Source organism: Mesorhizobium sp. B2-8-9 (assembly GCF_006439475.1).
In the GTDB taxonomy this organism is placed as follows: domain Bacteria; phylum Pseudomonadota; class Alphaproteobacteria; order Rhizobiales; family Rhizobiaceae; genus Mesorhizobium.
Genome location: NZ_VFTQ01000036.1, coordinates 1 through 53,809, shown reverse-complemented (window position 1 = coordinate 53,809; position 53,809 = coordinate 1). Strand labels below are relative to the sequence as shown.

At 64.6% G+C, this 53,809-nt stretch carries 63 protein-coding genes (1 of these 63 cut by a window edge); 16 read left to right on the top strand and 47 right to left on the bottom strand.

All coding sequences use genetic code 11. From position 1 onward, the window contains the following. The 5 genes from FJ423_RS29425 to tesB all read right to left on the bottom strand — a co-directional run. Positions 1-25: the start of a DNA translocase FtsK gene (locus FJ423_RS29425; RefSeq protein ID WP_140846381.1), read on the bottom strand. 2,654 nt of this gene lie to the left of the window's left edge; the window shows 25 of its 2,679 coding nt (coding positions 1-25); it begins with the start codon at positions 23-25; its stop codon lies off the left edge, out of view. 224 nt (positions 26-249) lie between these two features. Then, positions 250-528, bottom strand: coding sequence for a hypothetical protein (locus FJ423_RS29420; protein WP_140698272.1), 279 nt, complete (start codon positions 526-528; stop codon positions 250-252). Between the two features lie 265 nt (positions 529-793). Then, positions 794-2,077 carry an ammonium transporter gene (locus FJ423_RS29415; RefSeq protein ID WP_281409021.1) on the bottom strand — a complete coding sequence of 428 codons (1,284 nt, stop codon included), beginning with the start codon at positions 2,075-2,077 and terminating at the stop codon, positions 794-796. Between the two features lie 94 nt (positions 2,078-2,171). Next, positions 2,172-2,510 (bottom strand): P-II family nitrogen regulator, encoded by a 339-nt coding sequence (locus tag FJ423_RS29410; protein ID WP_006327120.1) that lies wholly within the window; start codon positions 2,508-2,510, stop codon positions 2,172-2,174. 247 nt (positions 2,511-2,757) lie between these two features. Continuing rightward, positions 2,758-3,621 carry an acyl-CoA thioesterase II gene (tesB, locus tag FJ423_RS29405; RefSeq protein ID WP_095769566.1) on the bottom strand — a complete coding sequence of 288 codons (864 nt, stop codon included), beginning with the start codon at positions 3,619-3,621 and terminating at the stop codon, positions 2,758-2,760. Between the two features lie 101 nt (positions 3,622-3,722). On the opposite strand from tesB, the gene FJ423_RS29400 reads away from it, so the two are divergent. Then, positions 3,723-5,000, top strand: a complete 1,278-nt coding sequence (locus FJ423_RS29400; protein WP_140846379.1) for a ubiquinone biosynthesis hydroxylase — start codon at positions 3,723-3,725, stop codon at positions 4,998-5,000. Positions 5,001-5,269: 269 nt separating this feature from the next. Here the strand turns inward: FJ423_RS29400 and FJ423_RS29395 are convergent, their stop codons facing one another. The 3 genes from FJ423_RS29395 to FJ423_RS34420 form a co-directional block, all read right to left on the bottom strand. Then, a complete protein-coding gene (locus FJ423_RS29395) occupies positions 5,270-5,800 on the bottom strand; it encodes a hypothetical protein (protein ID WP_140846378.1) in 531 nt (176 codons plus the stop codon). 144 nt (positions 5,801-5,944) lie between these two features. Beyond that, complete coding sequence (locus FJ423_RS29390; protein ID WP_095769565.1) at positions 5,945-6,301, bottom strand: YciI family protein; 357 nt, start codon at positions 6,299-6,301, stop codon at positions 5,945-5,947. After that, complete coding sequence (locus FJ423_RS34420; RefSeq protein ID WP_246680349.1) at positions 6,298-6,714, bottom strand: hypothetical protein; 417 nt, start codon at positions 6,712-6,714, stop codon at positions 6,298-6,300. Before FJ423_RS34420 ends, FJ423_RS29390 begins: the two co-directional genes overlap by 4 nt. Positions 6,715-6,728: 14 nt before the next feature. On the opposite strand from FJ423_RS34420, the gene FJ423_RS29380 reads away from it, so the two are divergent. Then, positions 6,729-7,154, top strand: coding sequence for an OsmC family protein (locus FJ423_RS29380; RefSeq protein WP_140846377.1), 426 nt, complete (start codon positions 6,729-6,731; stop codon positions 7,152-7,154). 213 nt (positions 7,155-7,367) lie between these two features. Here the strand turns inward: FJ423_RS29380 and FJ423_RS29370 are convergent, their stop codons facing one another. The 8 genes from FJ423_RS29370 to FJ423_RS29335 form a co-directional block, all read right to left on the bottom strand. Further along, complete coding sequence (locus FJ423_RS29370; protein ID WP_140846376.1) at positions 7,368-8,000, bottom strand: DUF480 domain-containing protein; 633 nt, start codon at positions 7,998-8,000, stop codon at positions 7,368-7,370. Then, complete coding sequence (locus FJ423_RS29365) at positions 7,997-8,806, bottom strand: nucleotidyltransferase domain-containing protein (protein WP_140846375.1); 810 nt, start codon at positions 8,804-8,806, stop codon at positions 7,997-7,999. The genes FJ423_RS29370 and FJ423_RS29365 overlap by 4 nt, the downstream gene beginning before the upstream one ends. Positions 8,807-8,813: 7 nt before the next feature. Continuing rightward, entirely contained in the window at positions 8,814-9,593 is a 780-nt protein-coding gene (locus FJ423_RS29360; protein WP_140634833.1) for a succinate dehydrogenase iron-sulfur subunit, read from the bottom strand. Further along, complete coding sequence (locus FJ423_RS29355) at positions 9,593-10,027, bottom strand: DUF3052 family protein (protein ID WP_140846374.1); 435 nt, start codon at positions 10,025-10,027, stop codon at positions 9,593-9,595. Before FJ423_RS29355 ends, FJ423_RS29360 begins: the two co-directional genes overlap by 1 nt. A gap of 2 nt (positions 10,028-10,029) precedes the next feature. After that, entirely contained in the window at positions 10,030-11,865 is a 1,836-nt protein-coding gene (gene sdhA, locus FJ423_RS29350) for a succinate dehydrogenase flavoprotein subunit (protein WP_140846373.1), read from the bottom strand. 4 nt (positions 11,866-11,869) lie between these two features. Beyond that, positions 11,870-12,265, bottom strand: a complete 396-nt coding sequence (gene sdhD / locus FJ423_RS29345) for a succinate dehydrogenase, hydrophobic membrane anchor protein (RefSeq protein ID WP_140846372.1) — start codon at positions 12,263-12,265, stop codon at positions 11,870-11,872. Further along, a complete protein-coding gene (gene sdhC / locus FJ423_RS29340; RefSeq protein ID WP_140846371.1) occupies positions 12,265-12,687 on the bottom strand; it encodes a succinate dehydrogenase, cytochrome b556 subunit in 423 nt (140 codons plus the stop codon). Before sdhC ends, sdhD begins: the two co-directional genes overlap by 1 nt. Positions 12,688-12,979: 292 nt before the next feature. Further along, positions 12,980-13,531, bottom strand: a complete 552-nt coding sequence (locus FJ423_RS29335) for a hypothetical protein (protein WP_246680348.1) — start codon at positions 13,529-13,531, stop codon at positions 12,980-12,982. A 340-nt stretch (positions 13,532-13,871) separates the two neighbouring features. Between FJ423_RS29335 and FJ423_RS29330 the strand changes: the two genes are divergently transcribed. Further along, positions 13,872-14,225 carry a hypothetical protein gene (locus tag FJ423_RS29330; protein WP_140846370.1) on the top strand — a complete coding sequence of 118 codons (354 nt, stop codon included), beginning with the start codon at positions 13,872-13,874 and terminating at the stop codon, positions 14,223-14,225. Here the strand turns inward: FJ423_RS29330 and FJ423_RS33920 are convergent. Together FJ423_RS33920 and FJ423_RS29320 are read right to left on the bottom strand one after the other, a co-directional pair. Further along, on the bottom strand, positions 14,209-14,358 hold the full coding sequence (locus FJ423_RS33920; protein ID WP_210239582.1) for a hypothetical protein: 150 nt from the start codon (positions 14,356-14,358) through the stop codon (positions 14,209-14,211). The genes FJ423_RS29330 and FJ423_RS33920 overlap by 17 nt on opposite strands. Before the next feature lie 343 nt (positions 14,359-14,701). After that, complete coding sequence (locus FJ423_RS29320) at positions 14,702-15,898, bottom strand: GGDEF domain-containing protein (protein WP_140846368.1); 1,197 nt, start codon at positions 15,896-15,898, stop codon at positions 14,702-14,704. Between the two features lie 160 nt (positions 15,899-16,058). On the opposite strand from FJ423_RS29320, the gene FJ423_RS29315 reads away from it, so the two are divergent. Continuing rightward, a complete protein-coding gene (locus FJ423_RS29315) occupies positions 16,059-16,364 on the top strand; it encodes a hypothetical protein (RefSeq protein WP_095769553.1) in 306 nt (101 codons plus the stop codon). Positions 16,365-16,427: 63 nt separating this feature from the next. Here the strand turns inward: FJ423_RS29315 and leuC are convergent, their stop codons facing one another. The 6 genes from leuC to rplS all read right to left on the bottom strand — a co-directional run bounded on the left by leuC (position 16,428) and on the right by rplS (position 21,644). Further along, complete coding sequence (gene leuC, locus FJ423_RS29310; RefSeq protein ID WP_140846367.1) at positions 16,428-17,837, bottom strand: 3-isopropylmalate dehydratase large subunit; 1,410 nt, start codon at positions 17,835-17,837, stop codon at positions 16,428-16,430. A 73-nt stretch (positions 17,838-17,910) separates the two neighbouring features. Then, positions 17,911-18,063, bottom strand: coding sequence for a hypothetical protein (locus FJ423_RS29305; protein ID WP_181174941.1), 153 nt, complete (start codon positions 18,061-18,063; stop codon positions 17,911-17,913). Between the two features lie 170 nt (positions 18,064-18,233). Beyond that, a complete protein-coding gene (locus FJ423_RS29300) occupies positions 18,234-18,884 on the bottom strand; it encodes a methyltransferase domain-containing protein (RefSeq protein ID WP_140846366.1) in 651 nt (216 codons plus the stop codon). A 120-nt stretch (positions 18,885-19,004) separates the two neighbouring features. Continuing rightward, a complete protein-coding gene (locus tag FJ423_RS29295) occupies positions 19,005-19,811 on the bottom strand; it encodes an amino acid ABC transporter permease (protein ID WP_181174940.1) in 807 nt (268 codons plus the stop codon). A gap of 261 nt (positions 19,812-20,072) precedes the next feature. Then, a complete protein-coding gene (locus tag FJ423_RS29285; RefSeq protein ID WP_140846364.1) occupies positions 20,073-20,870 on the bottom strand; it encodes a basic amino acid ABC transporter substrate-binding protein in 798 nt (265 codons plus the stop codon). A gap of 252 nt (positions 20,871-21,122) precedes the next feature. Continuing rightward, complete coding sequence (gene rplS, locus FJ423_RS29280) at positions 21,123-21,644, bottom strand: 50S ribosomal protein L19 (protein WP_095769549.1); 522 nt, start codon at positions 21,642-21,644, stop codon at positions 21,123-21,125. A 344-nt stretch (positions 21,645-21,988) separates the two neighbouring features. On the opposite strand from rplS, the gene FJ423_RS29275 reads away from it, so the two are divergent. After that, on the top strand, positions 21,989-22,741 hold the full coding sequence (locus tag FJ423_RS29275) for a sulfite exporter TauE/SafE family protein (RefSeq protein WP_140846363.1): 753 nt from the start codon (positions 21,989-21,991) through the stop codon (positions 22,739-22,741). On the opposite strand, the gene trmD is transcribed toward FJ423_RS29275, so the two are convergent. Continuing rightward, the gene (gene trmD / locus FJ423_RS29270; RefSeq protein WP_140846362.1) at positions 22,723-23,424 is read right to left on the bottom strand and encodes a tRNA (guanosine(37)-N1)-methyltransferase TrmD; all 702 of its coding nucleotides are present in this window, start codon (positions 23,422-23,424) and stop codon (positions 22,723-22,725) included. The two genes, FJ423_RS29275 and trmD, sit on opposite strands and share 19 nt — an antisense overlap. Continuing rightward, a complete protein-coding gene (gene rimM, locus FJ423_RS29265; RefSeq protein WP_140846361.1) occupies positions 23,421-24,020 on the bottom strand; it encodes a ribosome maturation factor RimM in 600 nt (199 codons plus the stop codon). The genes trmD and rimM overlap by 4 nt, the downstream gene beginning before the upstream one ends. 113 nt (positions 24,021-24,133) lie before the next feature. On the opposite strand from rimM, the gene FJ423_RS29260 reads away from it, so the two are divergent. Beyond that, positions 24,134-25,072 (top strand): tyrosine recombinase XerC, encoded by a 939-nt coding sequence (locus FJ423_RS29260; protein ID WP_140846360.1) that lies wholly within the window; start codon positions 24,134-24,136, stop codon positions 25,070-25,072. A 369-nt stretch (positions 25,073-25,441) separates the two neighbouring features. Next, entirely contained in the window at positions 25,442-26,506 is a 1,065-nt protein-coding gene (locus tag FJ423_RS29255) for a TraB/GumN family protein (RefSeq protein WP_140846359.1), read from the top strand. A 718-nt stretch (positions 26,507-27,224) separates the two neighbouring features. On the opposite strand, the gene lpdA is transcribed toward FJ423_RS29255, so the two are convergent. From lpdA to FJ423_RS29170, 16 genes are all read right to left on the bottom strand, one after another. After that, on the bottom strand, positions 27,225-28,631 hold the full coding sequence (gene lpdA / locus FJ423_RS29245) for a dihydrolipoyl dehydrogenase (RefSeq protein ID WP_140846357.1): 1,407 nt from the start codon (positions 28,629-28,631) through the stop codon (positions 27,225-27,227). 110 nt (positions 28,632-28,741) lie between these two features. Further along, positions 28,742-29,497 carry an SDR family oxidoreductase gene (locus FJ423_RS29240; RefSeq protein ID WP_140846356.1) on the bottom strand — a complete coding sequence of 252 codons (756 nt, stop codon included), beginning with the start codon at positions 29,495-29,497 and terminating at the stop codon, positions 28,742-28,744. Next, positions 29,494-30,006: a hypothetical protein gene (locus FJ423_RS29235; RefSeq protein ID WP_140846355.1), complete on the bottom strand. Its 513-nt coding sequence runs from the start codon at positions 30,004-30,006 to the stop codon at positions 29,494-29,496. The genes FJ423_RS29240 and FJ423_RS29235 overlap by 4 nt, the downstream gene beginning before the upstream one ends. Beyond that, on the bottom strand, positions 30,006-30,671 hold the full coding sequence (locus tag FJ423_RS29230) for a DUF4241 domain-containing protein (protein ID WP_246680350.1): 666 nt from the start codon (positions 30,669-30,671) through the stop codon (positions 30,006-30,008). Before FJ423_RS29230 ends, FJ423_RS29235 begins: the two co-directional genes overlap by 1 nt. Before the next feature lie 124 nt (positions 30,672-30,795). Next, positions 30,796-32,076, bottom strand: coding sequence for a 2-oxoglutarate dehydrogenase complex dihydrolipoyllysine-residue succinyltransferase (gene odhB / locus FJ423_RS29225; protein ID WP_140846353.1), 1,281 nt, complete (start codon positions 32,074-32,076; stop codon positions 30,796-30,798). Positions 32,077-32,137: 61 nt separating this feature from the next. Further along, positions 32,138-35,125 (bottom strand): 2-oxoglutarate dehydrogenase E1 component, encoded by a 2,988-nt coding sequence (locus tag FJ423_RS29220; RefSeq protein ID WP_140846352.1) that lies wholly within the window; start codon positions 35,123-35,125, stop codon positions 32,138-32,140. Between the two features lie 136 nt (positions 35,126-35,261). After that, on the bottom strand, positions 35,262-36,164 hold the full coding sequence (gene sucD, locus FJ423_RS29215; RefSeq protein ID WP_095820284.1) for a succinate--CoA ligase subunit alpha: 903 nt from the start codon (positions 36,162-36,164) through the stop codon (positions 35,262-35,264). Positions 36,165-36,191: 27 nt separating this feature from the next. Beyond that, a complete protein-coding gene (locus FJ423_RS29210) occupies positions 36,192-36,608 on the bottom strand; it encodes a PIN domain-containing protein (protein WP_095769536.1) in 417 nt (138 codons plus the stop codon). Next, positions 36,535-36,831, bottom strand: a complete 297-nt coding sequence (locus tag FJ423_RS29205; protein ID WP_140846351.1) for a hypothetical protein — start codon at positions 36,829-36,831, stop codon at positions 36,535-36,537. The genes FJ423_RS29210 and FJ423_RS29205 overlap by 74 nt, the downstream gene beginning before the upstream one ends. 77 nt (positions 36,832-36,908) lie before the next feature. After that, a complete protein-coding gene (locus FJ423_RS29200; RefSeq protein ID WP_140846350.1) occupies positions 36,909-37,406 on the bottom strand; it encodes a DUF1579 family protein in 498 nt (165 codons plus the stop codon). Positions 37,407-37,409: 3 nt separating this feature from the next. Continuing rightward, the gene (locus FJ423_RS29195) at positions 37,410-37,781 is read right to left on the bottom strand and encodes a cupin domain-containing protein (RefSeq protein WP_140846349.1); all 372 of its coding nucleotides are present in this window, start codon (positions 37,779-37,781) and stop codon (positions 37,410-37,412) included. 4 nt (positions 37,782-37,785) lie between these two features. Beyond that, the gene (gene sucC, locus FJ423_RS29190; protein WP_140846348.1) at positions 37,786-38,979 is read right to left on the bottom strand and encodes an ADP-forming succinate--CoA ligase subunit beta; all 1,194 of its coding nucleotides are present in this window, start codon (positions 38,977-38,979) and stop codon (positions 37,786-37,788) included. Positions 38,980-39,006: 27 nt separating this feature from the next. Next, positions 39,007-39,975 carry a malate dehydrogenase gene (mdh, locus tag FJ423_RS29185; RefSeq protein WP_140846347.1) on the bottom strand — a complete coding sequence of 323 codons (969 nt, stop codon included), beginning with the start codon at positions 39,973-39,975 and terminating at the stop codon, positions 39,007-39,009. A 287-nt stretch (positions 39,976-40,262) separates the two neighbouring features. Further along, entirely contained in the window at positions 40,263-41,465 is a 1,203-nt protein-coding gene (zapE, locus tag FJ423_RS29180) for a cell division protein ZapE (RefSeq protein WP_140846346.1), read from the bottom strand. 73 nt (positions 41,466-41,538) lie between these two features. Beyond that, positions 41,539-42,078: a protease inhibitor Inh/omp19 family protein gene (locus FJ423_RS29175; RefSeq protein ID WP_140846345.1), complete on the bottom strand. Its 540-nt coding sequence runs from the start codon at positions 42,076-42,078 to the stop codon at positions 41,539-41,541. Between the two features lie 191 nt (positions 42,079-42,269). Then, entirely contained in the window at positions 42,270-42,707 is a 438-nt protein-coding gene (locus FJ423_RS29170; protein WP_140846344.1) for a VOC family protein, read from the bottom strand. Between the two features lie 127 nt (positions 42,708-42,834). Between FJ423_RS29170 and FJ423_RS29165 the strand changes: the two genes are divergently transcribed. The 8 genes from FJ423_RS29165 (at position 42,835) to FJ423_RS29130 (ending at position 50,062) form a co-directional block, all read left to right on the top strand. After that, a complete protein-coding gene (locus FJ423_RS29165) occupies positions 42,835-43,872 on the top strand; it encodes an MBL fold metallo-hydrolase (RefSeq protein ID WP_140846343.1) in 1,038 nt (345 codons plus the stop codon). 30 nt (positions 43,873-43,902) lie between these two features. Beyond that, the gene (locus tag FJ423_RS29160) at positions 43,903-44,064 is read left to right on the top strand and encodes a DUF1328 family protein (RefSeq protein ID WP_031195454.1); all 162 of its coding nucleotides are present in this window, start codon (positions 43,903-43,905) and stop codon (positions 44,062-44,064) included. 172 nt (positions 44,065-44,236) lie between these two features. Further along, positions 44,237-45,121 (top strand): diaminopimelate epimerase, encoded by an 885-nt coding sequence (dapF, locus tag FJ423_RS29155; protein WP_140846342.1) that lies wholly within the window; start codon positions 44,237-44,239, stop codon positions 45,119-45,121. Next, complete coding sequence (gene mtaB / locus FJ423_RS29150; protein ID WP_140846341.1) at positions 45,121-46,449, top strand: tRNA (N(6)-L-threonylcarbamoyladenosine(37)-C(2))-methylthiotransferase MtaB; 1,329 nt, start codon at positions 45,121-45,123, stop codon at positions 46,447-46,449. The genes dapF and mtaB overlap by 1 nt, the downstream gene beginning before the upstream one ends. 14 nt (positions 46,450-46,463) lie before the next feature. Beyond that, entirely contained in the window at positions 46,464-48,089 is a 1,626-nt protein-coding gene (gene ftsY / locus FJ423_RS29145; protein ID WP_140846340.1) for a signal recognition particle-docking protein FtsY, read from the top strand. Between the two features lie 62 nt (positions 48,090-48,151). Continuing rightward, positions 48,152-48,808 carry a septation protein A gene (locus FJ423_RS29140; protein ID WP_140846339.1) on the top strand — a complete coding sequence of 219 codons (657 nt, stop codon included), beginning with the start codon at positions 48,152-48,154 and terminating at the stop codon, positions 48,806-48,808. Positions 48,809-48,870: 62 nt separating this feature from the next. Next, positions 48,871-49,491: a pyridoxamine 5'-phosphate oxidase family protein gene (locus FJ423_RS29135; protein WP_140846338.1), complete on the top strand. Its 621-nt coding sequence runs from the start codon at positions 48,871-48,873 to the stop codon at positions 49,489-49,491. Positions 49,492-49,528: 37 nt separating this feature from the next. Beyond that, entirely contained in the window at positions 49,529-50,062 is a 534-nt protein-coding gene (locus FJ423_RS29130) for an NADPH-dependent FMN reductase (RefSeq protein ID WP_140846337.1), read from the top strand. Positions 50,063-50,258: 196 nt separating this feature from the next. On the opposite strand, the gene FJ423_RS29125 is transcribed toward FJ423_RS29130, so the two are convergent. Next, the gene (locus FJ423_RS29125) at positions 50,259-50,465 is read right to left on the bottom strand and encodes a 4-oxalocrotonate tautomerase family protein (protein WP_140846336.1); all 207 of its coding nucleotides are present in this window, start codon (positions 50,463-50,465) and stop codon (positions 50,259-50,261) included. 28 nt (positions 50,466-50,493) lie between these two features. After that, positions 50,494-51,414 carry an SMP-30/gluconolactonase/LRE family protein gene (locus FJ423_RS29120; protein WP_140846335.1) on the bottom strand — a complete coding sequence of 307 codons (921 nt, stop codon included), beginning with the start codon at positions 51,412-51,414 and terminating at the stop codon, positions 50,494-50,496. A gap of 276 nt (positions 51,415-51,690) precedes the next feature. Between FJ423_RS29120 and FJ423_RS33770 the strand changes: the two genes are divergently transcribed. Further along, entirely contained in the window at positions 51,691-51,855 is a 165-nt protein-coding gene (locus tag FJ423_RS33770; protein ID WP_181165005.1) for a hypothetical protein, read from the top strand. Positions 51,856-52,092: 237 nt separating this feature from the next. On the opposite strand, the gene FJ423_RS29115 is transcribed toward FJ423_RS33770, so the two are convergent. From FJ423_RS29115 to ccmB, 3 genes are all read right to left on the bottom strand, one after another. Next, on the bottom strand, positions 52,093-52,671 hold the full coding sequence (locus FJ423_RS29115) for a DsbE family thiol:disulfide interchange protein (protein ID WP_140846334.1): 579 nt from the start codon (positions 52,669-52,671) through the stop codon (positions 52,093-52,095). Further along, positions 52,668-52,835, bottom strand: coding sequence for a heme exporter protein CcmD (gene ccmD / locus FJ423_RS29110; protein WP_140658615.1), 168 nt, complete (start codon positions 52,833-52,835; stop codon positions 52,668-52,670). Before ccmD ends, FJ423_RS29115 begins: the two co-directional genes overlap by 4 nt. A gap of 117 nt (positions 52,836-52,952) precedes the next feature. Further along, complete coding sequence (ccmB, locus tag FJ423_RS29105; protein ID WP_140846333.1) at positions 52,953-53,618, bottom strand: heme exporter protein CcmB; 666 nt, start codon at positions 53,616-53,618, stop codon at positions 52,953-52,955. Between the last annotated feature and the right edge of the window lie 191 nt (positions 53,619-53,809).

The window sequence follows — 53,809 nt, the reverse complement described above, 5'->3', positions numbered from 1 at the left end:
GCGGTGCTGAAGCGCCTGAACGCATGCTCTTCCCCGTGATCGTTGCCTGGCCGGGCGCATGGCGCATTCCGGCAGATTCGAACGCCAGACTATCGGGGGGAAGGTTAAGGCCGCATTAACCATGGGCCTTTACCCGCATGGCGCGGAGACCATGGCGCGGAAACAAAAATGGCAGGCCTCGCGGCCCGCCACCTCCCTGTCTTCAAACGCCGATAGGATCAGGCCCTTCCGAGACCTGACCTTCCACGATCACTTGTTGGCGCCGCCATAGGCCATGAGATTGGCGCAGAATTCGGCGTGAGGCTTGCTCATCGCCGCGTCCTGGCATTCCTTCATCATCATGTCCTGCTTGTCCTTCGGCATCGAAGCCCAGGCCGCCTTGAAGTCGGCTTCCGGCTTCATGGTCTTCATGCTGGAGTCGGTGAAGAACGGGGCCATGTTGGACGGCTCATCGAGAGCACCGGCGAGTGCAACGCCGCTGATCATCGAAAGAGCCATTGCTCCCAGGACGATGTTCTTGATGTTCATCAGGTGGTTTCCTTCCCTCTTGTTCTGGGGGACGCCTTGATGACGCCCGCTATCCCAGTACGGAATCTGACGGGCTGATGTTTCATGCCGGCGGATCAAGTGAATGTGATCGAAACGGCTTGGATCATCGCCCGACAAAAAGGAGGCCCGGAAGGGTGTTCCGGGCCTCAAGGCGTGAGCCCCTTTCGAGAGCGTCACGACGGGATCTTGGGAGGAATTCCGGGCCGGCGGGAGGAGGATCCGCCGGCCCTTGGCGAAGTCTGCCTTACGGCACAACTTCGCCGTGCTGGGTGACGTCGAGGCCTTCGACCTCTTCCTGGGTCGACGGACGCAGGCCTACCAGAGCCTTGACGATGTAGAGGATCACGAAGGTGGCGATCGCCGTCCACAGGATGGTGAAGGCGATGCCGTAGAGCTGCTTGCCGACCGAGGCGTCCTTGCCGAGGGCGTTGATCGCCGGATCTGCCAGCGCGCCGGTGAGCAGCGCGCCGACGATGCCGCCGACGCCGTGGACGCCGAAAGCATCGAGCGAGTCGTCATAGCCGAACGCGTGCTTGAGCTTGACCGCCGAGAGGTAGCAAACCACGCCGGCGATGATGCCGATGATGAAGGCGCCGGTCGGGTTGACGAAGCCGGAAGCCGGCGTCACCGCGACGAGGCCGGCGACGGCGCCCGAGATGATGCCGAGCACCGAAGGCTTCCTGGCGACGACCCATTCGGCAAACATCCAGGCCAGCGCCGCGGCGGCGGTGGCGACCTGCGTGTTCATCATCGCCGCGCCCGCAAGGCCGTCGGCAGCCAGTTCCGAACCGGCGTTGAAGCCGAACCAACCGACCCACAGCAGCGACGCGCCGATCACCGAATAAACGAGGTTGTGCGGCGCCATGTTGGTGGTGCCATAGCCCTCGCGCTTGCCGAGCACCAGCGCGCAGACCAGGCCCGCGACACCAGCGTTGATATGGACGACCGTGCCGCCGGCGAAGTCGAGCACGCCGGCCGAACCGAGGAAGCCGCCGCCCCACACCCAATGCGCGATCGGCGCGTAGACGAAGACCAGCCACAGGCCCATGAATATCAGCAGCGCCGAGAACTTCATGCGCTCGGCGAAGGCGCCGGCGATCAGCGCCGGCGTGATGATGGCGAAGGTCATCTGGAACATCGAGAAGACGAATTCAGGAATGTTCGCCACGCCCGGCGCCCAAAGCGTCGAGACGGTGATGCCGTGATGGAAGAATTTCGAGAAGCCGCCGAGATAGGCGTTCGTGGCGCCGCCGTCGGAGAAGGCGAGGGAGTAGCCGAACATGAACCACAGCACCGTCACCAGGCAGGTGATGGCGAAGCTCTGCATGATGGTGGCGAGCACGTTCTTCTTGCGCACCATGCCGCCGTAGAACAGCGCCAGGCCGGGAATCGTCATCATCAGCACCAGCGCCGTCGAGGTCAGCATCCAGGCGGTGTTGCCGGTGTCGAGCGCCGGCGCCGGCGCGGCGGGCGCCGCGGCAGTAGCTGCCGGGGCGGCCTCCTGCGCGATGGCGGCGACGGTGCTCATGGCCACGAGCGCGAGCGAAGCGGCCGCGCGTCCCGTCGTCTTCAAGGTGGAAGGAATATTCATTGAACTCTCCGTTGGAATGGATGGTCGCCGCTTAGAGCGCGTCGGTGTCTGTTTCGCCGGTGCGGATGCGTACCGCCTGATCGATGCCGAAGACGAAGATCTTGCCGTCGCCGATCTGGCCGGTCTTGGCGGCCGCGGTGATGGCTTCGACGGCCTTGTCGACCATGTCGGCGCCGACCGCGACCTCGATCTTGATCTTGGGCAGGAAGCTGACCGCGTATTCCGCGCCGCGATAGATTTCGGTATGGCCCTTCTGACGCCCGTAGCCTTTGACCTCGGTGACGGTCAGGCCCTGGATGCCGACGGCGGTTAGCGCTTCGCGCACCTCGTCGAGCTTGAACGGCTTGATGATTGCCATCACGATTTTCATAAGGTTTCACCCTTTGCTGTTGCGGTCCCCCGCGTTTGCACACCTTCACCGATCCCGAGGAGCCGGAGAGTGCCCGACAGGATTCAAGCTCCGTGCCAATTGCCGAAGCAGGGTGTTAACCTGTTGTAAACAAAGAGAATGGGCGATCGGTGCACATCATTCGCGCACGGGCATGGCAGCATGCCTGCTTATAAAATAGGCAAAAAATCGAAAATGCACGTATTCCAGGCAGTAGCCTGAAGCCGGCTCAGCGTTTCAGCCGGATCAGGCCTTCCTGGGCGACCGAGGCGATCAGCGTCCCATCCCGCGCGAACAGCGAGCCGCGGGTGAAGCCGCGCGACCCTTGCGTCGACGGGCTGTCCTGATTGTAGAGGATCCAGTCGTCCAGCGAATGGCTGCGGTGGAACCACATGGCATGGTCGAGGCTGGCGGCCTGGATGTCGCGGTCGAAGATGGCGCGGCCATGCGCGAAGGTCGAGGTGTCGAGCAGCGTCATGTCCGAAAGATAGGCAAGCACGGCCGCCTGAATGGCGCGGTCTTCCGGCACCGGGCCGGTGGTGCGGATCCAGATGTTCTGCTGCGGCTCCAGTTTCTCGCGGCTCGTGTAGTGCTTCAGCATCACCGGCTTCATCTCGATCGGCCGGTCGCGCTCCCAGTAGCGCCTGATGCCTTCCGGCACCGCCTCGCCGAACTTGCCGAGCAGCTCGCGTTGTGTGAGCAGCGTGTCGGGCGCCGGCACGTCGCGCGGCATCGGCAGCTGATGCTCGAGCCCGACCTCGTCCTGCTGGAAGGACGCCTCCAGCGAGAAGATCGCCTGGCCATGCTGGATCGCCACCACCCGGCGCGTGGTGAAGGAGCCGCCGTCGCGGATGCGGTCGACCTCGTAGACGATCGGCAGCTTGGTATCGCCCGGCCGCATGAAATAGCCGTGCAGCGAATGCACGTGGCGTTCGGGCTCCACCGTGCGCTGGGCGGCCACCAGCGCCTGGGCGATGGTCTGGCCGCCGAAGACGCGCTGCCAGTCGACCTTGGGGCTGCGACCACGATACAGATTGTGTTCGAGCTGCTCGAGGTCGAGAATGTCGAGAAGCTCGTCCATCGCCGCTGTCATGTTTGAAATCCTTCACGGATGTGCCATGGCGGGTTTCGGACAGGACGCGCGGGCAGTCAAGGCCGCAACGGCAGCCGCCGCAGCCGCGAAAGGATGATGCCATGGTCGACCGCAAGCCGGATGCAGAAGGCACCAATGAGAAGCGCGAAGCGCCGCTCGACGTGCTCATCGTCGGCGCCGGCTATGTCGGCCTCACCGCCGCCGTGTCGCTGAAGCAGGCGCGCCCTAGCCTCGCCATAGCCATCGTCGATGCCGCCCCCGCCGGCGTCTGGCAGAAAGACGGCCGCGCCTCGGCCATCGCGGCGGCCGCCAGCCGCATGCTGGAACAGCTCGGCGTCTGGGAAGAGATCGCCCCGGAAGCGCAAGCGATCACCGAGATGATCATCACCGATTCGCGCGCCGCCGACCCGGTGCGTCCAGTGTTTTTGACCTTCGACGGCGAGGTGGCCCCTGGCGAGCCATTCGCCCACATGGTGGCCAACCGCGACCTGAACGGCGCGCTGCGCCGCCGCGCCGAAAAGCTCGGCATCGACATTATCGAAGGCATGGCGGTCAGCGCCTTCGACACCAATGGCGCCGGCATCACCGTGCATCTGGCCGACGGCGCGACGCTCAAGGCGCGGCTGCTGGTCGCCGCCGACGGCGTCAATTCGAAGCTGCGCGACATGGCCGGCATCAAGACGGTCAAATGGGAATACGGCCAGTCCGGCATCGTCTGCACGGTTGCGCATGAGCGCCCGCACAACGGCCGCGCCGAGGAGCACTTCCTCCCCGCCGGTCCCTTCGCGACGCTGCCGCTGAAGCCGGACAAGGACGGCACCAACCGCTCGTCGATCGTCTGGGTGGAGCGCACGCAAGATGCCAAGGCGCTGGTCGAGGGCGACGAGTTCGTCTTCGAGCACGATCTGGAGCAGCGCTTCGGCCTGAAGCTTGGCGAAATAAGAGTTGCCGACAAGCCGCGCGCCTGGCCGCTCGGCCTGACGCTCGCCCGCGCCTTCGTCGCACCGCGCTTCGCGCTGGCCGGCGACGCCGCGCACGGCATCCACCCGATCGCCGGCCAGGGCCTCAATCTGGGCTTCAAGGATGTCGCCGCCCTGGCCGAAGTCGTGGTCGAGGCCGACCGGCTCGGCCAGGATATCGGCGCGCTCGACGTGCTCGAACGCTACCAGCAGTGGCGCCGCTTCGACACGCTGCAGATGGGCATCACCACCGACGTCTTGAACCGGCTCTTCTCCAACGACATCGGCCCGCTGCGCCAGGTCCGCGACATCGGGCTGGGGCTGGTGGAACGCATGCCGAGGCTGAAGCAGTTCTTCATCCGTCAGGCCTCGGGCCTCTCCGGCGACACGCCGAGGCTGCTGAAGGGCGAGGCGATCTGAACGCCTTACTGGCCGAAGCCTAGACGACGGTCGTCATCCACGGGCGGAGCGGGAGCGAAGCGGACGCGAAGACCATAGAATGACGAGACGAGAGGCGTTTCGGCCAATCACGAAGTCAGGCGATCTGATCGCCTTGTGGCGCCGTGGCAAATTCAGGTCAGGCCGAGTCGAAAATGGCGGCTTCCGAGAACCGGAGCGGAGCGTACTTGAAGTACGTGAGCACCGGAAGCGCAGGAAGCCACCATTTGCAGGCCGGCCTCACCTGAATTCTAGTTCACCTCGAAGCCCAGCTTCTGCCGCAACCTCAGCATCCGCTGGTCGGCGATCCTGAGGCTCTGCCCGCCGCCTTGCGCGACGCGGTTCAGCATCCTGAGCAGGTCGTCCCGCTCATGCGGATCGAGGCGCTCGCGCAGGAACGGCGCCAGCTTGTCGATGACGATCGTCGTGTCGTCGATCTGCGCGGCGGCCCATTTGGCGTAGACGACCGCTTCATCGGTCTTCTTCTGGCTGTCCGCGATCTGCGCGATCACCTCGCGAATGACCGCCTCGCGCTGCGGCAGGATCGGACCGCGCTCTGCGACGATCGCGGTGATCAGCGTCGCCGCCGCCACCACCGGATCGTCGATCGCCGTCAGCGGTGAGAGCGCGGCCTGATTGCGCAATTTCTTGCGACGAATGTTGCCCTGGACACGGCCGACGACATCGGCGACCTCGCGCGCGGCGTCGCTCATATATTTCAGCCGGTACCACCAGATGGCGGCCGCTCCGAGCAGGCCGAGGATAGCGATCAGGAAAGGCATGCCGAATTCCCCCGAAATCGCGGCGACGATAAAAGAAGCGCGGCATCGCTTCAACACGCAACGGTTGCGGCCGGTGAAGAAACCCTGAAGATGTTTCCCGCAAGAGACAGCTTCAACCGACGCCGCGCCCATGCTGACCGGCGGCTATGACCCCGGGACGTTGTAGATCGCCCTGATCTCGACCGTGCCGAGCTCCGCCAGCGGGATCTTGGCCGCGATGTCGAGCGCCTCGGCAAGATCCGCCGCCTCGACCATGACGAAGCCGAGCAATTGCTCCTTGGTCTCGGCGAAGGGGCCGTCGGTCACCAGCACCTTGCCCTTGCGCCGCCGGAGCGATTTCGACGTCTTCACCGACTGCAGCGCCTGCGCGATGACCAGCTTGCCTTGCCGGTCGAGCTCCCGATCATAGCCGAGCGAGTCGGCATCGAGCTTGGCCATACGCTCGGGGGTCAGCGCGTAGAGATCCTTTTCCTCGCCATAGACCAGCAGCACATATTTCATTTCGAGCTTCCTTTCGTCGACGCATTATAGGAGGCGACGGTACCGGTTTTGCCTGCCGTCGCCGCATGGTCGAGCAGGCATGTCGCGACGCCGATGATGGCGATGGCGGCGGCCAGGCGGCTGAAGCCAAGCGCCGGCGGATCGAGCCAGAACTCTTCAAGTCGCCTCCCTTTTCGCTCGGGCTTTCCCCAGACCGCAAGAAACAGATTGTCCATCTTAACCTCCATCGGCCGGGAGTGGCCGCCCGCAGGACGGTCGGGCAGACGGGAAGTCGACATTTTTGCATGCGTTTTTTTGAGAATTTTCGAATCGCCTCGCGCAAGCACAATCGTGCCGGGCCATGGATGGTCTTCCGCCGCGCCCGCGCTATAGTTCCGGGGAACGTCGGCGCCCGCCGGCGCAAACCCCGACAAGGCAGGAGGATTCCATGGACCGCACCGCAAACGCCGTCTGGAAAGGCAATCTGAAGGAAGGCAACGGCACGCTGGATACCCAGAGCGGCACCTTGAAGGGCACGCCCTATTCGTTCAAGGCGCGCTTCGAGGACGAGAGCGGCAAATCCGGCACCAATCCGGAAGAGCTGATCGCCGCCGCGCATGCGGGCTGCTATGCCATGCAGCTGTCGCACTTCCTGGCCGAAAACGGCACGCCGGCCGCCGAGCTCGACGCCAAGGCCGTGGTGACGCTGGTGCCCGGCACCGGCATCACCGCCAGCGCCATCACCCTGGTCGGCAAGGTGCCGGGCATCGACGCGGCGAAGTTCAAGGAGCTGGCCGAGAAGGCCAAGGCCGAATGCCCGGTGTCGAAGGCGCTGGGAGCGATCAAGGTGTCGTTGGATGCTAGGCTGGGGTGAGAAACTTCTCCGCAAAGGCTGGCGATCCTTCGCCCCCCTCTCTGCCCTGCCGGGCATCTCCCCCTCAAGGGGGGAGATCAGATGTCGCGTCGGCTTTCGCCAATCGCCGACGGTGAAAGAGGGGCGCTGCGCCCGAACTGCTAATCTCCCCCCTTGAGGGGGAGATGTCCGGCAGGACAGAGGGGGGCGCCTCGCGCCAGCCTTTCCAGTGAGCTAACCGCCCAGCGCCTCAATCTTGGCGCGCAACTCAGCGACCTCTTCCTCCAGCGCCTTGACCCGCGCCTCGAGGTCGGTGTCCGAAGATGTCGCCGCCGGCTGCCAGGGCGCCGCCGCCACCGCTGCCGCTTCCACCGGACCACTCAGCAGATGCACATAGCGCTCCTCGCGCTGGCCGGGCGCGCGTTCGAGCAGCTCGATCAGCGGCGGACGACGGCCGATCATCAGGTCTAGATTGCCCCGCAGCTCCTCGATCGAGACAAAGCGCGCCATGCGTTCCGAACGGGCGAGCAATTCATGCGCCGTCTGCGCACCGCGCAACAGCAGCAGCCCGATCACCGCGATCTGCGGCGTGGTCAGCGAAAAGCGCTGCGCCATCAGATGCTCGTAGCGCTCGACGCGCGAGGCAAAGGCCTGGCGCACGAGGCCTTTCTGCTCGAGCGTGCTCAAGGCCCGCCGGACCTCCGTCAGCTCCAGCGCCATCACCGGCTCGCGCGCCGTCTTCTGGTTGGCGGCGGCGTGCGCGCCGTTGAGCGTCAGTGGATAGACGTCCGGCGTCAGCTCCTTCTTCTCGATCAGGGAACCGAGGACTCGGGCTTCGACGGGTGAGAGGACGGGGAGATCGGTCATGGGCTTTCTGCCTCCCTGCGATAGAAATCTGTCGCCAGGGCGCGGTTGCGCGCCTGCCGCGCCTCGTCGCGGACTGAACCGGCCAAGTTCATCTCGTGATGACCATAACGCGCTTCGAGATAACGCGCGATCTCGGTCGGAATAGAGCCAGTACCCAGTTCGCGCGTCACGCGTTTTTTCTCGATAAGCCGCCGGATTTCGCTGGTTGCCTTTGCTGGAATCTCGGTCTCGGCTAGGCAGTCGACCATATTCATCGGCGGCAGCATGACAAAGTCGCGCTGCTCCATCCAGTCCAGGGCTACGATCGGGCGGATCAGGTAGAAGAGCTTCTTGAGCTTCACCTCTCCGGCAAAGCTGCCGATCTTTGCCACATGTGATCGCGCGAGGCCCAGATAGTGGCGCGAGACCCTAGCTGGATCGACGATCTCGGCAAGTAGGTCGAGAAGGCGCTCCCGAAAACCCTTCGCTTCCTCATATACAATCGGCGACTTGGCCCATTCCACGATCACCGCATTGCCTCCAAGAGCCAGAAGCAAGGCCTTGCGAAGATCCCAACCGCCAGCGTCGATTTCTCCTTCAAGCGGAAACTCGATCACGTCGCGCGGCTGCTCCAGCGCGAGGTGTTCGGCCACGGAACGTATATAGACAAAACGGCAATCATAATCGCTGTCGGGCGACGGAAAACCCCAGGCCCGGCTGCCGCTTTCGATGGCGAAAAGAATTCGCGCACCCTGCGCACGGGCCGTGTCCAGCCGCGCGCGGATCGCCGCGACCGCATCCGGTGCGAAATCGGCAGGCAGCGACATTCCCAGCCTAAACGCGCCTCTCCACCATCATCTTCTTGATCTCGGCGATCGCCTTGGCGGGGTTAAGCCCCTTCGGGCAGGCCTGCGCGCAGTTCATGATGGTGTGGCAGCGATAGAGCCGGAACGGGTCTTCGAGATTGTCGAGCCGCTCGCCCGTCGCCTCGTCGCGGCTGTCGATCAGCCAGCGGTACGCCTGCAGCAGCGTGGCCGGGCCGAGGTAACGGTCGCCGTTCCACCAATAGCTCGGGCAGGAGGTCGAGCAGCAGGCGCACAGGATGCATTCGTAGAGCCCGTCGAGCTTCTCGCGGTCCTCGTGGCTCTGCAGCCATTCCTTGGCGGGCGTCGGCGAGACCGTCTTCAGCCACGGCTCGATCGAGGCGTGCTGGGCATAGAAGTTGGTGAGGTCCGGCACCAGGTCCTTGATCACCGGCATATGCGGCAGCGGATAGATCTTCACCGCGCCGGAAATATCCTCGACGCCCTTGGTGCAGGCCAGCGTGTTGGAGCCGTCGATGTTCATGGCGCAGGAGCCGCAAATGCCTTCGCGGCAGGAACGGCGCAGCGTCAGCGTCGGATCGATCTTGTTCTTGATCCACAACAGCGCGTCGAGAACCATCGGCCCGCAATCGTCCATGTCGACGAAATAGGTGTCCATGCGCGGATTCGCGTCATCGTCCGGCGACCAGCGGTAGATGCGGTATTCGCGCAGGTTGGTCGCGCCTTCCGGCTTCGGCCAGGTCTTGCCTTGCTGGACCTTCGAGTTCCTGGGAAGCGTGAGTTCGACCATTACCTGCGGTCCTTTCGGATGACGAGCTTCAGCCCGGACCAGATTTCGTTCACGGCGGCGACCTTGACGTCGACCAGGTCGCGCTTCAGCGCCTCCGACCGGATGACGTCCTCGGTGACGTCGGTCGGCACTTTCGATGCCTTCTTCGGCCAGGAGACCCAGACCATGCCGTCGCGCTTGATCGCCGTCTCGATGCCGGGCAGGCCGTCCTCGACCTCGGCGCGCTGCCGGGTGAAGGCGTGCACGGCATCGTATTTCCGGCTGCCCGAGATCGCCGACCACTCGGCGAGCCTGTCGACGCCGGCAAAGGACACCGCCTCGGTAAGCGCATCGAGCTCCGGCGGCAGCGCGATGAAGGCGGCGACCATGCCGTCCCTGAGGCCAAGCTTGGCCGGGAGCGGCGTGCCGGAATATCCCGTGGTCGCCTGCGCCATGGTCAATACACCCGCGCCTTCGGCGCGATCTTGGCCAGGCTGATGCCGCCGTCCTTTTCCGCCAGCAGCGGCTCGGTATGCACCGGCCTGTAGGTCAGCGTCACCTTGCCGTCCTCGCTCAGATGGGCCAGCGTATGCTTGCGCCAGTTGGCGTCGTCGCGCGCCGAGAAATCCTCGCGCGCATGCGCGCCGCGGCTCTCCTTGCGCGCCTCGGCGCCGTAGACCGTGGTGATGGCGTTGGCCATCAGGTTTTCCAGCTCCAGCGTCTCGACGAGGTCGGAATTCCAGATCATCGAGCGGTCGGTGACCTTGATGTCCTTGAGCTCGCGCCAGAGTTCCGAAATGCGCCTGCAGCCGTTCTCCAGCGATTCCTGCGTGCGGAATACGGCGGCGTCTTCCTGCATGGCGCGCTGCATCTTCTCGCGCAGCACGGCCGTCGGCGTCGAGCCGTTGGCGTGGCGCAGCCTGTCGAAGCGCTCCATGATCTTCTCGACCGAGGCCGCGTTGGGCGACGGGATCGCCGACTTGCGGTCGATCACATGGCCGGCGCGGATCGCCGCCGCGCGGCCGAACACGACGAGGTCGATCAGCGAGTTGGAGCCGAGCCGGTTGGCGCCGTGCACCGAGGCGCAGCCGGCCTCGCCGACCGCCATCAGGCCGGGCGACACGCGGTCCGGATTGTCGACGGTCGGATTGAGCGCCTCGCCCCAGTAATTGGTCGGCACGCCGCCCATATTGTAGTGCACCGTCGGCAGCACCGGGATCGGCTCCTTGGTAAGATCGACGCCGGCGAAGATCTTGGCCGACTCGGAAATACCCGGCAGCCGCTCGTGCAGCACCGCCGGGTCAAGATGGTCGAGATGCAGGAAGATGTGGTCCTTGTTCCTGCCGACGCCGCGTCCCTCGCGGATCTCCAGCGTCATGCAGCGCGAGACGACGTCGCGCGAGGCGAGGTCCTTGGCCGACGGCGCGTAGCGCTCCATGAAGCGCTCGCCCTCGGAATTGACGAGATAGCCGCCTTCGCCGCGCGCGCCCTCGGTGATCAGGCAGCCGGCGCCGTAGATGCCGGTTGGATGGAACTGCACGAACTCCATATCCTGCAGCGGCAGCCCGGCCCTGGCTGCCATGCCGCCGCCGTCGCCGGTGCAGGTATGCGCCGAGGTGGCGGAGAAATAGGTCCGCCCATAGCCGCCGGTCGCCAGCACCACCATCTTGGCCGAGAAGCGGTGGATTGTGCCGTCGTCGAGGTTCCAGGCCACGACGCCGGTGCAGGTGCCGTCCGGTTCCATGATCAGGTCGAGCGCGAAATATTCGATGAAGAACTGCGCGTTGTTCTTCAGCGACTGGCCGTAGAGCGTGTGCAGGATGGCGTGGCCGGTGCGGTCGGCGGCCGCGCAGGTGCGCTGCACCGGCGGACCGTCGCCATAGTTCATCATATGGCCGCCGAACGGCCGCTGGTAGATCTTGCCCTCTTCGGTGCGCGAGAACGGCACGCCGTAATGCTCGAGCTCGTAGACGGCGGCCGGCGCCTCGCGCACCATGTATTCCATGGCGTCGACATCGCCCAGCCAGTCCGAGCCCTTGACGGTGTCGTACATGTGCCATTGCCAGGAGTCCGGCCCCATGTTCGACAGCGAGGCGGCGATGCCGCCTTGCGCCGCGACGGTGTGCGAGCGCGTCGGGAAAACCTTGGTGATGCAGGCCGTGCGCAGCCCCTGCTCGGCCATGCCAAGCGTGGCGCGCAGGCCGGCGCCACCGGCGCCGACGATGACGACGTCGAATTTGTGGTCGACAAAGGTATAGGCGGCAGCCGTGCTGGCTGTATTTGCGTTGGCCAAGACGTCAGCCTCCGAATGCGAGTTTGAGCAGGGCGAACAGCGAAGCGACACCAACTGCCACGCAGAAGAAGGTGTTGAGAGCGATCAGCGCCAGCTTCATGCCCTCGCCATGCACGTAATCCTCGATGATCACCTGCATGCCGATGCGCATGTGGTAAAGCGGCGAGATCAGCACCAGCCCGAGCATGACCACCACGAACGGGTTCGCAAGCGCCGCCCGCACATCCGTGTAGTCATGGCCTGTGACCGCGATGAGGAAGCCGACGAAGAACAGGATCAAAGGAATGTTGGCGATGGCGGTCAGCCGCTGCCGCCAGAAATGACCGGTGCCCTCACGGGCCGAACCGAGGCCGCGGACCTTCGCCAGCGGCGTGCGCATGTCCGAATTGTTGGCGGCCATCAGAAAGCTCCCCGCGCCATATAGCCGGCGATCCAGATCAGCAGCGTCAGCACGATCGAGCCGGCGAGCGTCGCCCAGGCGATCCTGGACGCTGTGTGTTTTTCCAGTCCCGCGCCGGTGTCCCAGATGAGGTGGCGCAGCCCGCCCAGCATGTGGTGCATCAGCGCCCAGGTGTAGCCGAAGAGAACAAGTCGGCCGAGCCAGGAGCCGAAGGCCCAGTTGACCCAGTCGAAGGCGGCCTGCGAGCTCGCAGCGGCGATCAGCCACGCCGCCACCAGGAGCGTTCCGAAATAAAGCGCGCCGCCGGTGATGCGATGGATGATCGACATCGTCATCGTGATCGGCGGCCGGTAGATCGTCAGATGCGGCGAGAGCGGCCGTTCACGTCTGGCAACTGCGCGGGTGGCTGGTGATTTGCTCATGGCTCCCCCAGTTCGGCATCCTGAATGCCGAGATGGGAATGCGGCGTTTGCCGCCCCCATTTATGGCATCGGACAGCCGGTTTCTAATGCTCTTTTTGCACCGCGTCAAAGCCGGAAAATCGTTTTGGAAACATCATTTAGTCTGACAAATTGAGGGCCGCGCGCTTCAATCGATTAGCGGCTGTTTCGAGCCGGCGCAGCATTCGCTGCAGCGCAGCAATCAGATGACTGACGCGGCGGCCGGGCGCGTCGGGATCCGGGCGGGCCGGCCTCTCCCGAATATCGTCGCACCTCAGCGCCTGCAAGTCTGCGGCGTCGATCCCCTCTTCATCACCAGCGCTTCGCGTCCGTCGATCACGATTGCGTCATGCGTCGCCGCTTCCTGGTAACGGCTGCTCTGGTTGGTGGGTGAGGCCGCGAATTCCTCGGTCGAGCCGTCCGGGCGGACCAGGCGTAACGACGAGCCGAGATTCTGGATGGTGATCATGCCGCCATTGCCGCATCTATAGTTGGCCGTGCCGATGCCGGACCGCGGCACGGTAAGGTCTGTGACGATCTTGGTTGCGGGCGCGCGGGTTGCGGGGGTCTTGGTCGTTGCAGGTGCCGGCGCGGTTGTAGCTACCGGGGCTGTTGCAGGTATCGGGGGTGTTGCAGCTGCTGGCGGCACCACGGGTGCAGCGGACTGCGGGGCCGGAGCAGTCGAGCCAGCGGGTGGGGCGGCATTCGCCACCTTCGGCGCGCCGTCCTGCGGCACGCAGGCCGCGGCCGCCAGAAGCAGCGGGATGGCGATCGACACTCGAACCGTGCGGCCAAAGCTCATGCGCTGCCCTTTCGTGTGCGGCACGCTACAGCAATTCCAGGAAAAGTGTGAACGGTTGGGTTCGGCGCCTTCGTCATCCCCTTCCGTCCGGAATTGCATCGAAACAACGAGATAGGCGGTTGCCCTTTCCGTGAAACGGTGGACCGCTGTAGCCACGCGGCGACGCAAGATCAAGCTGACCCGGAGTCAGCCCTGCGCCAGGGTCGCCCTCGCCGTCGGGAAAGCCCGCTTTCGAAAATTAACCATGTTCCTTAACAACCGGCTCCGAAAGCCTTCCGCCTCTTAACAAAGGTTAAGAAAGGGTTAATTTCCGATTCGAACCGGAATTCAGGCGCGATTCATTGCGTCATCAAGGGAGAGCGACATGCGTTCGAATTCAGTGCGGGCAGGCGTTGCCGCCGCGGCGTTCGCGGGGCTGGTGACGGCAATCGCCGCGCCGGCGGAAGCCGGCTTGCGCCACCATGACCGCGTCTATGCCGATTCCTTCGGCAATCTCGTCATCGACAGCGCCGCCGGCTACAAGCGCATCATCGTCGGCGAGGGCAAGCTCGCGAAGGAATTTTCCGAATACACCGGCGGCCAGCCAGGTGTGATCTACGACGATGCGGACGAGGCCGGTGCGCCCGGCTGCTACCAGCCGCCGGTGCTGGTCAAGGGCCGTTCCTATATGTACGGGCTTTCCGACGGCGAGATGCCCAATCTCAATCCTTGCCGCTGAAGATCGTCGCGTTTGGCGCCGCCGCAGCGCGCCTGACACGCACGCAATCGCGGCCGGCAATTGACATGAACGGCCCCGCCAGCAGCCCGGCGACGAGCAGGTTGATCATCAATATGAAGTCAGCGCTGCCCATATCTTCCTTCGTCGGACATTCCGGACAGAAAAACATCGACGGGCGAAGAACAGTTAATGCCAACGCATGACCGGCCTCTGCGATTAGCTGCAAACGCCCACGCGCTCGTCATTCTAGGGCGAAGCAAGGAGCGGAGCGACGCGCGCAGACCCTAGAATCCATGCCGTTCCATTAAGGCGTTGCGGCGATTGCAGAATTTGCACCGCAGCATTCTACGACAGAGGTAACGGCATGGATCCTCGGGTCAAGCCCGAGGATGACGAAGTTGCAGGAGCGTCGGGCAATCGCGAATGTTGCGATCGCCTTCTGGGCTAAGCAGGGGTTTGCGCCGGGCCTGTATGTATCAGCCGACGGCGAGCGGCTCGGCAGCGAAGGCGGTTTCAGGTCTCTCATAGGAAAGCCGCACGCTGTCGCGGCCGTTCTTCTTGGCCTTGTAGAGCGCCTCGTCGGCGCGCCGCATCAGCGGCATCAGCCCTTCCCTGCCGGAGCGGGCGGCGACGCCGAAGCTGGCGGTCACCCTGACGCCGGGCGGCAGGCCCTCGATCGCGCCGGCCGAATAGAAGGCGCGGATCGCTTCGGCAAAGAGCCTTGCCGACGCCAGGTCGCTCAGCGGCAAAAGCACGGCGAACTCTTCGCCGCCGATGCGGCCGGCGGCCCCGCGCGCGCCGGTGGCGGAACGCAGCTTGGCGGCGAAGTCGGCAATCACCCGGTCGCCGGCCTCATGCCCATGCTGGTCGTTCAGCGCCTTGAAGTGATCGAGATCGGCAAGCACCAGCGCGACGGGAAATCCGGCCTTGCCGCACTGGTCGAGCAACAGGTTCGCCCGTTCCTCGAAGCCGCGGCGATTGAGGATGCCCGAGAGCGGGTCGGTATGGGTCTCGTCCTTCAGCGCCCTCATCACATCGAGCGCCGCCGCCGTGAACAGGCAAAGCGCGGTCAGCAGCGACAACAGCGCGTGCGAAAGCAGCGCGGTCGTCCAGTAGGACGATCCGTAGAACCCGTCATAGCTGGGGAACGGCCCGTGCGCGATGACGACAACCAGCGTGCGGGCGATGAAGTTCAGCCCCGAAAGCAGCGACAGCACGAGCAGGATTTTCTCGGTTGGGCCGTTGTGGCGCACCGTTCTCAGCTCGGCGCCGACCAGCAGGCTGAGCGCGCCGAAGCCGAAATTCATGACAAGCACGCGCCAGGTGAGGTCCGGCTGGACGAACATGAACCAGATGAAGGCGGCGAGCCCGCCGCCGGTCACGATGCCGATCCCGACATAGGGCACGCGCCGCCCGTAGCGCGCGATGATCGCGCTGGCGAGGCAGCAGGCCGCGATCGTGAAGCAGATGTTCGAAACGAGCTTGGTCAGCGCCACGCCGATCGGAAGCGTGAAATATTGCAGCAGGAAACCCGGCGCCGACAGACAGTAGCTCGCGCCGAGCACAGCCAGATACGGTCGATGGCGCTGATAGGACCACAGCACGAGGAACGCAGCGCCGAGCGCCAGCGCTATCGTCGGATTGAGCAGCGCTATGAGCAGACCGGTGTCCAAAAGACTACGACTTTTCCCAACTTACCCAACGGGAGATACTAGGACGCAAGCCCAAACAAGCGGTTAAGTCTCGATAGATACATCGCATGCCACGCGGAACCGGCCTGCCGGAGCGGCGTTGTCCGGCCAGACAGGAGACGCCAGACGGGAGACGATCGAGATGGCGGGCACGATCACTTTGACGAACCACGATGAAATCCGCTCCTGGGCGGCGGCGCGCGCCGGCTTCCCGGCCATCGTCGACGTCTCGCCCGAAGCTGGAACGCAGCCCATGCTGCGGCTGGTTTTTGGGCAGCAGGCCTATGAAGATACCGACCGCCCGGAGCGTCCGATCAACAGCGGCGGCTACGAACTCGTGGAGTGGGACGAGTGGTTCAGGATTTTCGACGAGCGGCAGCTGGCCTTGGTCGTCGCCGCCGACGAGCCCGGCCGGCGCGAGGAGTTTCACGAGATCATTCGCAGATAGATCGCTGAAAGCAAAAGGCCCGGACGTCCTGTCCGGGCCCTTGTTGAGAGACGCGGCCGGCTGTTATTTCCAGTCGCGGATGTCGACGAAGTGGCCGGCGATCGCCGCGGCCGCCGCCATGGCCGGCGACACCAGATGAGTGCGGCCCTTGAAGCCCTGCCGGCCCTCGAAATTACGGTTCGAGGTCGAGGCGCAGCGTTCATGCGGCTTCAGCCGGTCGTCGTTCATGGCCAGGCACATCGAGCAGCCTGGCTCGCGCCAGTCGAAGCCGGCGGCGACGAAGATCTTGTCGAGGCCCTCGGCCTCCGCCTGTTCCTTGACCAGGCCCGAACCCGGCACGATCATGGCATTGACGCGCGGATTGACCTTCTTGCCCTCGACCACTTTGGCTGCGGCGCGCAAGTCCTCGATGCGGCCATTGGTGCAGGAACCGATGAAGACGCGGTCGAGCTCGATGTCGGTGATCTTGGTTCCAGGCGTCAGCCCCATATAGTCGAGCGCGCGGATCTTCGAGCTGCGCTTGTTCTCGTCCGCGATCTCTTGCGGATCGGGCACGGTACCCTGCACCGAGACGACGTCCTCGGGCGAAGAACCCCAGGAGACGATCGGCGGCAGTTTCTGCGCGTCGAGCACCACGACCTTGTCGAAATGCGCGCCTTCGTCGGACTGCAGCGTCTTCCAATAGGCGAGCGCCGCATCCCAGGCGGCGCCCTTCGGGGCGCGCGGCTTGTCCTTGACATAGGCGAAGGTCGTCTCGTCCGGCGCGATCAGGCCGGCGCGGGCGCCGCCTTCGATCGACATGTTGCAGATCGTCATGCGGCCTTCCATCGACAGCGAGCGGATCGCTTCGCCGGCATATTCGATGACGTAGCCGGTGCCGCCGGCGGTGCCGATCTCGCCGATGATGGCGAGGATGATGTCCTTGGCGGTGACGCCTTCCGGCAGTTGGCCGTCGACGCGCACCAGCATGTTCTTGGCTTTGCGCTGGATCAGCGTTTGCGTCGCCAGCACATGCTCGACCTCGGACGTGCCGATGCCATGCGCAAGCGCGCCGAACGCGCCATGCGTGGAGGTATGGCTGTCGCCGCAGACGATGGTCATGCCGGGCAGCGTGAAGCCTTGCTCGGGCCCGATGATGTGGACGATGCCCTGGCGGACATCGTTCTCGGAATAATAGTCGATGCCGAAATCCTTGGCGTTCTTGGCCAGCGCCTCGACCTGGATGCGGCTTTCCTCATTCTTGATGCCGAACTTGCGCTCGGGCGAGGTCGGCACGTTATGGTCGACGACGGCCAGCGTCTTTTCCGGATGCCGGACTTTTCTGCCGCTCATGCGCAGGCCTTCGAAGGCCTGCGGGCTGGTGACCTCGTGCACGAGGTGGCGGTCGATATAGAGCAGGCAAGTGCCGTGGTCCTGGCGGTCGACCGTGTGGTCGTCGAAGATCTTGTCGTAGAGGGTGCGCGGTGCGCTCATGTGCGTAAATCCGTCGATATGAGAATGGGAAAGGGACGCCGGCAATCCGGCGCGACGACTGCGATCGGTCGGTTCAGCGAAGTCGGCTGGTGAGCGCGCCGCAGACGCGCGCGGAGAAACGCGACGGCAGGCGCTTTCTGTCCTGCAGCACGAAACCCTTATAGGCCGGATCGCTGAAAAGCTTTTCCATGGCGCGGTAGATAGCAATGTTTTGGCTTTTCGGCAATCAGCGCGACTTCCCCTTCTCCCCCTGTGGGAGAAGGTGGATCGGCGCGCAGCGCCGAGACGGATGAGGGGTGTTCCAGCGGAGTGAGACGCTGGTTTTGCCTGGAGCACCCCTCATCCGGCCGCTTCGCGGCCACCTTCTCCCACAAGGGGAGAAGGGGAAGGCTGCGCTCACACCACCTCGAACACAAACGTCTTCACCAGCGCCTCCGGGTCGCCGATGGCATAGCAGCGGAACCATGGACTTTCCTCGACCAGCCGCCATTTCCCCGCCTTCGCCAGCTGGTCGAACACTGCCTGAAAACCGCCGCTCTCGAAGACCTGGTCGCGCACGGTGAAGATGGCGTGGCCGCCGCTTTTGGTGATGCGCACCAGTTCATGCAATCCCGAAGCCGGCGCGTGGCCGATGGTGAAGACGCCGGTCGAGAAGAAGGCGCGGAAATGCCGGTCGGGCCAGGGCAGCGGGCCGCCGAGCATCGCCTTCTTCAGCTCGCTATAGGCCGGCCTGCCATTGGCCTGACGGCTGGCGGCGATCTTCAGCATGTCGTCGGAGAGGTCGAGCCCGGCGATGTCGCCATAGCCCAAAGCCTTCAGCGACGGCCCCGACAGGCCCGTGCCGCAGCCGGCGTCGAGCAGCGGACCTTCGCCCGCCGGCACGTGCCGCGCCACCCAGGCGGCGATGAGGAAAGGCAGAAGGTAGCCCAGCGAGGCGGTCTCGCTGTCGTAAGTCGCCGCCCAGTCGGCATAGGCCTTTGCGAGCCCTTCCGGCGAATCGGCCGAATAGACGGAATCCAGCGCCGCATTGGCTTTGTCGAAATTCATGGGCGTCTCCTCCGCCGGATGCACATGACCCAAGCTAGAGCAATTCCAGGAAAAGTGGGAACCGGTTTTCCGTCCGGAATTGCGTCAAAAACAATGAGGGAGCGCGGACTTTGCTTCCGGCTATTCCTGATGCTGGCGGCGCAGCCGCTGTTCCAGCGCCCGCAGTGCCAGCGACAGGCCGACGGTGAGGATCAGGTAGATATAGGCGACGATCGAATAGGTCTCGAAGAAGCGGAAGGAGCCCGCGGCATAGACCTTGCCCATCTGGGTGATGTCGGCGACGCCGAGCACCGAGACCAGCGAGGAATCCTTGACCATGGCGACGAAGTCGTTGCCGAGCGGCGGCAGGATGGTGCGGATCGCCTGCGGGAAGACGATCAGCCGGAAGCGCTGGACTCGGCTGAGCCCGAGCGCCTTGGCCGCCTCGATCTGGCCCTTCTCGACCGATTGGATGCCGGCGCGGAACACTTCCGAGATGAAGGCCGAGTAGCCGATGGTCAAAGCCATGATGGCGCGCCAGAGCAGCGAGACGTCGCGCACCAGCAGCTCGCCGATCAGGCCGGCGCCCTGCAGCGGCGCGGTCAGCGCATTCCAGGCGGCGACGAAGGCCGGCGCGCCAGCAAAGGCGATCCAGAACAACAGCACCAGGATCGGCACGCCGCGGATGATCTCGACATAGAAGCGCGCGGTCTGGCGCAGCCACTGCGATCCCGACAGCGCCATCAGCGCGATGCCGAGCCCGAAGGCGGAGGCTAAAGCGAAAGCGACCGCAGTGACGAAGATGGTGATGCCGATGCCCTTGGCGACGGTGGCGAAGACTTGCGCATAGAGGTCGCTGGAGGCGATGGCGACAGCGGCGGCCAGTGCCAGAACGAGGGCGGCCGCCAGCCACCAGGGGAATTCGGGTTTGGAGGTGGGTGTCGGCATCAGGTGTTGCCGATGGAGCGGACGTCTCGAGAAGATAGCGCCCAGGCCCCCCTCTCTGGCCTGCCGGCCATCTCCCCCTCAAGGGGGGAGATCGAACGTTGCGTGGGCTTTCGCCAATCACCGACGTTGAATGAAGAGCGCCGTGGTCGGAGCTGCCAATCTCCCTCCTTGAGGGGGAGATGGCCGGCAGGCCAGAGAGGGGGGACTTGGCGCAAGGTCAGCGCAATTTCCTGCAAACTCACTGCGCGCAACAAGACGAGTTCACTGCCCCATCTTGTAATCGAGGAACCACTTCTTGTTGAGCTTGTCGAACGTGCCGTCGGCCTTGAGCGCGGCGATGGCGGCGTTGACCGGCTTCACCAGGTCCGAGCCCTTCGGGAAGATGAACCCAAAATCCTCGGTGCCGAGCGGTCCGCCGATCAGCTTCAGCTTGCCTTCGGAGGCATCGACATAGCCCTGGCCGGCGGTGCCGTCGGTGAGCACAACGTCGACGTCGCCCGATTTCAGCGCCTGCACGGTCGCGCCGAACGTCTCGAACAGCTTTATGCGCGGGTTCTGCTCGTTGCCGTCGAGCACGCTGTAGACGGCGGTGTAGAAGGGCGTGGTGCCCGGCTGGGCGCCGATCAGCCCGTCCTTGAAGGCGCCGAAGCTCTTGGCGTCGGTGAAGCGGCTTTCATCGCCGCGCACCAGCATGAACTGCTCCGAGCGCATATAGGGGTCGGAGAAATCGACCTTCTCCTTGCGGTCGTCCTTGATGGTGATGCCGGTCATGCCGATGTTGTACTGGTTGTCGGAGACCGCTTGGATCATCGCGTCCCAGGAGGTGTTCTGGTACTCGACCTTGAAGTTCAGCCGCTTGGCGATCTCGTCCATCGCGTCATATTCCCAGCCGATCTGCTTGCCGGTCTTGTTGTCGATGAACTGCAGCGGCGGATAGGCGTTCTCCGTCACCACCACGACCTTTTTGCCGCCGAGATCGGGCAGGTTGCCGGCGAGCGCCGCGACAGGCGCGAGAAGCCAGGCCACCATGGCGGCCAGCAGCAGTTTCGACTTGGTCATGACAAGCTCCCCGAATGTGATTTGGCCGCGCGATGTTCGCGCGCCAAGAGAAAATCCGGCGTCGACTTTAGCTTGCCGCATGCGCCTTGCAAGCCGCTCCGCACTGCCGCGGCGCGTGAATGCGCAATCCAGTGCTCTTCAAGGATGGTTTCGAAACGCGAAGGCTTCGATCAAATTCCGCACGCTTGCGACAGCTGCACAACGAAAAAAGGCGGCCGAAGCCGCCTTTCCGAAACCTGTCTCGCAAAAACCTTATTCGGCCGAAGCGGCCTCGGCGGCGGCCTTCTTCTCGGCGGCTTCCTTGGCGGCCGTCTCGGCGGCCAGCGCCTGGGCGGCGGCGACCTTCTCGGCCTCGATGCGGGCGCGCTCGGCGTTCAGCGCATCGCGCTCCTCATCGTTCAGCTTGCGGGCGCGCACGCCGGTGTTTTCCGAAATGCGGGCCGACTTGCCGCGACGGTCGCGCAGGTAATAGAGCTTGGCGCGGCGAACCTTACCGCGGCGCACGATCTCGACGCCCTCGACCATCGGCGAGTAGACCGGGAAAACGCGCTCGACGCCTTCGCCGTAGGAAATCTTGCGTACGGTGAAATTCTCCTGGAAGCCCGAGCCGGCGCGGGCGATGACGACGCCCTCATAGGCCTGGACGCGGGTGCGGGTGCCTTCGGTGACGCGCACCTGGACGCGCACGGTGTCGCCCGGCTGGAATTCGGGCAGCTTGCGCTTGGCTTCGATCTTGGCGGCCTGTTCGGCCTCGAGCTGACGGATGAGATCCATCTCAAATATCCACTTCTTGTTCTTCCGACAGTCAGAGCGTCCTGCGCTCGCCTTGCAGTTCCAATGACCGCTCGGCTATGCCCTTTGTCGAAACATCGGGCAGGGACGGCTACACCGCACTTGTTGACGGGTCCAGAAGATCGTTCTTCCGGTTCGGGCGGGCACATACAGCCATTTTGCCGCTTTGTCACGCCCTAATGCATGTCGCCCGGAACTGTGCGCGGTTTCCGGGACGACGACGTGCACCGAAACAAGGGCGTTGCGGCATATTCTTGCGTCCATGGCCCCACGTTTACGCGGCCGTGCCGGGTTGCGCGCGGCCTGCAAGCTTCCTAAGCGGGGAAATGACTTTTTTCGATGCCGCCTTGCTCTTTCTTTCAGGTTTTGTCTCCGGCGCGGTCAATGCCGTCGCCGGCGGCGGCACCTTCGTCACCTTCGGCGCCATGAGCTTGGTCGGCCTGCCGCCGATCGTCGCCAATGCCACCTCCTCGGTGACGCAGTTTCCCGGCTATATCACCTCGACGCTCGCCTATCTCGACGACATCAGGCATTTTTGGCGCCAGGCGCTGCTGCTCTGCGTCATCTCCGCCCTCGGCGCGCTGGCCGGCTCGCTCATCCTGCTTGCGCTTTCCAATCCGTCTTTCCGCGCCCTGGTGCCCTGGCTGCTGATCGCCGCCACCGCGCTGTTCGCCGCCGGGCCGTGGCTGAAACCGGCGCCCAAGCCTGGGGCCGAAGCCAAGGTCGGCTCATTCGCCGGATCGCTCGCCCAGTTCGCGACCTCCGTCTATGGCGGCTTTTTCGGCGCCGGCATGGGCGTGATGATGCTGGCGACGCTCGGCCTGACGCAGGCCGGCGACTACCACCGGCTCAACGCGCTGAAGAACATGCTGGCCGTGGTCATCGCGGCCATCGCCATCCTGGTCTTCGTTTCGGGCGGCGTCGTCGCCTGGCCGCAGGCGATCGTCATGATCCCGGGCGGCGCGCTGGGCGGCTATGCCGGCGTCTGGATCGCCAAGCGCGTGCCGCAAGGCATCGTGCGCGGCTTCGTCGTTGCCGTCGGCCTGTTTCTGGCCTTTTACTATTTTACTAAGGGCTGAGCAGCCCTCAGCAGATCCGGCCGCCGCTCCCGCGTCAGCTTCTCGGCCTCCGCGCGACGCCATTCGGCAATCTTCTTGTGGTTGCCGGAAATCAGCACGTCGGGAATCGGCCTGCCTTCGAACTCCTGCGGCCGCGTGTAGTGCGGATGCTCGAGCAGGCCGTTCTCGAAACTTTCTTCCTCGCCCGACACGGCATTGCCCATGACGCCCGGCAGCAGCCGCACCACGGCATCGAGCAGCACAAGTGCTGCCGGCTCGCCGCCCGACAGGATGAAATCGCCGATCGAGACCTCTTCCAGTTCTCGCGCCTCGATCAGCCGCTGGTCGACACCTTCGAAGCGGCCGCACAGGACGACCACGCCCGGCCCGGCGGCGAGCTCACGCACACGCGCCTGGGTCAGCGGTTTGCCGCGCGGGCTCATCAGCAGCCTTGGGCGCTCGTCGCCCGGCGGCGAGGCGTGGTCTATGGCCTTGGCCAGCACGTCGGCGCGCATCACCATGCCGGCGCCGCCGCCGGCCGGCGTGTCGTCGACGGTGCGATGCCTGTCGGTGGCGAAATCGCGGATCTGGATCGCGTCGAGCGACCAAGTTCCGGCCTCCAGCGCGCGGCCGGCCAGCGACAGGCCGAGCGCGCCTGGAAACATCTCCGGATAGAGCGTCAGCACCGAGGCGGCAAAGCTCACCGATTGCCCCCGGCATCCTTCGGTCCGCGCGGCCGACCCTTCGGGTCGAAGCCGGCATCCCTGGGCGCTTCGTCGCCTTCTTCGTCTTCGACCAGCCCCGCCGCCTGAGGGTTGACCTCAACGAATCCGTCGGCGATCGAGACATGCGGCACCGCGGCCTGCGTGAACGGGATCAGCACGCCCTTGCGACCGGCAAGCGTGACGTCGAGTATGTCGCCGCCACCGAAATTATGCACGGCGACGACCCTGCCGATGACGCCCGTATCGTCCCTTACATCGAGGCCGATGAGATCGGCGTGATAGAACTCGTCCTCCTCGCCGTCGTCGGGCAACACCGAGCGGTCGACGAAAAGCTCGGTGCCGGCCAGCGCCTCGGCGGCGTTGCGGTCACCGACGCCTTTGAAACGCACGACCACCACAGTCCCGGCTGGCCTGATATCGGTGATCTGGAAGGCGCGGCCGTCCCTGGCATAAAGCGGACCGTAATCGGCCAGCGCCAGCGGATCGCCGGTGAAGGTTTTCACCCGCAATTCGCCCTTGATGCCGTGCGCGGCACCGATCACGGCCATCTGTACGGGGTTTTCGAGCTTCGACATCGGCGGCGCTTCCTTTGCCCTGCTCTAATCCCCTCAAGCCGTCATTTCAATGACGGCCTCTTCACCGCTTCCTAACCCGCACGTCCGAAACTGCCAAAAAACGGAAAAAGCCCATGCAGGAATTCCTCATCCCGGCAAAACCCGACCTTCAGGCGGCCCGCGAGACCTGGCTGAAAACGCTGGCGCATGAGCGCCGCCTGTCGCCGGAGACGGTCGAGGCCTATGAGCGCGACACCCGCCAGTTCCTGCACTTCTTGACCGGCCATTGCGGCGGCGCGCCGGGTATCTCCGACATCGCCGACCTGCGGCCGGCCGATCTGCGCGGCTTCCTCGCTGCGCGGCGCAATGAAGGCGCTGGCGCCCGCACGCTGGGGCGCGGCCTTGCCGGCATCCGCTCGCTGCTGCGCTTTCTCGAAAAACGCGGGATGGTCAACGCGGCAGGCGCCGCAGCCCTGCGCGCGCCGCGCCAGCCGAAATCGTTGCCCAAGCCGCTGACGGCAAGCGACGCGAAACAGGTCGTGGCGATGGAGGGCCAACTGGCGGAAGAGCCGTGGATCGCCGCACGCAACGCCGCCGTGCTGACGCTGCTCTACGGCTCCGGCCTGCGCATCTCCGAGGCGCTGGGCCTGACCGGCGCCGACCTCGCAACGGAAGCCGACAGTGTGCTGCGCGTCACCGGCAAGGGCGGCAAGACGCGGCTGGTGCCGGTGCTGCCGGTGGCCCGCAAGGCGGTTGCCGAATACCGCCGGCTCTGCCCTTTCCATATTGGTCCCGACGGCCCGCTGTTCCGTGGCGCCCGTGGCGGCCCGCTCAACCCGGCCATCGTCCAGCGCGAGATGGCGAAGCTGCGCTCGGCGCTCAACCTGCCCGACACCGCGACGCCGCATGCCTTGCGGCATTCCTTCGCCACCCACCTGCTCGGCCGCGGCGGCGACCTGCGCACCATCCAGGAGCTGCTCGGCCACGCCAGCCTGTCGACCACCCAGATCTATACCGGCGTCGACACCGCGAGGCTGCTCGACATCTACGAGAAGGCGCATCCAAGGGCGTGATCGCTTCTGAGGCCATTCGGAGCCCTCCGAACTCGTCATTCTAGGGCGGAGCAAGGAGCGCAGCGACGCGCGTAGACCCTAGAATCCATCCCGTGCACTCGGCCGTGGGGTGCAACGGTGCAGAATTCTGGGCCGCAGCGGCGCTTTGAAGGCACGGCATGGATCCTCGGGTCTGCGCGCGTCGCTTCGCTCCTTGCTCCGCCCGTGGATGACGACGTGATGGGCGTTTCCGCTAACCACCAAGGCGCGCCATGTCCATACGCGTCGCCAACCCGCAGAACGTCTACGCCGCAAACCAGAGCCGACCGAAGACAATTTCCCCGATCCGATTAACCGTTTTGCCGCTTTTCGGCGCTAAGATGCTTCTTCATGAAACGCGTCATCGCCATCGCCGACCGCGCGGCCCTGGTCTCGTTGAAGCTGCTTGCGGCGCTCAACCTGCTGTTCTTCTTGTCTTTCCTGGCCGTCCTGCTGCTTGCCGGCCGGGCGCTTGCCGCAGCGCCCAATTGCGCCGGCGCCGATCTTTTGACGGCGCTGGAAAAGAACGATCCCGCCGCCTTCAAGAAGGTCGAGACCGAGGCCGCGGCCGTACCCAACGGCAAGGGCTTGTTGTGGAAGCTGGAGAAGCCCGGCGAAAAACCGTCCTATCTGTTCGGCACCATGCACATGACGGATACGCGCGTCACGACGCTGCCGGCCGCGGCGCAGAAAGCCTATGACGGCGCCGGCACAATCGTCATTGAAACCACCGACGCAATGGACAAGGCCAAGATGATGGCCGCGATGGCCAGCGAACCCGGCCTGATGATGTTCACCGACAACACCACCCTGTCGTCGCTGCTGTCGCCGGACGATGCGGCGGCGCTGGACAAGGGGCTCGACGCGCGCGGCATTCCGCCGGCGACGGTCGCCAAGATGAAGCCGTGGATCCTGTCGGCGATGATGGCGTTGCCGGCCTGCGAGGTGGCGCGCCAGAGCGCCGGCGAATCCGTGCTGGACGTCAAGCTTGCCTCGGACGCCAAGGCTTCGGGAAAGGACGTCGAAGGGCTCGAAACCGCCGTCGATCAATTGCGCGCCATGGCTTCGCTGCCGATCGAATTCCACATGAAGAGCCTGGTCGAGACGATGAAGCTCGGCGACAAGGTGAACGACGTCAACGAGACGATGATCGTGCTCTACCAGCGCGGCGAGGTCGGCATGTTCTGGCCGCTGTTCCGCGCCGTGCTGCCGGAGACGGCGGACGACGAGGCCGGCTATGCCGCCTTCGAGCAGACTATGATCACCAGCCGCAACAAGGTGATGGCGGCGCATGCCGGGCCGATTCTGGCCAAGGGCAACGTCTTTATGGCCGTCGGCGCCATGCATCTGCCCGGTCCGGAAGGACTGGTCGAGGATTTTCGCAAGGCAGGGTATAGTGTTACCGCCGTCAACTGAGTCGTCTGGCGGCTGGCGGACCTGAAAACGCCGGTTTTTCAGCGCTTTCCGTCCGTCCGCGTGAAACCCGATGCGGGCTCAGCGCGTTGATGGCTGTTATTTTGATGACTTTCATCCAAGGAGGACACGTTTCATGGCGAACCCTAACGATCCCTACACCCCTTCGAGCACGCCTCCCCCAACGCGTGGCGGTGGTGGCGGCAGCGGGTGGCTGATCGCCCTTGTTGTCATTATCCTGGCCATTGTTGCGTATTATGTCTTTGGCAGAAGCGGGGGCGAGCATGCCCCCGCCCCGTCTGAGCCGCCGGCGGCCAGCACGCCTGCCCCGGCGCCTGCAACGCCCGCTCCGGCGCCTGAGCCAACTCCAGCGCCCACCCCGGCTCCCACGCCAGCTCCGGCGCCTACGCCTACGCCTACGCCGACCCCGGCTCCGGCTCCGGCACCTGCGCCGGCTCAGTAACCGGGCTGCAGCTTGACGACAAACGGCCCGCCGATGGGCGGGCCGTTTTGGTTGGGGGGCAACTACGGCGGCCTTCGTCATACCCGGGCTTGACCCGGGTATCCATGCCGCGACCGTTGCCGTAGAGCGCAACAGCGCAAAATTCTGCAAGCGTTGCAATGCCTTAGCGTCACGGCATGATCCTGGGGTCTACGCGCGTCGCTTCGCTCCTTGCTTCGCCCTAGACTAGGATGCCGAAGCGATGGCGCTGGTGCGCAGCTAAATATGAATCGGCTTGAAGAACGTCGCCAGCGCCGCTTCCTTGACCGCCTCCGACATCGTCGGATGCGCGTGGCAGGTCCGCGCCAGGTCTTCGGACGAACCGCCGAATTCCATCAGCACCGCCGCCTCGTGGATCATCTCGCCGGCGCCGAAGCCGACGATATGGACGCCGAGCACGCGGTCGCTCGCCTTGTCGGCCAGGATCTTCACGAAGCCGTCGGTGTGCAGCATGGCGCGCGCGCGGCCATTGGCGCTGAACGGGAATTTCCCGGCCTTGTAGTCGATGCCGGCCTTCTTCAGCTCTTCCTCGGTCTTGCCGACCGAAGCGATTTCCGGGCTGGTGTAGACGACGCTCGGGATGACGTCGTAGTTCACATGGCCGGCTTGGCCGGCGATCGTCTCGGCCACCGCCACGCCTTCGTCCTCGGCCTTGTGCGCCAGCATCGGCCCGGCAATGACGTCGCCGATGGCATAGATGCCGGGAACATTGGTCCTGAGATGCCCGTCGGTCTTGACGCGGCCGCGCTCGTCGACCTCGACGCCCGCTTCCTTCAGCCCCAGGCTGTCGGCATAGGGCCGCCGCCCGGTGGAAACCAGCACCACATCAGCCTCGATGGTTTCCGCCGCGCCGCCCTTGACCGGTTCGAAGGTGACGCTGGCGCCCTTCTTGGCCTTTGCGACGCCGGTGACCTTGGCGCCGAGCTTGAACTCGAACCCCTGCTTGGAGAGCAGCCGCTGGAACTGCTTCGACACCTCGCCGTCCATGCCGCCCAGGATAGTGTCGAGGAACTCGACGACCGTGACCTTGGCGCCGAGCCTGGCCCACACCGAGCCGAGCTCCAGCCCGATGACGCCGCCGCCGACGACGACGAGGCTGGCGGGCACCTTGGCCAGCGACAACGCGCCGGTGGAGGAGACGATCACCTTCTCGTCGAAATCGACCTTGACGCCGGGAATGCCGGCGACATCGGAACCGGTGGCGATGACGATGTTCTTGGTCTCGATCTCCTCGACCTTGCCGTCCTCGCCGGTCACCGAAACCTTGCCTGCGGAAATCACCTTGCCGGTGCCGCGAAAGGAATCGATCTTGTTCTTCTTGAACAGGAAGGCAACGCCGTTGACGTTAGACGTCACCGTCGCGTCCTTATGCACCATCATCTTCTTCAGATTGAGCTTCGGCGCGGGTAGCTCGATGCCGAGCGTATCGAAGGCATGGCCGGCTTCCGCGAACATTTCGGAGGCGTAGAGCAGCGCCTTCGACGGGATGCAGCCGATGTTGAGGCAGGTGCCGCCGAAGGTGGCGTTCTTCTCGACCACCGCCGTCTTCAGCCCAAGCTGCGCAGCCTTGATGGCGCAGACATAGCCGCCCGGTCCCGATCCGATGATTACGACGTCATAAGCCATGATGGTTCCTTCTGGTCTGGCCTTGGAGCGGTTCGATCTCGAACCGCTCCAGGTTTTCTTCATACGCAATTCCGGGCGGAAAACCGCTGGGCACTTTTCCTGGAATTGCGCTAGCGGCCGCCGCTCACATTCAGGATCGCGCCCGTTATATAGGAGGCAGCATCCGACAAAAGATAGAGAACCGGGCTGGCGACTTCGTCGGCCGTTCCCGCGCGTTTCATCGGCAGCAAATCCTGCATCCGCGCCACGCGATCGGGCTGGCCGCCCGAGGCATGGATTTCGGTCTCGGTGATGCCGGGGCTGACCGCGTTGACGCGAATGCCTTCGAGCACCACCTCACGCGCGAGTCCGATGGTCATGGTGTCGATCGCGCCCTTGGAGGCGGCATAATCGACATATTCGCCGGGCGAGCCCAGCCTAGCCGCCGCCGAGGACAAGTTGACGATGGCGCCGCCCTGGCCGCCATGTCGCGTCGACATGCGCTTGACCGCTTCGCGCGCGCAGAGAAAGGAGCCGACGACATTGATGTGCATCATGCGCTCCAGCCGCGCCGCGCTCATCTCGTCGACCCGCGCCTTGACATCGACGATGCCTGCATTGTTGACGAAGGCGTCGAGCCGGCCGAAGGCCCGGTCGACGGCTTCAAACATCGCCAGGACATCGGCCTCGTTCCCGACATCGCCTCTGACCGCGAAAGCATCGCCGCCACCGACTTTAAGCTCGGCGACCAGCGTGTCCGCCGCCGCCTGGTTGGAGACATAGTTGATTGCCACCCGGTAGCCGGCCTGGCTCGCCTGTCGGCAGATGGCGGCGCCGATGCCGCGGCTGCCGCCAGTGACCAGCAGCGTCTTTCTGTGCGCGCTCATTCCTGGCAGCCTTTCAGCACGAAAATGTCCGATGGCACCTTGGAGAAGCCGGCCGGGCCATAGGCGGCCGACATCTCCAGCGACGCTCCGAGATCGGGAAAGATCAGGCTTTTCGGCGCCTCGGCGCCTTCGGCCGGCAGCAGGCCGATCGTGCCCTTGTCGTCTGCGCTGTAGACGACGCCTTCCCAGACCGTGCAGGCGGCAAGCTCCTCGCCGGTGACATCGCCGGTCGGGCATTTGTACATCAGCGAGCCATGCGGCCGCGCGGCGCTGCCTTCGGTCCACATCACGATGCCGTCGAGCACGACATTGTTGTCGAGGATCATGCGGAAATTGTTGGTGATCGTCGCCGAGCTGCCGGCCGGCGTGAAGTCGATCTCGGCGCCGCTCTGCGCCTCGCCGTAGACGGCAAGCTGGATAGGGCAGGCGGCCTGGGCGCTGGAATTCGCAGCCGTAAGCGCCAGCGATCCGGCCATCAATCCGATCATGGGCGAGGCGGCATTCGTCATCACTTGGCCTGGTCGCTCTCGCGGCCGTCGGCGTTTTCGAGCACCCCGAAGTCGGTCATCAGGACCACCGGCTCGCCCGCCGCGTCCAGTCCCCAGAAGGACGGATAGAACCCATCGCCCCAGCCGCTCCAGAACATCGCGATGTTGACCGGATTGCCGGCGGCCGGATGGTGCATGACGAACCGGTCCTGGTTGGGCGCGAACTCGGCCGCCAGCACATCGTCATAATAGTTCTGATCGGGCTTGAGCTTGTCCTGCGCGGCCGACATCAGGGCCATCGCCGCCTTGTCCATGAACGAGCCGAGGCCGGCGTCGACGGGATAGCCGAAAATCTCGTCGCCGTTCAGCGTCGAGACGTCCTGGCCGGGCAGAGTGGCGAGCTCCCAGCGCACAGGCACGCCGGGTCGGAAGCGAAGGAACGCCGCGGCCACGCGACCCTGCGCCTCGAACAGCGCGACCGGATAGTGCCCGGGCTTCACCCTGCGCGCCAGCGCCGGCCAATCGTCGGTCGTGATCAGAGGATCGCAAGCGATGATCTCGCCGGTCGGGAGTTCGAGCTCGCCAATCTGCGTGACGGTGATCTTGCGCTCCGCCAATTGCGTGTCGCTGAGCGCAAAGATGCCGAAATTGCTGCTGGCCGTCGCCGGATCCCAGTCGGCGGCCATTGCGGGCGACGGGATGGCGGCGGAGAGGCCAAGCAGGAAGATGCCGCGCCGCAAGCCGCGTGCCGTCCGGCCTAGCCCGAACCCGAACCGTTCCAGCCAGCCGCTCATTGCGGATCGGCTCCGATCACAGATCGAGCACCAGCCGCTCGGGATCCTCCAGGCTTTCCTTGACCCGCACCAGGAAGGTCACCGCTTCCTTGCCGTCGACGATGCGGTGATCGTAGCTGAGCGCCAGATACATCATCGGCCGGATGACGATCTGGCCGCCGACTACCATCGGCCGCTCCTGGATCTTGTGCATGCCGAGAATACCCGACTGCGGCGCATTCAGGATCGGCGTCGACATCAGCGACCCGTAAACACCACCGTTGGAAATCGTAAACGTCCCGCCTTGCATATCCGCCACCGACAGCTTGCCGTCGCGCGCTGCGAGGCCCAAGCGGCCGATCTCCTTCTCGATCTCGGCGATGGACATCTGGTCGGCATCGCGCACCACCGGCACCACCAGCCCCTTGTCGGTGCCGACGGCGACGCCGACATGGGCGAAGTTCTTGTAGATGATGTCGGTGCCGTCGATCTCCGCATTGACCGCCGGGATCTCCTTCAACGCATGCGTCACAGCCTTGGTGAAGAAGCCCATGAAGCCGAGCTTCACGCCATGCTTCTTCTCGAACACGTCCTTGTATTTGGCCCTCAGCGCCATCACCGCGCTCATATCCACCTCGTTGAAGGTGGTGAGCATGGCGGCGGTCGACTGCGCCTCCTTCAGGCGGCGCGCGATGGTCTGGCGCAGCTTGGTCATGCGCACACGCTCCTCGCGCGGCGCATCCTCGGCGGTGGACGGCGCGCGGGCCGCGGCGGGCGCCGGAGCGGCCTTCGGCGTCTCGGCCGGCTGGGAAGGGGCGCCCTTGGCGATGGCGTCGAGCACATCGCCCTTCAGCACCTGGCCGCGCTTGCCGGAACCGGACAGCTGGTCGACCGAGAGATTGTGTTCCGCGATCAGTTTGGCCGCGGCCGGCGCCGGCGGCATGGTGCGCGGCTCGACCGGACCAGCGTCGCCGGCCATCTTGGCGGTTTCGGCCGCCGCCTGCTTGGTGGTGGACGCGGCGTCTGGGCTGGAAGCCTGCGCCACCGCCTGCGGCTTGGTGGCGGGCGCTGCAGCCGCGCCGCCGGCCGAAATCGAGCCGAGCAGCGCCCCGACATTGACCGTCTCGCCTTCCTTGACGGCGATCTCGGCCAGCGTTCCGGCGCCCGCGGCGGGCACTTCCACCGTCACCTTGTCGGTTTCGAGCTCGACCAGGGGCTCGTCGGCGGCGATCGCGTCGCCGACCTTCTTGAACCACTTGCCGACAGTCGCCTCGGTGACGGATTCGCCGAGGGTGGGGACGCGGATTTCGGTAGCCATTGTGCCTGTCCGTTGTCTTCTTGAGGTCTGTTTCGTCCGGCCTGTTTGCGCGCCCGGCGCCCTATTCGCCGAGAGCGTCGTCGAGCAACGCGGCCAGCTGGCTGAGATGCTTCGACATCAACCCTGTCGCCGGCGAGGCCGAGGCCGGCCGTCCAGTGTAGCGCACCCGCTGATGCTTGGCGTCGATATGCGCCAGCACCCATTCGAGATAGGGATCGATGAACGACCAGGCGCCCATGTTCTTGGGCTCCTCCTGGCACCACACCATCTCGGCATTGCGGAAACGCGACAGCTCGGTGATCAGCGCCTTGGCCGGGAACGGATAGAGCTGTTCGACGCGCAGCAGGTAGATGTCGTTGATGCCGCGCTTCTCGCGCTCCTCATAGAGGTCGTAATAGACCTTGCCCGAGCACAGCACGACGCGACGTATCTTGGAGTCCTTCACCAGCTTGATAGGCTGATCGGCCAAGAGCTGCGCATCGTCCCAAAGCAGTCGGTGGAACGAGCTTTCGCCCGCCATCTCCGACAGCGTCGACACCGCGCGCTTGTGGCGCAGCAGCGATTTAGGCGTCATCAGGATCAGCGGCTTGCGGAAGTCGCGCTTCAGCTGTCGGCGCAGGATATGGAAATAGTTAGCCGGCGTGGTGACGTTGGCGACCTGCATATTGTCTTCCGCGCAGAGCTGCAGGAAGCGCTCCAGCCGCGCCGACGAGTGCTCCGGCCCCTGGCCCTCATAGCCATGCGGCAGCAGGCAGACGAGACCCGACATGCGGAGCCACTTACGCTCGCCCGACGAGATGAACTGGTCGAACACCACCTGGGCACCGTTGGCGAAGTCGCCGAACTGCGCTTCCCAGAGCGTCAGCGCCTTGGGCTCGGCCAGGCTGTAGCCGTATTCGAAGCCGAGCACCGCCTCTTCCGAGAGCATCGAGTTGATGACCTCGTAGCCGGCCTGCGCCGCCGAGAGATTGTTGAGCGGAATGTAGCGGGTCTCGTCGCGCTGGTCGTAAAGCACCGAATGGCGCTGGGAGAAGGTACCGCGCTCCGAATCCTGCCCGGAAAGCCGGATCGGATTGCCGTCGAGCAGGATAGCGCCGAAAGCCAGCGCCTCGGCCGTCGACCAATCGATGCCTTCGCCCGACTCGATCGCCTGGCGGCGGTTTTCGAGGAAGCGCAGGATGGTCTTGTGCGCCTCGAAGTCCTTCGGCACCTCGGTCAGCTTCTTGCCGATCTCCTTCAGCGTGCGCACCGGCACGGCGGTCTTGCCGCGCCGCTGTTCGTCCTGGTTGTCGGCGGTGCGCAGGCCCGACCACGCGCCGTCCAGCCAGTCGGCCTTGTTGGGCTTGTAGTGCTGGCCGACTTCCCATTCGGCTTCCAGATGCGCGCGCCAGTCGGCCCGCATCTTGTCGACCTCGGCCTGGGTGACGTGGCCTTCGGCAATCAGCCGGTCGGCATAGATCTGCACCACCGTCTTATGGCTGCGGATGTTTCGGTACATGATCGGCTGGGTGAAGGACGGCTCATCGCCCTCATTGTGGCCGAAGCGGCGGTAGCAGAACATGTCCACCACCACCGGCTTGTGGAACTTCATGCGGAATTCGGTCGCAACCTTCGCGGCATGCACCACCGCTTCCGGATCGTCGCCATTGACGTGGAAGATCGGCGCCTCGATCATCTTGGCCACATCCGACGGATAGGGCGAGGAGCGCGAGAAGCGCGGATTGGTGGTGAAACCGATCTGGTTGTTGATGATGAAATGCAGCGTGCCGGCGACGCGATGCCCGCGCAGGCCCGACAGGCCGAGGATTTCCGCGATCACGCCCTGGCCGGCAAAGGCGGCGTCGCCGTGCAAAAGCAGCGGCATGACCTTGGCGCGCTCAGACAGCGGCACGATCTCGCCGCGCTCACGGCCGGACAACTGATCCTGCTTGGCGCGCGCCTTGCCCATCACGACAGGGTCGACGATTTCCAGATGCGAGGGATTGGCCGTCAGCGACAGGTGCACCTTGTTGCCGTCGAACTCGCGGTCCGACGAGGCGCCGAGGTGATACTTGACGTCGCCCGAGCCTTCGACTTCGTCGGGAGCCGCCGAGCCGCCCTTGAATTCGTGGAAGATGGCGCGGTGCGGCTTGGCCATCACCTGGGAGAGCACGTTGAGGCGGCCGCGATGCGCCATGCCGAGCACGATTTCCTTCAAGCCGAGCTGGCCGCCGCGCTTGACGATCTGTTCCAGCGCCGGGATCAGCGACTCGCTGCCATCGAGGCCGAAACGCTTGGTGCCCTTGTACTTGACGTCGATATATTGCTCGAAGCCCTCGGCCTCGACCAGCTTCGACAGGATCGCCTTCTTGCCGGTGGCGGTGAAGGTGATCTCCTTGTCGGCGCCTTCGATGCGCGCTTGGATCCAGGCCTTCTCTTCCGGGTCGGAGATGTGCATGAACTCGACGCCGAGCGTCGAGCAATAGGTGCGGGTCAGGATATCCAGCATCTGCCGGATGGTGCCGAATTCGAGGCCCAGCACATTGTCGAGGAAGATCGGCCGATCGTAATCGGCTTCGGTGAAGCCATAATTCTCCGGCGACAGCTCGTTGTAATCCTCGAGCGGCTTGGCGATGCCGAGCGGGTCGAGATTGGCGTGCAGGTGGCCGCGCATGCGGTAGGCGCGGATCATCATGATGGCGCGCACGGAATCGCGCGTCGCCTGGTGCACGTCGGCGTCGGAAAGCATCGCGCCGTTGATGACGGCCTTTTCCTTGACCTTCTTTTCGATCGCCTTTTCGACGAGACCCCAATTGCCGTCTAGCGCCGAGACCAGCTCGCCATTGGCCTGCAGCGGCCAGGAAGGCTTCGCCCAGGACGCACCCTTGGCGTTCTTGCGGACATCGCCCGCGTCGTCCTTCAGCGCCGCGAAGAAATCCTGCCACTCCGGATCGACGGAGGCGGGATTGTCCTCATAGGCCGCGTAGAGCGCGTCGATATAGTCGGCATTGCCGCCATAAAGAAATGAGGTGAGCGAGAATTGGTCGTTGGCCTGATCTTGTCTTGCCATTTTCGTCTGCGGAGCCTGGCTCCGTCTCCTTTTTGGAGCGAATAGTGAGTAGCGAATAGCGAGTAGGGACTGCCCGGATCGCGCTGCTACTCTGTTTTTCCTATTCGCTATTCGCTACTCACTATTCGCTACTCACTTAACCCTTGATCGCCTCGACCAGCGTCGTCCCGAGCCGCGCCGGCGAGGGCGAAACTTTTATTCCGGCCGATTCCATCGCCGCGATCTTGTCTTCCGCGCCGCCCTTGCCGCCCGAGATCACCGCGCCCGCGTGGCCCATGGTGCGGCCGGCCGGCGCGGTGCGCCCGGCGATGAAGCCCGCCATTGGTTTCTTGCGGCCGCGCTTGGCTTCGTCCTTGAGGAACTGCGCGGCGTCTTCCTCGGCCGAGCCGCCGATCTCGCCGATCATGATGATCGACTTGGTCTCGTCGTCGGCGAGGAACATCTCCAGCACGTCGATGAATTCGGTGCCCTTGACCGGGTCGCCGCCGATGCCCACCGCTGTGGTCTGGCCGAGGCCGACATTGGTGGTCTGGAAGACTGCCTCATAGGTAAGCGTTCCCGAGCGCGAAACAACGCCGACCGAGCCCTTGCGGAAGATGTTGCCGGGCATGATGCCGATCTTGCATTCGTCGGGCGTCAGCACGCCCGGGCAGTTCGGGCCGATCAGCCGCGAGGTGGAGCGGTCGAGCCGGGCCTTGACCTTGACCATGTCCATCACAGGAATGCCTTCGGTGATGCAGACGATGAGTGGGATCTCGGCCTCGATCGCCTCGATGATGGCTTCGCCGGCTCCCGCAGGCGGCACGTAGATGACGGAAGCGTTGGCGCCGGTCTTTGCCTTGCCCTCGGCGACGGTGGCGAAGATCGGCAGGCTTTCGCCTTTCGAACCGGTCCAGGTTTCGCCGCCCTTCTTGGGATGGATGCCGCCCACCATCTTGGTGCCGTGATAGGCCAGCGCCTGCTCGGTGTGGAACGTGCCGGTCTTGCCGGTCAGACCCTGAACCAAGACCTTGGTGTTCTTGTCGACGAGAATGGACATGGGTGGGAACGCCTCTGAATTCAGCGATTACAAGAAAGGATTGACGGCCCGGACCGAGCCATAGACCTGGTTGTGGTTGAGATCTTCGGTGTAGAAAATCGGCGCGCCGAGCCGTTCCGCGGCTGCAAGCAACGCCGCGTCGTAATATTTGAGCTGATAGCGACGCGCGAGACGAAGCCCCGCGATGACATAGGCCTGATCGACCGGGACAAAAGGAAGCGTGCCGAGAAAGACCAGCCATTGGTCGACCACAGCATCGGCCGAGACCGACTTCCGCCTTGCCACGTTGGCGAACTCTGCCAAGGTCTGGCCAGAGACGCCGAACACGGTCCCGAGGACCAGGCCTTGCGCGATATCGTGGCGGCGAGGATCACTCGTCCTCTCCGAAGCCGCGTACAGGAGGACGTTCGAGTCGAGAAAGCATTCTATCCTCTCGTTCGGCATAGATCTCGTCCCGGTTCCATTTGTATGCAGGGCCTAGATCGAGCGGCGATTCTTTCATCAACCTGCGCATGCCTTCCCGCGCCCAGGCGATCCGGTCTTCTTGCTCGACCTCATGCGCGAGCAGCGTGCGAATAAGGGCATTGAGCGTCGTCTGGCGACGCCCAGCGAGGCCGCGCGCCTTTTCAAGGAGGGCCTCGTCAATGGCCAAGGTGACGTTCTTCATTGTCCGTCTCCACATAAATACACAGGTACAATATGTGTGATTATGTGTGACCCTTCAACCGTCCTGATCTCCATCGCTCAGCCTTCCTTCATCTCGGAAGGCGGAACGCGCCGGTAGAGGCCGCTCACCATGTCTCGCCATGCATCGCTGCCGGCGGGCTTGAACTGAAGTTTCATGCGGTAGGCGTCAGCGCCGTCAAAGCTGTACGCCATGCGCGCGGCGCCGCGCGGCGACGACCGTTCCAGCATCAGCTCGTTGCCGTTCCACCTGCCGGTAGCCGGCGACATCGGCACGAACCCCATCGAGTCGAACTGATGCATGGTGACGAGGCCGCTCTGCTGGTCGAAGCCGAACACATTATACGCGCCGAACGAGACGGTGCCGTCGCGGCGCTGGCGATAGCGCTGCACCACGAACAAGCCGCCGAACTCAGCCTCGGCCTGCAGTTCTGACGTTGCCGTGCCGGCATCGGTCCATTGCGTGGCCGCGACCTCTTCCTCGCCGCGCCACGCGCCGACCAGCGCCTGCAGGCGTTGGTGACCGTCAGAGAGGGAAGAGAAGGGTGACGCGTTCATGGCTCAGAGCCGCTTCAGGTCGGTGACGGTGAGGTCACTCCGGGCGTTGCCGGTGTTCAAGGTCGTCGCCGGCTCGAACATCAGCACCACCGGCTCCTTCGTCAGCGAACGCGGCCGGTGCTCGACGCCGCGCGGCACGACGATGAAATCGCCCTCGCCAAGCTCGACCGGCCCGTCGCGGAAATCGATGGCGATCCTGCCGCGCAGCACCAGGAAAGCCTCGTCCTCATTGTCATGCGCATGCCAGTCGAAAACCTCGCCGAACTTGGCGACCTTGGCCTGGGCATCGTTGACGTCGCCGGCGATATGCGGATCGAAGACCTTGGTGATCGTCCGATCTGCCGCCTCGACCAGGTTTATCTTGCGCGGAGGCATCCGCTTAGCCCTTCACCGCCGCCACGATCTTCTTGGCTGCGTCGTCGAGATCGTCGGCCGACACGACATTGAGGCCGCTGTCGTTGATGATCTTCTTGCCGAGCTCGGCATTTGTGCCTTCCAGCCGCACCACCAGCGGCACCTTGAGGCCCACCTCCTTGACCGCGGCGATCACGCCCTCGGCGATGACGTCGCACTTCATGATGCCGCCGAAGATGTTGATCAGGATACCCTCGACGGCCGGATCCTTGGTGATGATCTTGAACGCCGCCGTGACCTTTTCCTTGGAAGCGCCGCCGCCGACGTCGAGGAAGTTAGCCGGCTCAGCACCATACAGCTTGATGATGTCCATCGTCGCCATGGCAAGGCCGGCGCCGTTGACCATGCAGCCGATATTGCCGTCGAGCGCGACATAGGCGAGGTCGTATTTCGACGCCTCGATCTCCTTCTCGTCCTCCTCGGAGGTGTCGCGCAATTCCATCACGTCCGGGTGGCGGAACAGCGCATTGTTGTCGAACGACACTTTGGCGTCCAAGACGCGCAGATGGCCGTCCTTCATGACGATCAGCGGATTGACCTCGAGCAGGCTCATGTCCTTCTCGACGAAGGCCTTGTAGAGGATCGGGAACAGCGTGCCGCCATCCTTCGCCGCATCGCCGTCGAGCTTCAGCGCGGCGTTGAGCTTCTTCACGTCGTCGGCGCTCACGCCCTTTTCCGGATCGATGGCAACGGTGACGATCTTTTCCGGCGTGTCGTGCGCGACCGTCTCGATGTCCATGCCGCCCTCGGTCGAGACGACGAAGGCGATGCGGCCGACCGAGCGGTCGACCAGGATCGACAGATAGAGCTCGCGCTCGATGTCGGCGCCGTCCTCGATATAGAGGCGGTTGACCTGCTTGCCGGCAGGTCCCGTCTGCTTGGTGACCAGCGTGTGGCCGAGCATCTCGTTGGCATTGGCGACGACTTCCGCCGCCGACTTCGCCAGGCGCACGCCGCCCTTGGCATCGGGGCCGAGCTCCTTGAACTTGCCCTTGCCGCGGCCGCCGGCGTGGATCTGGCTCTTCACGACATAGAGCGGGCCGGGCAGCGCTTCTGCCGCGGCTTCCGCCTCGCTGGCTTTGAACACCGGAACGCCGCTTGCGACCGGCGCGCCAAACGTCTTCAGCAGCGCCTTGGCCTGATACTCATGGATGTTCATGCGCGTGGTCTCCGGGGGAAGGACGTTTTATTTGCCGGCGAGGTGCGGGGCGATCTTGGTGCAGGCCTCGGTGAGGCCCTGCACGGCCGCCACCGAATTGTCGAACATCTTCTGCTCAGCCTTGGAGAGATCGACCTCGATGACGCGCTCGACGCCGCCGGCGCCGATCACCACCGGGACGCCGACATAGGTATTCTTCACGCCATACTGGCCCGAGAGATGCGCGGCGCAGGGCAGCACGCGCTTCTTGTCCTTGAGATAGGATTCGGCCATCGCGATCGCGGAAGCCGCCGGCGCGTAATAGGCCGAGCCGGTCTTCAACAGGCCGACGATTTCGGCGCCGCCATCGCGGGTGCGCTGCACGATCTGGTCGAGCTTCTCCTTTGAGGTCCAGCCCATCTTGACGAGGTCGGGCAGCGGGATGCCCGAGACGGTCGAATAGCGGATCATCGGCACCATGGAATCGCCGTGACCGCCGAGCACAAAGGCGGTGACGTCCTCGACCGAGACCTTGAACTCCTCGGCCAGGAAATAGCGGAAGCGGGCGCTGTCGAGCACGCCGGCCATGCCGACGACATGGCTGGTCGGCAGGCCGGAGAACTTCTGCAGCGCCCAGACCATGGCGTCGAGCGGGTTGGTGATGCAGATGACGAAGGCCTTCGGCGCATATTTCTTGAGGCCGGCGCCAACCTGTTCCATCACCTTCAGGTTGATGCCAAGAAGGTCGTCGCGGCTCATGCCGGGCTTGCGCGGCACGCCGGCGGTGACGATGCACACATCCGCGCCCTCGATGCCGGCATAGTCGTTGACGCCGGTCAGCCGGGAATCGAAGCCGTCGACCGGCGAAGACTGCGCGATGTCGAGACCCTTGCCCTGCGGAATGCCCTCGGCGATATCGAACAGCACCACGTCGCCGAGATCCTTGAGGCCGATCATATGGGCGAGCGTGCCGCCGATCATGCCCGAGCCGATGAGCGCTATCTTGTTGCGTGCCATGTGAGGATGTTTTCCTTTGTCTGTGACGAAGTCGTGACGGGCCGGAGGGGCCGAAAGGATGCGGGAAACCGCGAGATTTGGCCGCACCGAATAACTCCGGCGCGCAAGAAATTCAAACGATTATTTTCAGCCTAACGTTTTCAATCGGTTAGATGCATTGGGAATTACGTAAACGTCAAAGTTTATGAGCCGACTGAGGAGAATTTACACAATGAACGTCGAAATCAGAAGGCTTCATCCGGGCGATGACGCGGTTGTGACTTAAGCAGGGCACCGCTGAACGAAATTCAGGCTTGCGCCTGCCTCACCTCTGCAGCCGCCACCTCCTTTTTTCGCCGTTCCGCCCAGCCGTCCAGCCAGTCGCGGCTCTGCATCTCGACCAGGCGCGAGGCTGTACGCTCGAATTCGAACACTTCCGTGCCGCGCATGGCCGTATAAAGCCGTTCGGGCGGCGCCGCCGCGCTCATCACCAGCCGCATGCGGTGGTCGTAGAGCGTGTCGATCAAAAGGATGAAGCGCTTGGCCTCGTTGCGCTTGCCTTCGCCCAGCACCGGCACATGGTCGATGAAAACGGTCGAGAAGCGGCCGGCGATCGCCAGATAGTCGCGCGCGCCGAGCGGCTTTTCGCAGAGGTCGGCAAAGGAAAAGCGCGCCGCGTCGCCGGCGGCGCGCGGCACGACGAGCTGGCGGCCTTTCAGCGTCAGCGTCACCTCGCCGATCGGCTGGCCATGCGTCATCGCCTTCCAGGCCTCGTCGAGCGCGCGCTCGGCTGCGGCGTCGTCCGGCGTGACATAGACCGGCTGGCGGTTGAGCTTTTCCTGCCGGTAATCCTTCTCGGCATTCAGCGTCATCACATGTGCATTGCGCTCGAGCAGCGAGATGAACGGCAGGAAGAGCTGGCGGTTCAGCCCGTCGCGATAAAGGTTCTCCGGCGCCACATTGGAGGTGGCGACCAGCACCACGCCGTTGGCGAACAGCGCCGAGAACAGGCGCGACAGGATCATCGCGTCGGCGATGTCGGTGACCGAGAATTCGTCGAAGCACAGCACCCAGGCTTCATCGGCGAGCGCCCGCGCCACCGGCGGGATCGGGTCGTCTTCCTTGACGTCGCCATTCTTGCGCGCCTGCCGGTGCTTCTGGATACGATCCTGCACATCGGCCATGAAGTCGTTGAAATGCACGCGGCGCTTGCGCCGGACCGGCAACAGCTCGAAGAACATGTCCATCAGCATGGTCTTGCCGCGACCGACTCCACCATGGATATAGAGGCCCTTGACCGGCTCGCGCGGCTGCTGCTTGGCCGCGAACAGCCAGCCCAACGCGCTCGATTTATGCGCCAGCCTTTTGGCCGAGATCTCGTCTATCAACCGATCGAGCGCAGCGACGATCCGCTCCTGCGCCGGGTCGCGCTCGGCCGCCCCGCTTTGGACGAGATGCTCGTAGCGCTGCCTGACGGTCGCGTGGGTCTGGATACCGTCGCGCAGATGCATGGGTAAGTCATTCCAGAGCAATCCGGGGGAAACGGTTCCCATCCGGAATTGCGTAAACAGGGGCAGTTTCGCGTTATCTTGTAAGCGAGATAGGTTGCCCGTTGGAAGTCTGGCCGTCGAACTTTTCGCCGCCGGACGAATAGAGCCTGGCCAGCGTGCCGCCGTTTTCGTCGTAAAGCGTCAGCTGCTTGCCGGCGACATTCCACGATTTGATGCCGTCGATCGGCGCCGGGCAGTGCAGCGGACCGGCGCGGTAGCCGGCGCCGAACTTGGTCTGCGGCGTCGCCACCTTGCAGCTCTGCCCGGAGACATTGACGTTCCAGACGCCGGCGACGCTGGCCGCGGTGAGATCGGTGGCGCCGGCGGGCGCCGTGCCGTCCGGCGGCAGCGACGCGACCTGAGTGTTCTTCGGAGCGGTCGGAAATTGCGACGGATCGGCGGCGCCGGGGGAAGCCGGCGGCGGCAGCTGATTCTGCGTCACCGTGCCGGAGGGTGCCGGGGTCAGCGGTGTCGGCTGCTGGTCGTCCATCGACGAGAAGCGCGAAGTCGAGCAGCCGCTCGCAACGAGCGCGGCCAGCGATACGGCCACAAGGCCAGTCCTTGAAAAATGCATTTACCACCTCCGTCGGATCTGGCCGGGGGGAGCCATCCGCGTAATCTCCGCTTCACCAAGACGGCGAAGGTGGCAGAATTTCAACCCGATATGGTTAAAATAGGGTTTTCGAAATGGCTGTTGCAAATTTATCGCAGCGGAGGGCCACAGTCGGGAAGCCGCCGCTGAAAACCTTGTAACCTATTGAAATATTAAATCCTGGTACTCGGCACGAACACATAACCATCCGGGCCGACGATGTAGCATTCGCGCAAGCCATGCGGCTTGTCGATCGAGCCGGCCAGCACGATGTGGCCGAGCGCGGCCGCCTTTTTCTCGACCGAGTCCGGATCGGCGCCGTAAAGGCGCAGTTCGATACCGGCCCCGCGAGTCTCGGCGCCTGCGGTGACGCCGATCATCGGATTGTCCAGATAGGAATGATCGGCGTGCAGCATGAAGATCGAGCCCAACAGCTCGATCGCCGCGAAATCCTCGTCGCCATAGACGATCCGGGCGCCAAGCACGTCGCGGCAGAAAGCCTCCATCGCCGTCAGGTCGGTAACCAACAGGTTGATGCCGACCCCAGGCGGCAGCGAGCGGCCGAAATCCTCGGCCTTCATCCACGGTGTCTTGATTCGCTTCATTACCATGACGATCACCCCTGTCTGCCGATCCTAGACGAGCCCGGCTTCGGCCATTGGCATTCGGCGGCAAAATGCTTGCGCCAGGCCGGCGCGTCCTTATCTCAGGAGACGACACAAGCGGGCGGGAGACAGAATGGCCGCGAGGAAAGGAACCGCCAACCGCTACTACAGCGGGCCGCCCAGCGATCATTTCGACGGCACCCTGTTCTTCAATCCCGGCGGCAGGCCGCCCGGGAGCTTCACCGATCTCCTCAAATGGCAATTCGGCGGCGGGCGGGCGAAATGGCCGGCTTCGGTTCCGAGCCCGTTTCCCCCGGCGAAGCCGGACATACGGGTGGAAGGCAGCGCGCTGAGACTCACCATGGTCGGCCATGCTTCGCTTCTCATCCAGACGGCGGGGTTGAATATCCTGACCGACCCGGTCTGGTCGGAGCGCGCCTCGCCTTTCGCCTTCGCCGGGCCGAAGAGGGTCAATGCGCCGGGGATTGCCTTTGCCGACCTGCCGCCGATCGACCTGGTCCTGATCAGCCACAATCACTACGACCATCTCGACCTCGCTACGCTGAAGCGGCTGAGGGAGAGACACGATCCGCTGGTGATCGCGCCGCTCGGCAATGACGCCATCATCGGCCGCGCGGCGCCCGGCATGCGGCTCAGCGTGCATGATTGGGGCGACAGGCTCGATGCCGGCACGGCCGCCATCCATGTCGAACCGGCGCATCACTGGTCGGCGCGCGGCGGGCGCGACCGCCGCATGGCGCTGTGGGCGGGCTTCGTCATCGAGACGATGGCCGGCAATATCTATTTCGCCGGCGACACCGGCTTCCATGACGGCATCAACTACCGGCTGATGGGAGAAAAGCATGGCGGCTTCCGCCTCGCCATCCTGCCGATCGGAGCCTACGAGCCGCGCTGGTTCATGGCGCCGCAGCACCAGAATCCGCAGGAGGCCGTTCAGGGCATGAAGCTGTGCAACGTCGCCTTCGCCGCCGGCTGCCACTGGGGCACCTTCCACCTCACCGACGAGCCGGTCGATGAGCCGGCCCGGAAACTGGCCGAGGCTTTGGCCGCCGAAGACCTGCCGCCGGAGCGTTTCCGTGCCATGCGACCGGGAGAGCTATGGGACGTGCCGGCCATCTACAAAGGAACCCAAACCGGCCAAACGCGTTGATCGGACGACGCAAACCGCTGGAGCTTCCCCATGATCAGGTGGATCATCATCCTTCTCATCATTGCCGCCGCCGCGAGCCTGCTTGGCATGCCGGCTTTGGCAGGCGCGGCCGCTACCGGCGCGCGCATCCTCATCGGCATCGTGCTGATCATCTTCCTGCTGATCGTGCTCGGCGTCTTCGCGGTAACATAAGCGCGACCACTTGGTCGTCGCTGGCGCGACCACTTGGTCGTCGCTGCGCGACCGGTCGCTGCGCGGCCTCTTCTTCGTCGTCGCCAGAGCCACGCCGGACTGGTAATTCCCGCCCGTTTCCGCCATATAGCGCCCAAACGGATTGGCCAAACGGATTGGAACGACCGGTTAGATGGCAGGCAGCGCCCCCTTCGCCAAGATGAACGGCATCGGCAATGAGATCATCGTTGCCGATATGCGCGGCCGCGCCGACAAGGTGACGGCGGCGGCCGCGATCGCCCTCAATGGCGACGCGGCGACCAAGTTCGACCAGATCATGGCGATCCACGACGCGAAGACGCCGGGCACGGCCTATTATATCGACATCCTGAACTCCGACGGCACCAGCGCGCAGGCCTGCGGCAACGGCATGCGCTGCGTTGTGCAGGCTTTGGCCGCCGAGACGGGCAACAAGAGCTTCACCTTCGAGACCCGCGCCGGCGTCTTGAACGCGCAGGAGCATGCGGACGGTCTTATCTCGGTCGACATGGGCAAGCCGCGTTTCGGCTGGCAGGAGATCCCGCTGGCGGAAGAATTCCGCGACACCCGCATGATCGAGCTGCAGATCGGCCCGATCGATGCCCCGGTGCTGCATTCGCCCTCGGCGGTGTCGATGGGCAACCCGCACGCGATCTTCTGGGTCGACAACGACGTCTGGTCTTATGAGCTGGACCGCTTCGGCCCGCTGCTCGAAAACCATCCGATTTTCCCCGAGCGCGCCAACATCACCATTGCCCAGGTGACTTCGCCCGAAACCATGATCATCCGTACCTGGGAGCGCGGCGCCGGCCTCACCAAGGCCTGCGGCTCGGCGGCTTGCGCCGCCGCGGTCGCGGCGGCTCGCACCAGGCGCACCGGCCGCAGCGTCTCGCTGCTCGCGCCCGGCGGCGGCGAGCTCAATGTCGAATGGCGCGACGACGATCACGTCATCCTGACAGGTGCCGCCGAATGGGAATTTTCCGGCAGCTTTGATCCCTCGACCGGCGCCTGGGCTCGCGACACCGAAAGCGCCGCCTGATGTCCGCCCTTCAAAAAGGCGTGGTATCCCAAGCCTCCACCACGACAGGTATCGACGTCGTCACCTTCGGCTGCCGCCTCAACACCTATGAATCGGAAGTGATGCGCCGCGAGGCCGAAAGCGCCGGCCTGGGCGAGCTCAATGGCGGCGCCTTCATTTTCAACACCTGCGCCGTCACCGCCGAAGCGGTGCGCCAGGCCAAGCAGGCGATCCGCAAGGCCCGCCGCGAGAACCCTTCGGCCCGCATCATCGTCACCGGCTGCGCGGCGCAGACCGAGCCGCAGAATTTCGCCGCAATGGACGAGGTCGACCTGGTGCTCGGCAATGAGGAGAAGCTCAAGGCCAACTCCTACCGCGCGCTGCCCGATTTCGGCGTCAACGACACCGAGAAGGCGCGCGTCAACGACATTTTTTCGGTGCGCGAGACGGCAAGCCACATGGTCGACGCCATCGAGGGCCGCGCGCGCGCCTTCGTGCAGGTGCAGAATGGCTGCGATCATCGCTGCACCTTCTGCATCATCCCTTACGGCCGCGGCAACTCGCGCTCCGTGCCGATGGGCGCGGTGGTGGAGCAGGTCAAGCGCCTCGCCGGCAACGGCTATGCCGAGATCGTTTTGACCGGCGTCGACATGACCAGTTTCGGCGCCGACCTGCCGGGCGCGCCAAAGCTGGGAAAGCTGGTGAAGACCATCCTGCGCCAGGTGCCTAACGTGAAGCGGCTAAGATTGTCCTCCATCGATTCCATCGAGGTCGACGACGACCTGCTGGATGCCATCGCCACTGAGCAAAGGCTGATGCCGCATCTGCATCTGTCGCTGCAATCGGGCGACGACATGATCCTGAAGCGCATGAAGCGCCGGCATCTGCGCGACCAGTCGATCCGCTTCTGCGAGGACGTGCGCAAGCTGCGTCCCGGCATCGTCTTCGGCGCCGACATCATCGCCGGCTTCCCGACCGAGACCGAGGCGATGTTCGAGAATTCGGAAAGAATAGTCGAGGAATGCGGCCTGACGCATCTCCACGTCTTTCCGTTCTCGCCACGCAAAGGCACGCCGGCCGCGCGCATGCCGCAGGTCCACCGTGAGGTGGTGAAGGCGCGCGCCGCCAGGCTGCGCGCCGCCGGCGAGGCCGCCTATCGCCATCATTTGTCGTCGCTCTCCGGCACACGGCAATCGATCCTGGTCGAGCGCGACGGGCTCGGCCGCACCGAAGGTTTTACGCTGGCCGCGATCGACGCCGGCGCGCCCGGCGAGATCGTCGATGCCATGGTCGCCGGCCATGACGGCGCCCGGCTGATTGCGGCCCCGCTTGCCGCGCAAGCCGCCTGAGAACTGCGAGACGTATGGCTGGTTTCTTCAAGAAGATATTTTCGTTCGGCAGGAAAGAGGTCGTCGAGGAGCGCGTCGACGAAGCGCTGCCGCCGATCAAGTGGGACGCGCTGGACGCGCTGAAGCCGGAGACTGAGCCTCAACCGGTTCCCGAAGAGCCGAAGCCCGAGCCTGCTCCATCCATCCCGCCGGTGCCAGAGCCCACCATTCCCGCCGAGCCGGAACCGCTGCCGCAGCCTGAGCCGGAAGAAGAGCCGCAGCCGGCGCCCGAGAAGCCGGAGCTGCCGGCCCCCGAGGAAGTGCCGCCGGCACAACCTGAGCCTTTACCTGCACCGACGCCCGAACCTGCTCCGCAGGAAGTGCCCGCACCTGCGCCGACGCAACCTGACATCGAGCCTTCGCGTCCGGAACCGCTGCCTGAGCAGCCACCGGTCGAAGTGCCGACGCCGCCTGCCGAAGTCCCGGTCGGAACGCCAGTGCCCATCGAGGTGCCACCAGCGGCGCCGCCCTCTGTGGAACCATCCGCCGAAGCCGTAGCGGAAATCGCGCCTCCTATTCGACAGCCCGCGCCCGTCGAGCTGCAGCCGATCCATGCCGAGATCGCACCGGAGCCGGAGGCTTTGCCGTCGCCGCCGACACCCGCGCCCTCTGCCGGCAAGGTAACGGTCTCAAAAAAGGTCGAGCAGAAGGCCGAGCCGGTGAAGGCGCCGGAGCCGGCGCCGCGGCGCTCCTGGTTCCAGCGCATGCGCGAAGGGCTTGCCCGCTCCTCGCGCGAGCTCACCGGCAACATCGCCGGCGTCTTCACCAAGCGCAAATTGGACGAAGACACGCTGCAGGACCTGGAGGACGTGCTGATCCGCGCCGATCTTGGCCTGGAAACAGCGCTGCGCGTCACCGATTCGCTTGCCTCCAGCCGCTACGGCCGCGACGTCTCCGACGTCGAAGTCCGCGCCGTGATGGCGGCGGAGGTGGAGAAGGTGCTGGCGCCGGTCGCCAGGCCGCTCGAGCTCGACCTCAGCCACAAGCCGCATGTCGTCCTGGTCGTCGGCGTCAACGGCACCGGCAAGACCACCACCATCGGCAAGCTGGCCGCCAAGCTCACCGATGGCGGCCTCAAGGTGATGCTGGCCGCCGGCGACACGTTCCGCGCCGCCGCGATCGAGCAGCTCAAGATCTGGGGCGAGCGCACGAAATCGCCGGTCGTCGCCTCCAAGCTCGGCGCCGATGCAGCGGGCCTCGCCTATGACGCCTTCGAGAAGGCGAAGGAGGCCGGCTCCGACGTGCTGATCATCGACACGGCCGGGCGCTTGCAGAACAAGACCGAGCTGATGGCCGAGCTGGAGAAGATCGTGCGCGTGCTGGGCAAGCTCGATCCCGAAGCGCCGCACACGGTGCTGCAGACGGTCGATGCCACCACCGGCCAGAACGCGCTGAACCAGGTTGAGATCTTCCGCAATGTCGCCGGCGTCAACGGCCTGGTGATGACCAAGCTGGACGGCACGGCGCGCGGCGGTATTCTGGTGGCGATCGCCGCCAAGCACCGGCTGCCGGTCTATTTCATCGGCGTCGGCGAGCAGGTCGACGACCTTGAACCGTTTTCCGCCAGCGAGTTCGCGAGAGCCATCGCCGGCGTAGCTTGAACAAGGCGCGATACTGCAAGGCCGCCTGCTTTTCGGCCAGATCGTGCGTAAGAAGGACTTTTATGAACATCATCGAGCGCGACCCGTCCGATCCACGCCGCAAGCCGGTCAACCCCGGCTTGAAGTTCCTGCTCGAGCTTGGCCCTGGCCTGGTGTTCTTCTTCACCACCATTCGCGGCGAGTGGCTGGCCGAGAAATTCCCGGTGCTCGCCCATCTCGGCGAGCCGATCCTGATCGCCACCGCCTTCTTCATGGTCGCGACGGCGCTTTCGCTCGGCGTCTCCTGGCTGCTGACGCGCAGCCTGCCGCTGATGCCGCTGGTCTCGGCGATCGTCGTGTTCGTCTTCGGCGCGCTGGCGCTTTACCTGCAGGACAAGACCTTCGCCTTCATGAAGCCGACGATCATTAATTCGCTGTTCGGCGTCACGCTGCTCGGCGGTCTGCTGTTCGGCCGCTCGCTGCTTGGCTACGTCTTCGATTCCGCCTTCCAGCTCGATGCCGAAGGCTGGCGCAAGCTGACCTTCCGCTGGGGGCTGTTCTTCCTGTTCCTCGCCGTGCTCAATGAGGTCGTGTGGCGCAACTTTTCCGAGGCGACCTGGCTTTATTTTAAGGTCTGGGGCACGATCCCGATCACTTTGCTGTTCACCTTCAGCCAGATGCCGCTGATCATGCGCCACTCGCTGGAGGAAAAAGCCAAGGAAGAGAAGGCCGGGAATTAAAGCAATTCCAGGAAAAGAGTGCAGCGGTTTCCGTCCGGAATTGCGCCAGAATGAGGGGCAGCATGGAATTCCTCACCACGCATGACGAGCTGAGGACGGTCTACAAGACGCCCCGGACGACCGACGGCTCTATCCGCAAGGAGCTCAAAGTCCTCGACGGCCATTGCCGATCCTTCATCGGCAAGAGCCCCTTCGTGCTGATCGGCTCCTCCGACGGCGCCGGCAATGCCGACGTGACGCCGAAAGGCGACAAGCCCGGCTTCACCGCCATCCTCGACAACGCCACCATCGCCATTCCCGACCGTCCCGGCAACAACCGGCTGGACACGCTGGAAAACATCATCCGCAACCCATCGGTCGGACTGCTCTTCCTCATTCCCGGCATGAACGAGACGCTACGCGTCAATGGCGACGCCCGCATCACTGTCGACCCGACCTTGCGCGAACGGCTGGCCGTCGACGGCAAGGAGCCGCAGAGCGTGATCGTGGTGACGGTCAAGGCCGCCTATATGCATTGCGCCAAGGCCTTCATGCGCTCCGATTTGTGGAAGCCGGAGACCTGGTACGACCGCGCGACCCTGCCGACCCTCGGCCAGATCATCCGCGATCAGTTGGCGCTCAGCGAAAGCGCCGGCGAGATCGACCGCGAGCTGGACCACGATTACCGCCAGACCATGTGGTAGGCTTGCTGGACGACTCAACCCTTCGTCCGGCTCTCCCTTGATCGAGATCATCGCCATATCGGGCAGCCTGCGCGCCGCCTCGACCAACTCGGCCCTGGTTGCCGCATTGGCCACCAATGCCCCCGCGGCCTGCCGTGTCCAGGTCTATGATGGCCTCGGCCGCTTGCCGATCTTCAACCCCGACGACGAGGGCGAGCGCACGCCGCCCGAAGCGGCTCAGTTGATCGAGATGATCACCCGCGCCGACGGCGTTATCGTCTCCTGCCCGGAATATGCGCATGGCGTGCCGGGCGGCATGAAGAACGCGCTCGACTGGCTGGTCTCGCGCGACGCGGCGGTGGGCAAGCCGGCAATACTGGTCCACGCCTCGCCCCGCTCGCTCTATGCGCGGGCAGCGCTTGCCGAGGTCATGCGGACGATGTCCTTCGCGATGTATGAGGAGACGGCGCTGGAGATCGCGCTGCTGGGCAAGAAGCCGGCCGAGGTGGAGGCGATCCTCAGCGAGGATGCGAACCGGGAGGCGATGCGCGGTGCGGTGCGGGATTTTGTGGAATTTATACGCGGGCGGTGAGTGGCGCCGCTTTCCCTTCTCCCCTTGTGGGAGAAGGTGGATCGGCGCGCAGCGCCGAGACGGATGAGGGGTGTTCCAGCGGAGTGAGACGACGGCGACCTCGTCGCTGGACGAACGGCGTCGCCAGGCTGGAACACCCCTCATCCGACCTCGCTTCGCGAGGCCACCTTCTCCCACAAGGGGAGAAGGAAGAGCCCTACCCCTTCCGCCGCGTCTCGACATCGGTCTTGCCGACATACCAGTCGCGGGCATTGACCTCCTCGAACACCACCCAGACGTCGTCGTTGCCGAGCCCGGTGGCGTCCATGATGGCCGCAGTCACCTTCTTGGCGATGCCAGCCTTCTTGCCGGCCGGATCGGCGGCGATCACTTCCTTGACGATGCGGATGTTGACGAACGGCATTTTTCTCTCCCGCTGATATGCCTCGCTGTCAGTACGTCTTAGCCCCGTTCACCATGAGCCGCACCATGTAGAGCGAGGTGGTGCCGGCGATGTAGAGGCAGTTGAGTTTGTTGCCGCCGAACACGCAGTTGGCGGTCACTTCCGGCACCTTCACCTTGCCGATCAGCGTGCCGTCCGGGTCGTAGCAATGGATACCGTCGGCGGCACTTGTCCAGATGCGTCCGTCCGCATCGAGCCGGAAGCCGTCGAACAGGCCGGCGGTGCAGTCGGCGAACACCTTGCCGCCGGAAACCTTCTTGCCGTGCTTGCCGACATTGAAGACGCGCATATGCGCCGGATTCCTCTCGCCATGCGTGCGGCCGGTGTCGACGACATAGAGCAGGCTTTCGTCGAGCGAGAAGGCGAGCCCGTTCGGCCGCACCATGTCGGTGATGACCGCCTCGACATCGCCGGTCTCGGGATCGACGCGATAGACATTGCAGGCGCCGATCTCGCTTTCGGCCTTGTCGCCCTCATAGTCGGTGTCAATGCCGTAGCTCGGATCGGTGAACCAGATCGAGCCGTCGGAGCGCACCACCACGTCGTTGGGCGAGTTCAGCCGCTTGCCTTTCCATTTGTCGGCGATGGTAGTGACCGAGCCGTCGAACTCCGTCCGGCTGACGCGGCGGCCGGAATGCTCGCAGGTCACCAGCCGGCCCTGCCGGTCGACCGTGTTGCCGTTGGAATTGCCGGACGGCTGGCGGAACACGCTGACGCTGCCGTCGGTTTCGTCATAGCGCAGCATGCGGTTGTTTGGAATATCCGACCAGACGACATAGCGGCCGGCGGCGAACCAGGCCGGTCCTTCTGCCCAGCGGCATCCGGTGAACAGCTTCTCCACCTGCGCGCTGCCGTTGAACAGGCGCGCGAAGCGCGGATCGAGAATTTCATAATAGTCTGCGGCCGCCATCAATTTCCTCCCGGCATCACGTGACGCGCGGATCAAGCCAGCCCGCAGCCGTTCTGGCAAGACGGCACGCCAGCAATTTGTATGACAAAAACGGATGAGAACTGCGTGAAGCGGACCGGTCTTGTATGCCACGCTGGACGCATGGCCCGTTAGCTTGCGGTTAACCGGCTATGCGCTGGTTGCAATGGTGCATTGCAACATCTTTCTTTTGCAACGCATCATTCCTATGTCATGCTGGCAATCGTCAGGGAGGAATAACGAAGAAGGAACCCTGTCATGTTCGACAATCTTGTCTCCCGCGCCCGCGCCACCATGGCCAAGCGCCGCCACTACAACCGCCTTGTCGCCGAAATCGAGAACCTGTCCAGCCGCGATCTCGCCGATCTGCGCGCCGACCGTTCCGAGATGCTCTACCAGATCCACAAGCAGATCTACGGCTGAGCGGCAGGCCGATCGTCCGGCCACTTCGTCATTCTCGGCTTGACCGAGAATCCATTCCGCGATTTCCAAGCGTCGCAGCGATGCAGAACGCGCGCTGCGCAAGCGCCGAAATCTAGGCCGCCGCATTCCTCGATCAACGTCACGGAATGGATTCTAGGGTCTGCGCCGCGTCGCTTCGCTCGTTGCTTCGCCCTAGAATGACGACGCAGGTATCCGTCTTGACCTGGCGCCGCCGCGCTAACCCGGCGTCGCCAGCGCTTTCTCGATCTGCGGCAACAGCAGGTCCCGCGCCGACTCCGGCGTCAGCGGCCCAACATGCTTGTAGGCGATCCTGCCGTCCTTGCCGATGACAAAGGTCTCCGGCACGCCGTAGACGCCCCAGTCGATCGCCGCGCGTCCGGCTGGATCGACGCCGATCGCCCGATACGGATTGCCGAGATCGCCAAGAAAGCGGCGGGCGTTTTCCGGTTGGTCCTTGTAGTTCAGCGCGGCGAGCGTGAAGCGCTTGTCCTGCGACAGGCCGAGAAGCACTGGATGCTCTTCCCGGCATGGCGCGCACCAGGACGCGAACACGTTGACCAGCGTCACCTTGCCGGCAAAGTCTTTCGACTCGAGCCCCGGCAGGCTCGTCCCTTCGAGCGGCGGCAGGTCCGTCTGCGGCGCCGGCAGGCCGATCAGCGCCGAGGGGATTTCCGAGGCGTCGCGGCCGGAGAGCAGCTGCGACAGGAACAGCCCCGCCAACCCCAGGAACACCAGCAGCGGCACAAGCACGAACAGGCGGCGGCGCGGCGCCGAAGCTTCGGTTTCCAGGCTCATGACTTGACGGCCTTGTCGGAACGCCGCCGCACCCCGGCCGCTTCCAGCGCGGCAAGCTCGCGCTTGCGCGCCCGTTGGTCGAGCAGGATCCAGCCGATCAGCCCGGCGAGCACGACGGCCGTGATGGCGTAGGCGGCAGTGACGAACAGGGCGTGCGCGCTCATAACGACCGCTCCCCGCTCTTGGCCATGTCAACTGTTCCGATCATGTCTTTCCATAACCCCGCACCAGCCGGTCCGCAATTTGCCGCGGTGCCGCAGTGAAGGAACGTCCTGGTCGCCTCAATCCGTCCCGTGCCGCAACGCCAGCGCTGCCGCCAATGGACCGAGCACCGCAAGAAACAGCGTCAGCGCGGCAAGAATGAGGAAAGGCTGCAGGAACGGCGCCGGATCGGCAACGGCGCCATAGCTTGCCGAAACGCCGAAGATCAGCACCGGAATGGTGAGCGGCAGCACCAGCACCGAGATCAGCAATCCACCGCGCGGCAGCGCCACCGCCACCGCGGCGCCCGCCGCGCCGATGAAGGTGATGGCCGGCGTACCGACGAGAAGCGTGAGCGCCGTGGCGCCGATGCCCAGCGGCGCCATATTCATGAACAGGCCGAGCAGAGGTGCCGCGACCACCAGCGGCAGCACGCTGCCCGTCCAGTGCGCCAGGCATTTCGTCAGCACCGTCAGCGCCAGCATGTGGCGGTCGCCGTTCAGCACCAGGAGATCCAGCGAGCCGTCCTCGCGGTCGGCCTGGAACAGCCGGTCCAGCCCGAGCAGGCAGGCAAGCAGCGCAGCGATCCACAGGATGGCCGGGCCGATGCGCGACAGGAGGTTGAGATCGGGACCGACGCCGAACGGGATGGTGACGATCACGGCGAGGAAAAAAATCACGCCGATCAGTGCCCCGCCGCCGGCACGGATGGAAAGGCGCATGTCGCGGAGGAAGAGGCCTAGCATGATTTGAGATGCCCGCGCCCAGGCCCCCCTCTCTGGCCTGCCGGCCATCTCCCCCTCAAGGGGGGAGATTGGATGTCGCCTCGGCTTTCGCCAATCTCCAGCGTAGCAAGGCAAATGGGGCGCCTGAGCTGCTGATCTCCCCCCTTGAGGGGGAGATGCCCGGCAGGGCAGAGGGGGGGGCCGTAGAGGAC

Excerpts from the sequence above, each read along its gene's own strand:
- FJ423_RS29420 (WP_140698272.1), bottom strand. The coding sequence starts at position 528 with ATGAACATCAAGAACATCGTCCTGGGAGCAATGGCTCTTTCGATGATC.
- FJ423_RS29415 (WP_281409021.1), bottom strand. The coding sequence starts at position 2,077 with ATGAGCACCGTCGCCGCCATCGCGCAGGAGGCCGCCCCGGCAGCTACT.
- FJ423_RS29410 (WP_006327120.1), bottom strand. The coding sequence starts at position 2,510 with ATGAAAATCGTGATGGCAATCATCAAGCCGTTCAAGCTCGACGAGGTG.
- tesB (WP_095769566.1), bottom strand. The coding sequence starts at position 3,621 with ATGACAGCGGCGATGGACGAGCTTCTCGACATTCTCGACCTCGAGCAG.
- FJ423_RS29400 (WP_140846379.1), top strand. The coding sequence starts at position 3,723 with ATGGTCGACCGCAAGCCGGATGCAGAAGGCACCAATGAGAAGCGCGAA.
- FJ423_RS29395 (WP_140846378.1), bottom strand. The coding sequence starts at position 5,800 with ATGCCTTTCCTGATCGCTATCCTCGGCCTGCTCGGAGCGGCCGCCATC.
- FJ423_RS29390 (WP_095769565.1), bottom strand. The coding sequence starts at position 6,301 with ATGAAATATGTGCTGCTGGTCTATGGCGAGGAAAAGGATCTCTACGCG.
- FJ423_RS29380 (WP_140846377.1), top strand. The coding sequence starts at position 6,729 with ATGGACCGCACCGCAAACGCCGTCTGGAAAGGCAATCTGAAGGAAGGC.
- FJ423_RS29370 (WP_140846376.1), bottom strand. The coding sequence starts at position 8,000 with ATGACCGATCTCCCCGTCCTCTCACCCGTCGAAGCCCGAGTCCTCGGT.
- FJ423_RS29365 (WP_140846375.1), bottom strand. The coding sequence starts at position 8,806 with ATGTCGCTGCCTGCCGATTTCGCACCGGATGCGGTCGCGGCGATCCGC.
- FJ423_RS29360 (WP_140634833.1), bottom strand. The coding sequence starts at position 9,593 with ATGGTCGAACTCACGCTTCCCAGGAACTCGAAGGTCCAGCAAGGCAAG.
- FJ423_RS29355 (WP_140846374.1), bottom strand. The coding sequence starts at position 10,027 with ATGGCGCAGGCGACCACGGGATATTCCGGCACGCCGCTCCCGGCCAAG.
- sdhD (WP_140846372.1), bottom strand. The coding sequence starts at position 12,265 with ATGGCCGCCAACAATTCGGACATGCGCACGCCGCTGGCGAAGGTCCGC.
- sdhC (WP_140846371.1), bottom strand. The coding sequence starts at position 12,687 with ATGAGCAAATCACCAGCCACCCGCGCAGTTGCCAGACGTGAACGGCCG.
- FJ423_RS29330 (WP_140846370.1), top strand. The coding sequence starts at position 13,872 with ATGCGTTCGAATTCAGTGCGGGCAGGCGTTGCCGCCGCGGCGTTCGCG.
- FJ423_RS33920 (WP_210239582.1), bottom strand. The coding sequence starts at position 14,358 with ATGGGCAGCGCTGACTTCATATTGATGATCAACCTGCTCGTCGCCGGG.
- FJ423_RS29315 (WP_095769553.1), top strand. The coding sequence starts at position 16,059 with ATGGCGGGCACGATCACTTTGACGAACCACGATGAAATCCGCTCCTGG.
- leuC (WP_140846367.1), bottom strand. The coding sequence starts at position 17,837 with ATGAGCGCACCGCGCACCCTCTACGACAAGATCTTCGACGACCACACG.
- FJ423_RS29300 (WP_140846366.1), bottom strand. The coding sequence starts at position 18,884 with ATGAATTTCGACAAAGCCAATGCGGCGCTGGATTCCGTCTATTCGGCC.
- FJ423_RS29295 (WP_181174940.1), bottom strand. The coding sequence starts at position 19,811 with ATGCCGACACCCACCTCCAAACCCGAATTCCCCTGGTGGCTGGCGGCC.
- FJ423_RS29285 (WP_140846364.1), bottom strand. The coding sequence starts at position 20,870 with ATGACCAAGTCGAAACTGCTGCTGGCCGCCATGGTGGCCTGGCTTCTC.
- rplS (WP_095769549.1), bottom strand. The coding sequence starts at position 21,644 with ATGGATCTCATCCGTCAGCTCGAGGCCGAACAGGCCGCCAAGATCGAA.
- FJ423_RS29275 (WP_140846363.1), top strand. The coding sequence starts at position 21,989 with ATGACTTTTTTCGATGCCGCCTTGCTCTTTCTTTCAGGTTTTGTCTCC.
- rimM (WP_140846361.1), bottom strand. The coding sequence starts at position 24,020 with ATGTCGAAGCTCGAAAACCCCGTACAGATGGCCGTGATCGGTGCCGCG.
- FJ423_RS29260 (WP_140846360.1), top strand. The coding sequence starts at position 24,134 with ATGCAGGAATTCCTCATCCCGGCAAAACCCGACCTTCAGGCGGCCCGC.
- FJ423_RS29255 (WP_140846359.1), top strand. The coding sequence starts at position 25,442 with ATGAAACGCGTCATCGCCATCGCCGACCGCGCGGCCCTGGTCTCGTTG.
- lpdA (WP_140846357.1), bottom strand. The coding sequence starts at position 28,631 with ATGGCTTATGACGTCGTAATCATCGGATCGGGACCGGGCGGCTATGTC.
- FJ423_RS29240 (WP_140846356.1), bottom strand. The coding sequence starts at position 29,497 with ATGAGCGCGCACAGAAAGACGCTGCTGGTCACTGGCGGCAGCCGCGGC.
- FJ423_RS29235 (WP_140846355.1), bottom strand. The coding sequence starts at position 30,006 with ATGACGAATGCCGCCTCGCCCATGATCGGATTGATGGCCGGATCGCTG.
- FJ423_RS29230 (WP_246680350.1), bottom strand. The coding sequence starts at position 30,671 with ATGGCCGCCGACTGGGATCCGGCGACGGCCAGCAGCAATTTCGGCATC.
- odhB (WP_140846353.1), bottom strand. The coding sequence starts at position 32,076 with ATGGCTACCGAAATCCGCGTCCCCACCCTCGGCGAATCCGTCACCGAG.
- FJ423_RS29220 (WP_140846352.1), bottom strand. The coding sequence starts at position 35,125 with ATGGCAAGACAAGATCAGGCCAACGACCAATTCTCGCTCACCTCATTT.
- sucD (WP_095820284.1), bottom strand. The coding sequence starts at position 36,164 with ATGTCCATTCTCGTCGACAAGAACACCAAGGTCTTGGTTCAGGGTCTG.
- FJ423_RS29210 (WP_095769536.1), bottom strand. The coding sequence starts at position 36,608 with ATGCCGAACGAGAGGATAGAATGCTTTCTCGACTCGAACGTCCTCCTG.
- FJ423_RS29205 (WP_140846351.1), bottom strand. The coding sequence starts at position 36,831 with ATGAAGAACGTCACCTTGGCCATTGACGAGGCCCTCCTTGAAAAGGCG.
- FJ423_RS29200 (WP_140846350.1), bottom strand. The coding sequence starts at position 37,406 with ATGAACGCGTCACCCTTCTCTTCCCTCTCTGACGGTCACCAACGCCTG.
- FJ423_RS29195 (WP_140846349.1), bottom strand. The coding sequence starts at position 37,781 with ATGCCTCCGCGCAAGATAAACCTGGTCGAGGCGGCAGATCGGACGATC.
- sucC (WP_140846348.1), bottom strand. The coding sequence starts at position 38,979 with ATGAACATCCATGAGTATCAGGCCAAGGCGCTGCTGAAGACGTTTGGC.
- mdh (WP_140846347.1), bottom strand. The coding sequence starts at position 39,975 with ATGGCACGCAACAAGATAGCGCTCATCGGCTCGGGCATGATCGGCGGC.
- zapE (WP_140846346.1), bottom strand. The coding sequence starts at position 41,465 with ATGCATCTGCGCGACGGTATCCAGACCCACGCGACCGTCAGGCAGCGC.
- FJ423_RS29175 (WP_140846345.1), bottom strand. The coding sequence starts at position 42,078 with ATGCATTTTTCAAGGACTGGCCTTGTGGCCGTATCGCTGGCCGCGCTC.
- FJ423_RS29170 (WP_140846344.1), bottom strand. The coding sequence starts at position 42,707 with ATGGTAATGAAGCGAATCAAGACACCGTGGATGAAGGCCGAGGATTTC.
- FJ423_RS29165 (WP_140846343.1), top strand. The coding sequence starts at position 42,835 with ATGGCCGCGAGGAAAGGAACCGCCAACCGCTACTACAGCGGGCCGCCC.
- FJ423_RS29160 (WP_031195454.1), top strand. The coding sequence starts at position 43,903 with ATGATCAGGTGGATCATCATCCTTCTCATCATTGCCGCCGCCGCGAGC.
- dapF (WP_140846342.1), top strand. The coding sequence starts at position 44,237 with ATGGCAGGCAGCGCCCCCTTCGCCAAGATGAACGGCATCGGCAATGAG.
- mtaB (WP_140846341.1), top strand. The coding sequence starts at position 45,121 with ATGTCCGCCCTTCAAAAAGGCGTGGTATCCCAAGCCTCCACCACGACA.
- ftsY (WP_140846340.1), top strand. The coding sequence starts at position 46,464 with ATGGCTGGTTTCTTCAAGAAGATATTTTCGTTCGGCAGGAAAGAGGTC.
- FJ423_RS29140 (WP_140846339.1), top strand. The coding sequence starts at position 48,152 with ATGAACATCATCGAGCGCGACCCGTCCGATCCACGCCGCAAGCCGGTC.
- FJ423_RS29135 (WP_140846338.1), top strand. The coding sequence starts at position 48,871 with ATGGAATTCCTCACCACGCATGACGAGCTGAGGACGGTCTACAAGACG.
- FJ423_RS29125 (WP_140846336.1), bottom strand. The coding sequence starts at position 50,465 with ATGCCGTTCGTCAACATCCGCATCGTCAAGGAAGTGATCGCCGCCGAT.
- FJ423_RS29120 (WP_140846335.1), bottom strand. The coding sequence starts at position 51,414 with ATGGCGGCCGCAGACTATTATGAAATTCTCGATCCGCGCTTCGCGCGC.
- FJ423_RS33770 (WP_181165005.1), top strand. The coding sequence starts at position 51,691 with ATGTTCGACAATCTTGTCTCCCGCGCCCGCGCCACCATGGCCAAGCGC.
- FJ423_RS29115 (WP_140846334.1), bottom strand. The coding sequence starts at position 52,671 with ATGAGCCTGGAAACCGAAGCTTCGGCGCCGCGCCGCCGCCTGTTCGTG.
- ccmD (WP_140658615.1), bottom strand. The coding sequence starts at position 52,835 with ATGAGCGCGCACGCCCTGTTCGTCACTGCCGCCTACGCCATCACGGCC.
- ccmB (WP_140846333.1), bottom strand. The coding sequence starts at position 53,618 with ATGCTAGGCCTCTTCCTCCGCGACATGCGCCTTTCCATCCGTGCCGGC.